We start from the raw sequence: 56,333 nt of genomic DNA, 5'->3' as shown, positions 1-56,333 counted from the left end.
GTCAGCACCTGCTGGTAAGCCCGAAAACACTGACTCACTTCCTCTAGCTGCGAATATTCACGAGACAACGCCCGGAATTTATCCTGATTGGCAATGATAGTGGCATCGCCCAGCAAATGCTGCACTTCCTCGTGGCGTTCAACCAGGGATTCTAATTTCGCTAAAATGGACGGTTTCATCATGTGTACAACATCAGATCCTAACAAGGATCCGCCTCAATCCGGTTCGGCAAGGCGCGATCATAAAAATTAATGCATGTAAAAAACACTGAGTCAGTCAGCCGACTGGTCTTTCAATGCACCTAACCCAAGCGTTTCACGAATAAGGGCCAGTTTCTCAGGCTCGCCATCATGGGCGGCTTGCTGCATGGCCTTGGTTGGCGCATGAATGAGCTTATTCGTCAAACGGTTGCTGAGCTCTGCCAGCACTTTCTCTGGTGCACTGCCGTTCGCCAGCGCTTGCAGACTGCGGCTCAGTAAATCATTTTTAATGTCATCGGCGTAGCATCGGTACTGGCGGATACTATCTACTGCTTCGAGCGAACGTAACCAGCGCATAAAAGCAGCGCTTTCCTCGCTGACAATGGCTTCGGCCTGGATCGCCGCGACTTTTCGCTGCTCGCGATTTCGTTCAACAATGCTTTCCAAATCGTCCACTGAATATAAATAGGCATCATCAAGCTCGCCAACTTCGGCTTCGATATCCCTGGGTACAGCGATATCAACCAGCAGCATAGGTTGATGGCGGCGTTTTTTCAGCGCTTTCTCGACCATGCCTTTGCCCACAATCGGCAATGGACTTGCCGTTGCACTGATAATGATATCCGCATTGTGTATATGGTCCGGAATCTCAGGCAAACTAATGACTTGAGCGCCAAACTCATCTGCCAGCCCCTGAGCACGCTCCGGAGTGCGATTGGCAATCATCAGGCTGCGACAACCGTGTTCAACCATGTGCCGGGCCACCAGTTCCGTGGTCTCACCGGCGCCGATAAGCAGCACTCTTGCCTCGCTCATCGACTCAAAAATCTGTTTGGCCAGAGTACAGGCTGCGAAAGCCACCGACACTGCATTGCCACCGATATCTGTTTCGGTTCTGACGCGCTTTGCCACCGAAAAGGCTTTCTGGAACAGTTTTTCCAGCATGCCGTGCATATTGTCATGGTCACGGGAATCTGAATACGACTGCTTGACCTGTCCCAGAATCTGCGGCTCACCCAACACCAGTGAGTCCAGACCACACGCCACCCGCATCAAATGACGCACCGCGGCCTGTTCTTCGTGAAAATAGAGACTGGACATCAGCTCTTCTGCTGACAGGTTATGAAAGCGGCTGAACCAGTCAATCATCACACCGGGTCCACTGTGACTGACATCGCAGTAGATCTCCGTGCGGTTGCAGGTAGAAACGATCACACCACTGTTGACTTCCGGATGCTGAGCCAGAGTCTGCAAGGCTTCTGTCAGTTTTTCCGGCGAAAAGGCAACACGCTCGCGCAGGTCTACAGACGCTGTTTTGTGATTGATTCCTAATGCAAGCAAGGTCATGGAGATGGTGTTACCTACTACCCGATGATAAAGATCCAGCAGGCCATTTTACTTGATGACCCTGCGTAATAAAAGGATATGACTCGATTCTGTCTGCCAGCGCATCATTTTATCACTCTGGCATCAAAACAAATCCTGACTTTACAGACAAATACCAAAAATGTCATGAACCAGTTTGTTTCCCCTTTTCTGACTCTGCCGTTCGTTCATGAAAGAGATTTCATCAGACAAGTCATGCTATTATTCTTTTACTTTCACATTATTCACTTACCTGTCGAATAAGGACATGTTATGCGAATGGCGTTTGCGCCTCTTTTTCTGTTCTCGTTTCAGTTGCCGCCAATCTTGACGCGAAAAAGTCCGCCACATAAAACACAACTTCTCGCCTTGCTGGCGCTGTTGTTAGCAGGCTGTAGCACGACACCGCCTACCGGCAAAGTCACCGACTGGAACAGCCACAGGCAAGCATTGTCGGCGGTCACCGCTTATCAGGCAACAGGCAAACTGGGCTACATCAGCCCGGCGCAACGTTTCAGTGCTAATCTGAACTGGAAAACCAATCCTGGTGCCGATCATCTGCTGCTGACAAACTTTCTCGGCACAACGTTACTCAAGCTGGACACCCAGCCAGGACGTGCGGTGCTGATTGATAATGAAGGCCAGCGCCATCAGGGCAGCGATGCCGCTCAGCTCGTCTTGTCGTTGACAAATATTGCCCTGCCCGTTAACCAGATGCGTGACTGGCTGCTCGGTCTGCCAACAGGGGCGGATAGCTATCAGTTAAATGCACAAAACCGCGTTGCTTACCTAACCAAACAAGTAGGTGATCAGCGATGGCAGCTGGACTATAACGCCTATGATGAAACAACGTCACCCGCTCTGCCTTCCAGGTTAGTCCTTTCGCAAGGCAAACAGCGAGTAACTCTGATAATCAACCGTTGGCAAACACAACAATAAATTGACGCACATTCAAAAAATGATCACACACACAACAAGCTGGCCAGCACCCGCTAAACTTAATCTGTTTCTCTACATCACGGGACAACGTCCGGACGGTTATCATGAACTGCAAACTCTGTTTCAGTTCTTAGATTACGGTGATACCTTGTCGATCACAGCGCGAGCCGACGGGCAGATAACCCTGACCCCGGCTATTGAGGGTGTGCCACTAGCGCAAAATCTGATTTACCGCGCCGCGGATGCCCTGCGCAAAAAAACAGGCCTTCAGGCAGGAGCAGATATTCACATTCAGAAGATTTTGCCTATGGGTGGCGGCCTGGGTGGTGGCTCATCGAATGCGGCGACAACCTTGGTCGCATTAAACTATTTGTGGCAAACCGGATTAAGCGCAGACGAACTGGCTGATATCGGTTTGACGCTTGGGGCGGATGTGCCCGTGTTTGTCCGTGGTTTCAGTGCATTTGCCGAAGGGATCGGAGAAAAACTCCAGCCCGCGCAACCGGAAGAAAAGTGGTATCTGGTTGCCAAGCCAGATGTCGCCATTGCAACCGCAGATATATTCACAGCGCCCGATCTAACCCGAAACACGCCAATACGGCCTTTATCTGTGTTATTAGCCGGCAATTACGAAAACGATTGCGAAAAAATCGTCAGAAGAATTTACCCTGAGGTTGATAAGGCGCTTTCGTGGCTGTTAGAATACGCGCCGTCGAGATTGACCGGCACTGGCGCTTGTGTTTTTGCTGAATTTAGCTCTCAGCAAGCGGCTACTGCAACCCTGAAAAAATTACCCGACTGGCTCCAAGGTTTTGTCGCCAAAGGGGTGAATCATTCACCTTTGATGACCGCCCTGAGCGGACATGCTGCGGAAAGTCAGTAAATACAACTTGGACGCAATTGAGGTTTACCCCGTGCCTGATATGAAGCTGTTTGCTGGTAACGCTACACCAGAGCTAGCCCAACGCATCGCTGACCGTCTTTACATTTCACTTGGAGACGCGACAGTGAACCGTTTCTCCGATGGTGAAGTCTGTGTTCAGATTAATGAAAACGTTCGCGGCAGCGACGTCTTTATCATCCAATCGACTTGCGCCCCAACCAACGATAACCTGATTGAACTGGTAGTGATGATCGACGCCCTGCGCCGTGCCTCTGCTGGCCGTATCACAGCGGTTATCCCTTACTTTGGCTATGCCCGCCAAGACCGTCGCGTCCGTTCTGCTCGTGTTCCTATTACAGCGAAAGTTGTTGCTGATTTCCTGTCCAACGTGGGTGTTGACCGCGTGCTGACTGTTGATCTGCATGCCGAGCAAATTCAGGGCTTCTTTGATGTGCCGGTAGACAACATCTTCGGTTCACCTGTCCTGCTGGAAGACATGCTGGCCAAAGAGCTGCAAGATCCAGTGGTTGTTTCTCCAGACATCGGTGGTGTTGTCCGTGCCCGTGCAACCGCCAAACTGATGGATGACACAGACATTGCGATCATCGACAAGCGTCGCCCACGTGCCAACGTGTCACAGGTCATGCACCTGATTGGCGATGTTGAAGGCCGTGACTGCATCATTGTTGATGACATGATCGACACCGGCGGTACGCTGTGTAAAGCCGCCGAAGCGCTGAAAGAGCGTGGTGCGAAGCGTGTGTTCGCTTACGCTACCCACCCTGTTTTCTCAGGCAACGCTCCAGAGAACATCAAAAACTCTGTGATTGATGAAGTGATAGTGACCGATTCTATCCCACTGTCTCAGGCAATGCTGGATACAGGTAAAGTCTCTGTTCTTACTCTGTCTGGTATGCTGGCTGAAGCTATCCGCCGCATCAGTAACGAAGAGTCTATCTCTGCGATGTTTGAGCACTGATAACTCAGCAAACAGAATGACAGTCAACACGCCCCGCCCTGTGCGGGGCGTGTTTGTTTTTATTTATCTCTGCAGCAGTGTTAACATAGCGCGCGATTTGATCCCGATGACATAGAGAGACCAGCGTGAGTCAAAAAATCCGTTTACTGGTTGGCCTGGCAAACCCAGGTCCGGAATATGCCAAAACACGCCACAATGCGGGTGCCTGGGTCGTGGAAGAGTTGGCACGGATCCACAACATCAGCCTCAAGAACGATCCCAAGTATTTTGGTTTAACTGGCAGGATCCAGCTTAATGGTGACGATTTGCGTTTGCTGATCCCCACCACCTTTATGAATCTGTCCGGTAAATCCGTTTCCGCACTGGCGAATTTTTATCAGATATCGCCGGAAGAAATCCTGGTTGCCCATGACGAGCTGGATCTGCCCCCTGGTGTCGCCAAGTTCAAACAAGGCGGCGGTCACGGAGGTCATAACGGGTTAAGGGATATCATCAGCAAGCTGAGCAACAACAAAAACTTTTACCGTCTTCGGGTAGGCATTGGTCATCCCGGCGACAAAAATAAAGTGACTGGCTTCGTATTGGGTAAAGCCCCTTCCAGCGAACAATCTCAGATTGACGCCGCGGTAGACGAATCCGTTCGCTGTCTTGATATCTGGCTGAAAGACGGCCTGACCAAGGCGCAAAACCGGCTACATTCATTCAAAGCCGAATAAGTTAATACAGACTTTTTCATCATCCCGCACAATGCCGGATGCCGGAAACATCACTAAAGGGTTTCAAGCCATGGGTTTTAAATGTGGTATCGTGGGCCTGCCAAACGTAGGTAAATCCACACTTTTCAATGCGTTGACTAAAGCGGGTATCGAAGCCGCTAACTTCCCGTTCTGTACTATTGAGCCAAACACGGGTGTGGTTCCTGTACCGGATCTGCGTCTGGATAAGCTGGCTGCCATTGTCAACCCAGAGCGTATCCTGCCTACCACTATGGAGTTCGTAGACATTGCCGGTCTGGTTGCCGGTGCTTCCAAAGGTGAAGGTTTAGGGAACAAATTCCTGGCCAACATCCGTGAAACCGATGCGATCGGCCACGTTGTTCGCTGCTTCGAAAACGACAACATCGTGCACGTTGCAGGCAAGATCAATCCATTAGCAGACATCGAAATCATTAATCTGGAACTGGCTCTGGCGGATCTGGATACTTGTGAGCGAGCTATTCAGCGTCAGGCCAAGCGTGCTAAAGGCGGTGATAAAGACGCGAAATTCGAAATCACAGTACTGGAAAAAATGCTGCCAACGCTGACTGAAGGTGGCATGGCGCGAGCTGTCGAACTGACCAAAGAAGAAAAGGCCGCGATTGATTACCTGAACTTCCTGACTCTGAAACCGACCATGTATATCGCTAACGTTAGCGAAGACGGCTTCGAAAATAATCCGTTTCTGGATATGGTGATTGAGCACGCAAGCAAAGAGAACGCTGTCGTTGTCCCTGTCTGTGCGGCTATCGAATCGGAAATTGCTGAATTGGATGATGCTGACCGTGAGGAGTTCCTGGCAGATCTGGGTATTGAAGAGCCAGGCCTGAACCGTGTGATCCGCTCTGGCTACGAACTGCTCAATCTGCAGACTTACTTCACGGCAGGTGTTAAAGAAGTCCGCGCCTGGACTATCCCGATTGGTGCCACCGCACCTCAGGCTGCCGGTAAGATCCACACCGACTTTGAAAAAGGCTTTATCCGTGCCGAAGTGGTCGGTTATGAGCACTTCATCGAATTTAACGGTGAAAACGGTGCGAAAGAAGCCGGTAAGTGGCGTCTGGAAGGTAAAGATTACATCGTTAAAGATGGCGATGTCGTCCACTTCCGCTTTAATGTATAACCTGTAGCCAACACCTCAGATATTGGGCCGGCTTTTATGCCGGCCTTTTCATTTTCATTCCCCTGCTGTTTCTTTTTTACCCTGCAAATCACTCATCTAGCATGGCATTCGGCCATTTCGTCCAAATAACCATCGAACAGGCAGATTTTACGGGGATTATTAAAAAAACTATTGACGCTCAAAGCTGGTATACGCATAATGCGCCCCGTTCCCGAGACAGCAACCCTGTACTGGACAGCGCTTGCGCTGACTGTTTCGGACACGTTGGCTACGTAGCTCAGTTGGTTAGAGCACATCACTCATAATGATGGGGTCACAGGTTCAAATCCCGTCGTAGCCACCATATCACCACTTGAAATGGTGATAAAAAACAGTAAGATGCGGAAGTGGCGAAATTGGTAGACGCACCAGATTTAGGTTCTGGCGCCGCAAGGTGTGAGAGTTCAAGTCTCTCCTTCCGCACCATTTTAGGGCTATCGCCAAGCGGTAAGGCAGCGGCTTTTGATGCCGCCATTCCCTGGTTCGAATCCAGGTAGCCCTGCCATCTTACTCAGCGTGGACATAATTGTCGGCGTTATAAAAAATTGAATGGCTACGTAGCTCAGTTGGTTAGAGCACATCACTCATAATGATGGGGTCACAGGTTCAAATCCCGTCGTAGCCACCATAAATTCATCATTCGAAGATGAATAGTTCACCCAGTGTATTGCGGTGGTGGCGGAATTGGTAGACGCGCTAGCTTCAGGTGCTAGTGCCCGCAAGGGCGTGAGAGTTCAAGTCTCTCCCTCCGCACCAATCTCTGAGGTGAACACTTAAGAAGTGGACAAGTAACCATTTCTTGCTTGAATTGCACAATTCTTTGTGACATTCTGCAGGGCTATCGCCAAGCGGTAAGGCAGCGGCTTTTGATGCCGCCATTCCCTGGTTCGAATCCAGGTAGCCCTGCCACATTACTTGACGTAGGCAACGCCGGCGTTTAACACAAAGTGGCTACGTAGCTCAGTTGGTTAGAGCACATCACTCATAATGATGGGGTCACAGGTTCAAATCCCGTCGTAGCCACCATCTCACAACATGTGAGAAAAAAGATGTCATTCCACGCGGTGGTGGCGGAATTGGTAGACGCGCTAGCTTCAGGTGCTAGTGTCCGCAAGGACGTGAGAGTTCAAGTCTCTCCCTCCGCACCAATGACATCCTTGCCTTAACAGGCAGACAATTTGCGGAAGTGGCGAAATTGGTAGACGCACCAGATTTAGGTTCTGGCGCCGCAAGGTGTGAGAGTTCAAGTCTCTCCTTCCGCACCATTTTAGGGCTATCGCCAAGCGGTAAGGCAGCGGCTTTTGATGCCGCCATTCCCTGGTTCGAATCCAGGTAGCCCTGCCATGTTTCATGATGTCGACATTGTCGGGATCATCCCTGTAAAAAGGGACTAGGGTGAGTGTCACCCTTAAAGAAAAGTCACACATGCGGTGGTGGCGGAATTGGTAGACGCGCTAGCTTCAGGTGCTAGTGTCCGCAAGGACGTGAGAGTTCAAGTCTCTCCCTCCGCACCAGTGACTTTTCAGATGTTTACACATCATACAATTTGCGGAAGTGGCGAAATTGGTAGACGCACCAGATTTAGGTTCTGGCGCCGCAAGGTGTGAGAGTTCAAGTCTCTCCTTCCGCACCATTTAGGGCTATCGCCAAGCGGTAAGGCAGCGGCTTTTGATGCCGCCATTCCCTGGTTCGAATCCAGGTAGCCCTGCCATATTTTACAGTGTGGGTTTCGGCCGGTACTGTGATACAGAGTTACATTACAAACTGAATACCACGTGCGGTGGTGGCGGAATTGGTAGACGCGCTAGCTTCAGGTGCTAGTGTCCGCAAGGACGTGAGAGTTCAAGTCTCTCCCTCCGCACCAAATTTTTAGTTGTGAGTGAAAGTTAACACGACTTAGATCTGAAAAGATCACCAGCAGGGCTATCGCCAAGCGGTAAGGCAGCGGCTTTTGATGCCGCCATTCCCTGGTTCGAATCCAGGTAGCCCTGCCATTAACAACACGCTGTTAAATTAGCGTTTTGAAAATGGCTACGTAGCTCAGTTGGTTAGAGCACATCACTCATAATGATGGGGTCACAGGTTCAAATCCCGTCGTAGCCACCATTTTCATCCTCTACCATGGTTGAAAATGGAAAAGAGTCAATACACGCGGTGGTGGCGGAATTGGTAGACGCGCTAGCTTCAGGTGCTAGTGCCCGCAAGGGCGTGAGAGTTCAAGTCTCTCCCTCCGCACCAATTGACTTTTGATATTGTTCTGAGACTTTAGGGCTATCGCCAAGCGGTAAGGCAGCGGCTTTTGATGCCGCCATTCCCTGGTTCGAATCCAGGTAGCCCTGCCATATTGATGCTGACCTATAGTGTCAAAAAAGTTAGAGACTCAGTCTCTTTCACCATGTTGCGGTGGTGGCGGAATTGGTAGACGCGCTAGCTTCAGGTGCTAGTGTCCGCAAGGACGTGAGAGTTCAAGTCTCTCCCTCCGCACCAACTCTCTGTTCAGACAGGGGTTGTAAAACATTGAGATATCATCTGAGGATAATATCTATTAAGAAGCCAGCTCTTTAGCTGGTTTTTTTATATCCCAATACCCGCTCACTCCCGCAACTCTCTTATCACGCAGATAAAAAAGCCACGCAGAGGTGGCTTAGAAGTCAGTTACCATGTCGCTTATAAACCAAGCGCATACTTCAGTACTTTATGTTTCAGCGGTCCGGTATGCTCGGCCAGTTTAAGGCCAAGATTTCGCAGCAAGGCAACGGGTTTAAGATCATTGCTGAAGACACCGTAAAACACATCCATTCCGGTCTGCATCATCAGATTATCGGGTCGTCGGCGCCTCTCATAACGTTGAAGCACCTGCTCTTCAAACCAGTGCTCTCCACCGTGCGCCATTTCATCAAGCAGGACATCAACGTCTTTAAAGCCGAGATTCACTCCCTGCCCCGCCAGCGGATTAATGGTATGTGCGGCATCTCCAAGCAAGACTATCCCGTCTTTATAGTAAGACTGGGCGTGGCGGCGTGTCAGCGGAAAACTGCCTTTGTTCAGCACACGAACCGCACCGAGTTCGGCAGGAAACTCACTCAGCACTGCGTTTTCCAGTTGCTGTACAGACATGGCCGATAACTGTTTGATCCGCTGCGGGCTGTCATACCAGACGAGCGAACCACTGTGACCCGGCATCGGCAGAAAAGAACGAGGGCCGTGCGGTGTAAACTGCTGCCAGGTAATATCTTGTTGGGGCAGCGCAGTTTCAACATTGATCAGCATGCAATGCTGACGATAATCCCAGGCCGTAATCCCGATATTAGCTTGCTGACGAACGCGGGAATTCGCACCATCCGCACCGACAAGCCAGCGGGTTTTCAGCACCTGACCATTATCCAGTGTGACATCATAACCTTCATCTGCACGCTGAAAATGCGCTAAACGGGCAGGACAGATCAGTGACAGATTGGAATAACCTTCAAACGCCTGCCACAAACCCAGCTGAATCAGACGGTTCTCCACCATAAAGCCCAGCTCAGCTAACCCAAGGTCACTGGCATGAAAACGGGTGCGGCATTCCGGATGCTCCCAGGTTTCCAGACGCCGGAAAGGACACATTCTCATAGCCTGGATATGTGGCCATGCACCCAGACGGTTCAGCAGAGTGACCGACTGGGCAGAAATAGCAGACACACGCAGATCCATCTCCTGTGCGGAGTCAAAAGGCACCGGAGGCTGACCTTCAATCACCGCCACTCTGCGCCCCTGCCGGGCCATTCCCAATGCTGCCGCAGCACCCACCATGCCGCCGCCAGCAATCACAATATCAAACTGTTCCATGCAGGTATCTCATCTCATTACTCTGCCGACATTCTAACGGCTTTACGCGGGTTTACTACACTCAACACTTTCTGCGGTCTCTTTTCTGTCATCTTTGGCACTGAAGCTTGATCTGTACCAATTGCCACGGGCCAGAGACGCGCCTGCTGCTGATTTTATAATCAGCATGGATGATCTGGTCACGCCGTGTCGAAAGCAGTACAATACGCGGCTTGCAATTTAAGGCGGCCCCAGAGGCGACCTCTGACGCTGCAAACGCAACGTAAATGCACTGAATTAACACTACGAGTGAAGAGTTAGACATGGCGAAGAAACTGCTTATCAAAACCTGGGGTTGTCAGATGAATGAATACGATTCATCCAAGATGGCCGATCTTCTCAACGCCAATGGCGGTTATGAATTAACAGAAGAACCAGCAGAAGCCGATGTACTGCTACTTAACACCTGCTCTATTCGCGAAAAGGCACAGGAAAAAGTCTTCCACCAGCTGGGCCGCTGGAAAACACTGAAAGACAAAAAGCCAGGCCTGGTGATTGGCGTAGGCGGCTGTGTCGCCACTCAGGAAGGGGATTCCATCCGCGACCGTGCCCCTTATGTCGATGTGATTTTTGGCCCGCAAACGCTGCACCGTTTACCTGAAATGATCAGCAAGTCGCAGTCTTCCGATGCGCCTGTCATGGACATCTCTTTCCCGGAAATCGAGAAATTCGACCGCTTGCCAGAGCCACGGGCCGAAGGCCCTACCGCGTTCGTGTCTATCATGGAAGGCTGTTCCAAATACTGTACATTCTGCGTGGTACCATACACACGTGGTGAAGAAGTCAGCCGCCCGCTGGATGACGTGCTGTTCGAAATCGCACAATTGGCAGAGCAAGGTGTACGCGAAGTGAACCTGCTGGGCCAGAATGTCAACGCCTTCCGTGGCGAGACCCATGACGGCGAGATAGCAACATTCGCTGAATTACTGCGTCTGGTGGCTGCGATTGACGGTATCGATCGCATTCGCTATACCACCAGCCACCCGATTGAGTTCACCGACGATATCATTGCCGTTTATGAAGACACACCGGAAGTGGTGAGCTTCCTGCACCTGCCGGTACAGAGCGGTTCAGACCGTATTCTGGCAATGATGAAGCGTCCGCACACTGCCATCGAATATAAGTCCAAAATCCGCAAGCTGCGTAAGGCTCGTCCGGACATTACCATCAGCTCTGACTTTATCGTGGCTTTTCCCGGCGAATCTGATCAGGACTTTCAGGACACCATGAAACTGATCCGCGAAGTCGACTTTGACATGAGCTTCAGCTTCATTTATTCGCCGCGCCCGGGTACACCGGCTGCCGATTACCCTTGTGACCTGTCGGAAGAAGTGAAGAAAGCGCGTTTGTATGAACTGCAACAGCAGATCAATGCGCAGGCGATGCGTTACTCCCGTCAGATGCTGGATACTGAACAACGTATTCTGGTTGAAGGTCCGTCGAAAAAGAACATCATGGAGCTACGCGGCCGTACTGAAAACAACCGTGTGGTGAACTTTGAAGGTTCAGTGGATTTGATCGGCCAATTTGTTGATGTCAGAATCACAGATGTATTTAACAATTCCCTGCGTGGTGAGCTTGTCCGCACTGAAGCCGACATGAACCTGCGTATTGCCATGTCTCCCAGCGAGGTCATGGAAAAAACCCGTAAAGAAGATGAAATAGGTGTAGGCGTTTATACTCCTTAATAAGAGGACAGAAATTTCTGCCTGTGCCCAACTATTCCGGCCACCCGTCACAGTGGGTGGCCCACTGAGAGGCAAATCTTGAGCAAAATTATTACTGTTGAACTGAATCTCGAACCCGCCGATAACCACCGCCTGGCCAGCCTTTGCGGTCCTTTCGACGACAATATCAAGCAGCTTGAACGTCGTCTGGGCGTTGAAATTAATCACCGCAGCCACAATTTCAGCATAGTCGGCCAGCCACACACTGCTGAAGCCACAGCCAATATCCTTAAGAACCTGTATGTTGACACCGCACCGGTACGCAATGTAATTCCGGATATTGAGCCTGAGCACATTCACCTGGCGATTAAAGAATCAGGTGTGCTGGAGCAGGATGTGAGTTCAAGTATCCCTTACGGCAAAGAAATTCACATCAAGACCAAAAAAGGCGTCATCAAGCCGCGGACACCGAACCAGGCACAGTACATTGCCAATATGGTCGGTCATGACATCACTTTTGGTATTGGTCCTGCCGGTACGGGGAAAACCTACCTGGCCGTTGCAGCAGCGGTTGATGCACTGGAACGTCAGGAAATTCGCCGCATTTTGCTGACCCGTCCTGCCGTGGAAGCCGGTGAAAAGCTGGGCTTCCTGCCGGGGGATCTGAGCCAGAAGGTCGATCCGTATCTGCGCCCGCTTTACGATGCCTTGTTTGAAATGCTGGGTTTTGAGCGAGTAGAGAAGCTAATAGAGCGTAATGTCATTGAAGTGGCACCACTGGCTTATATGCGCGGCCGGACACTGAACGATGCCTTCATCATTCTGGATGAAAGCCAGAATACGACAGTAGAACAAATGAAAATGTTCCTGACCCGGATCGGCTTTAACTCACGGGCAGTGATCACCGGCGATGTCACCCAGATCGACTTACCACGCGGTGCGCGCTCCGGGCTGCGCCATGCTATTGAAGTGCTGGCCGATGTGGATGAAATAAGCTTTAACTTCTTCCAGGCCACTGACGTGGTTCGCCACCCTGTCGTGGCGCGTATCGTTCAGGCGTATGAAGCCTGGGAGAGCGAAGATCAGAAACAACGAAAACTGGCTGAACAACGCCGCCGCGACCAGCAGGAAGCGCGCCAGGCCAGCCCTGAAACGGAATAATCTTACAGATGGCTATTTATCTGGATTTACAGCTTGCCACCGCTGATGAGAGTGGCATGCCGACTGAAGCTGACTTTCAGCGCTGGCTGGACGCGGCGGTGACTCCGTTTCAAACCGAAGCCGAAGTAACTGTGCGGTTGGTTGATGAAGCCGAAAGCCAGGCGCTGAACAGTGAATACAGAGGGAAGGACAAGCCGACCAATGTGCTGTCTTTCCCGTTTGAAGCGCCTCCGGGTGTTGAACTGGAGCTGCTGGGCGATCTGATTATCTGTCGTCAGGTCGTTGAAAATGAGGCTCTGGAACAGAGTAAACCCTTGTTTGCCCACTGGGCACATATGGTTGTACACGGCTCACTTCATCTGCTAGGTTATGACCATATTGATGACGAAGAAGCCGAAGAAATGGAAGCCCTGGAAACCGAGATAATGCAAGGTTTAGGGTTTGCCAATCCTTACGAAGCTGACCAATACTAACATCAGCTTCAGGCTGTCTTTGGCTAAGATACTGTCGGCTGCGCCTGTGGCGACGCCGGCCTTCCGTGGCGCTGTCCACATATTTGAATAGAAAGCAATGAACGACGATAACCCCCAAAATTCTGACGGTCCGAGTCGAAAGACCTTCTTTGAACGTATTGGCCAGCTCTTTCAGGGCGAACCTCAGAATAAGGAAGAACTGGTCGATGTGATCCGTGATTCCGAAGAAAATGATCTGATTGATCATCACACTCGCGACATGCTCGAAGGTGTGATCCAGATTTCTGAGATGCGGGTTCGGGACATCATGATTCCCCGCTCCCAAATGACCACCATAGAGCGTTCACAGAAGGTTGAAGACCTCATTGATATCATTGTTGATGCCCAGCACTCGCGCTATCCGGTCATCAGTGATGATAAAGACCACGTTGAAGGTATTCTTCTGGCAAAAGATCTGCTGCGCTACCTGCGCCCGGACAGTGAGCCATTTGACCTCAGCGCCATTCTGCGTCCGGCGGTTGTTGTGCCGGAGAGCAAGCGGGTAGATCGCCTGCTGAAAGAATTTCGGGAAGAACGCTACCACATGGCCATAGTGGTCGATGAGTTTGGTGGCGTATCCGGCTTGATCACCATTGAGGATATTCTGGAGCAAATCGTTGGTGAAATCGAAGATGAATTCGACGACGAGGAAGAACAGGAAATCCGTCAGTTAAGTAAGCACACCTGGAATGTGAAGGCATTGACCACTATTGATGACTTCAACAAACTGTTCCAGACCAACTTCAGTGCTAACGATATCGACACCATAGGCGGACTGGTCATGACCAGCTTTGGTCACCTGCCTGCCCGCGGTGAAGTGGTCGAACTGGAAGGCTATGCGTTCAAAGTTACCGCCGCAGACAGCCGCCGGGTCATACAATTACAAGTGACCGTGCCACAGGAGGCACACCAACCAACGATGACGCCCTGATGAGACGAATCGACAAACTAAACCTGACAGGACGGCTGCTACTGGCCGTCCCTTCCGGCGCACTGGCAACCCTGTCTTTCGCCCCTTATAAGCTCTGGTATCTCGCCCCGCTCTCCCTGATTATTTTCTTTACTCTGCTGCAGAGTCAACGCCCTAAAGCCGCCTTCTGGACAGGTTTGTCATGGGGGTTAGGATTATTCGGCAGTGGTGTTTGGTGGGTACATGTCAGCATTGCCGACTTTGGCGGTATGCCGGTTATTGCCGGCCTGTTCCTCATGGTGCTGCTGGTCGGTTATCTGGCGCTCTACCCTGCCTTGTTCGGCGCCTTGTTTGCCCGGTTCGGTCAGGGCAGGCCTTTCCACCAGCTGATGTTACTGGGGCCGGTTTTCTGGCTGCTGCTGGACTGGGTCAGGGGCTGGTTATTTACCGGCTTTCCCTGGTTATGGATGGGCTATGGACAAATCCACGGCCCGCTGGCCAGTTTCGCGCCGATACTTGGCGTTGAAGGTCTGACGCTGGCATTGGTGCTGAGCTGTGGTGCGCTGGTCGCCGCCGGCTATTACCGCAACTGGCGCCCCTTGACCGTACCTGTGCTGGTCTTGCTGCTGGCGTACCAGGTAAAGGGCATTGAATGGGTTCAGCCTGAGCCCTATAAACCGGTCAAAGTCGCGCTGGTGCAAGGCAATGTCCCACAGGCATTAAAGTGGCAGCCAGAGCAGCGCTGGCCAACCCTGATGAAATACCTGGATCTCACCCGTGAAAACTGGGATGCCGATATCATTATCTGGCCGGAAGCCGCCATTCCCGCGCTGGAAAAGCAGGTAGAGACCTTCCTCAGCCACCTTGATGAAGCCGCCCGTTTGAATCAAAGTGCCGTGATTACAGGCGTGCTTGATAAAACCGAACAGGGTGAGTTTTTCAATAATATACTGACGCTGGGTATCAACCGTGACGGTGAATACCGCTACGATAGCGCCAGCCGGTACAGTAAGCACCACTTGCTGCCGTTTGGGGAATTTGTGCCTTTCGGTGATTTACTGCGCCCGATTGCGCCGTTTTTCAATCTGCCGATGTCATCATTCAGCCGCGGCAATTTTGTCCAGGACAATCTGGAAGCCAAGGGGTATGCTCTGGCTCCGGCCTTGTGCTATGAAATCGCGTTCAGCGAGCAGGTACGCCAGAATGTGGGCATAGACACCGACATGCTGCTGACCTTATCCAATGATGCCTGGTTCGGCCGCTCTATTGGCCCGCATCAACACATGGAAATCGCACAGATGCGGGCTCTTGAGACGGGTAAGCCCTTACTGCGTGCCACCAACACAGGCGTGACAGCCGTTGTTGATCACCAGGGGCAAATCATTGCAGAGCTGCCGCAGTTCGAAACCGGCGTACTGCGTGCCACAGTGACCCCGACCAAGGGTCTGACGCCCTACACCACGCTGGGCAGCTGGCCGCTTTACTTATATCTGCTTTGGTCCGTAGCTGTTTCCTGGCTACTGATTAAACGCCGCCGGGGCGATTTCAGGGACACCACCCCGCAAGAAGGCGTCCACTAAAGCAAGCGAAAATCCGCCAGACAGGGAGCAGCAAGCTCCCTGTCGCTTTTTCAGCAGCCGCTGTTTTACGGCGCCAGAGGCTGACGGGTGAACTGGGTGTGCCCACACTTAGTGCAGGGTTCAATCGTACGGACATGCGTATACTGCTGATGGTGTCCGCACTGCTCGCAGACCAGGTTACCCAGGCCAACTACCTCACCGGCTTTATAGATGCCCTGATGCTTGATGTCATCCATCACCTCCAGCCATTCCAGCTGCGTTTTATCGGTCACCTCAGCCAGTCCCTCCCAAATCGTCTCAGCCACCAGCTTGTAAAACGGACTTTCAGAGAAAGGTGTCGGGCTTTCCTGTACGTTTTGCCCGAACTCTTTCAGATCCCGTTTGAAATACGCACGAATCAGCGCCAGTTCATCTTTGGTCATGTCACTGGCCGCAGTGCGATACTTTTCACTGGTATCAATCCAGTGTTTGAGTTCATCTGGGCTATGTTTGAGAGCTTCGGTGATCTCTTCCAACATAGATTCATACGCATCTTTTTCTTTGGCCATGTGAGTTTCTCCTGAGCTTAATCCGCCGGACATAAGCACTCTGACACATACCTCTGAGTCAGTAACCTGCCCGGCACGGGCAATCCGTGGCTGAATGATGATAATAACCGGCCTATTCGGCCTCAGCTATTGTTGCTACCTTTACCTTTAGTTATTCTATGTCGATTATTTTGACTGTGTTTGTATTAACTCACAACGATTCCGGAAGTCATCGATGCAAGAACAATACCGTCCACAGGACATTGAACCTAAAGTTCAAGCACATTGGGACAACAACCAAACCTTTGTTGTAAGTGAAGACCCTAATAAAGAAAAATTCTACTGTCTCTCCATGTTCCCGTACCCAAGTGGACGTCTGCACATGGGCCACGTGCGTAACTACACTATCGGTGATGTGATTTCCCGCTATCAGCGCCTGCAAGGCAAGAATGTGATGCAGCCAATTGGCTGGGATGCATTCGGTCTGCCGGCAGAAAATGCGGCGGTGAAGAACAACACCGCGCCTGCGCCGTGGACTTACGAAAACATCGACTACATGAAGAACCAGCTGAAATTACTGGGCTTTGGTTACGACTGGAACCGTGAGTTTGCAACCTGTACACCGGAATACTACCGCTGGGAGCAGGAGTTCTTTACCAAGCTGTACAACAAAGGCCTGGTCTATAAGAAAACCTCTTCCGTCAACTGGTGCCCGAATGACCAGACAGTACTGGCCAATGAGCAGGTTGAAGACGGCTGCTGCTGGCGCTGTGATACGCCAGTCGAGCAAAAAGAAATTCCGCAGTGGTTCATTAAGATTACGGCCTACGCCCAGGAACTGCTGGACGATCTGGACAATCTGGAAGGCTGGCCTGAGATGGTAAAAACCATGCAGCGCAACTGGATTGGCCGCTCAGAAGGTGTTGAACTGTCTTTCGCCGTTGAAGGCCAGAACACGCCGCTGGAAGTCTATACCACACGCCCTGACACCCTGATGGGTGTAACTTACGTCGGTATCGCTGCCGGTCATCCTCTGGCTGACCTGGCCGCTCAGAACAATCCCGCGCTGGCTGCCTTCATCGAAGAATGCAAGAACACCAAAGTAGCCGAAGCCGAACTGGCTACCATGGAAAAGAAAGGCATGGCCACGGGCCTGTATGCCATTCATCCGCTCAATGGCCGCCGTGTACCGGTTTACGTCGCGAACTTTGTCCTGATGGACTATGGCACAGGCGCCGTGATGGCGGTCCCTGCCCATGATCAGCGCGACTTTGAATTCGCCACCAAGTACGGTCTGGACATCGTACCTGTCATCAAGCCTGCCGACGGCAGCGAGCTGGATATCAGCGACGCGGCTTACACCGAAAAAGGCGTCTTGTTCGACTCTGGCGAGTTCGACGGTCTGGATTTCCAGGCGGCTTTCGATGCAATCGCCGCCAAGCTGGAAGCGGAAGGCAAAGGCAAGAAAACCGTGAATTTCCGCCTGCGCGACTGGGGCGTTTCCCGTCAGCGCTACTGGGGCGCACCTATCCCTATGGTCACCACAGAAGATGGCGAAGTGCATCCGGTGCCGGCCGATCAACTGCCGGTAATCCTGCCGGAAGATGTGGTCATGGACGGCGTGACCAGCCCGATAAAAGCGGACAAGAGCTGGGCAGAAACCACCTTCAACGGTGAACCGGCACTGCGTGAAACCGATACCTTCGACACCTTTATGGAATCGTCCTGGTATTACGCGCGTTACTGTTCACCGCAAGCTGACGAAATGCTGGACTCTGATGCCGCCAACTATTGGCTCCCGGTTGACCAGTACATCGGCGGTATTGAACACGCCTGTATGCACCTGCTCTACTCTCGTTTCTTCCACAAACTGCTGCGCGACAGCGGTATGGTGACCAGTGACGAGCCGTTCAAACAGCTGTTGTGTCAGGGTATGGTGCTGGCAGATGCCTTCTATTACACCAGTGACAAAGGCGCCAAAGTCTGGGTATCGCCAACAGAGGTGACGCTGGAGCGCGACGAGAAAGGCCGTATTACCAAAGCCACTGACGAGCAAGGTAACGAGCTGGTGCACTCCGGCATGACCAAGATGTCGAAGTCGAAAAACAACGGTATCGATCCGCAGGAAATGGTTGATAAGTACGGCGCGGATACCGTGCGTCTGTTCATGATGTTCGCTTCCCCGGCCGATATGACGCTGGAATGGCAGGAGTCTGGTGTGGAAGGAGCTAACCGCTTCCTGAAACGTGTCTGGAAACTGGTCTTTGAACATACCGCCAAAGGTGCGGTCGAAGCACTGGATGCTTCAGCACTGAACGCCGATCAGAAAGCCCTGCGTCGTGATGTGCACAAAACCATTGCCAAAGTCAGCGATGATATTGGCCGTCGTCAGACGTTCAACACAGCTATCGCCGCTATCATGGAACTGATGAACAAGCTGGGTAAAGCGCCGCAAGACAGCGCCCAGGATCGCGCCCTGCTGGACGAAGCCCTCAAAGCCGTGGTTCGTATGCTGTACCCAATCACCCCGCATATCTGCTTCGAACTGTGGAATGCACTGGGTGAGTCTAAGGTTGATCATGCTGACTGGCCGGTTGCCGATGACAGCGCTATGGTGGAAGATGAGAAGCTCATCATCGTTCAGGTGAACGGCAAGCTACGCGCCAAACTGACTGTTGCGGCAGATGCCGGCAAAGATCAGGTTGAAGCGCTGGCAATGTCAGACGAGAACGTCACGAAATTCACCGACGACAAGACCATTCGTAAGGTGATTTACGTACCGGGCAAGCTGCTGAACATTGTTGCCAACTAACAGGCATACCAACAACGCCTTCCCAGTGGGAAGGCGTTTTCTCTTTCACTCTCGAATTTGTTACTAAGGAGTAGACACGGTGAGCGCAGCGTCATCCCTACTGTCCCGTTTCCGTCTGGTCTTTGTCGCCGTACTGGCACTGGCCACTGCATCATGCGGTTTCCATTTACGCGGTAACTACATGCTGCCAGACGATATTGCCCGCCTGTCCCTGACCAGCTTTGATAAATACGGACCGCTGACCCGTATGGTGAAATCCCAGTTCAAACTGCATGGCATTGAAGCCGTTCCGCCATCGTCTCAGGTGCCCAATCTGCACCTGCTCAGCGAGTCTCTGGGGGAGCGCACCTTGTCGCTGTACCAGAACAGCCGGGCCGCCGAGTACGAACTGACCTATACCGTCAGCTATCAGGTGGTGGTGCCTGAAAAAGGAGCCAAGCGCTTTACCACGAAAGTGAATCGCAGTTTTCTGGATAACCCGTTAACCGCACTGGCGAAGTCGGTGGAACGCGATATGTTACAAGATGAGATGCGCCAGCAGGCCTCACGCCAGATTATGCGCCAGCTGGCCCGGCTGACCGCCGACCTGAATCAGTCAGACGCTGACGAAGCAGGACAACCTGCCAGCGACGCCAACACCAGTGTCACCACGATTGAGACAGAAACCGATGCCGATAAACAGGCTGCAGATCAGATGTTCAACACCATGGACAGCACGGCGCAATGAGGATCTACCCTGAACAACTGGCTGAGCGGTTAAAACAAGGGATAGCCTCCGCTTACCTGCTTGCCGGCAACGAACCTTTGCTGCTCCAAGAAACGGCTGATCGCGTGCGGCAGCAGGCCAGAGACGCTGGCTTTCTCGAGCGCCACAGCTACAACATAGATAACCAGCTGGACTGGAACGAAGTACTGGATAACTGTCAGGCTCTGAGTCTGTTCTCTTCGCGCCAGATCATTGAACTGACCATGCCGGACAGCGGTATCACTGCGGCTCAGACCAAATCACTGCAAACGGTGATTGAAGCCTTGCACCCGGATATCCTGCTGCTGGTGCAGGGTCCGCGCCTCAATAAAAAACAAGAAAGCAGCGCCTGGTTTAAAGCGCTCACCGCGCAGGGTGTATATGTGCCCTGCAATACGCCTGACGCCCGCCAGCTCCCCCGCTTCATCCAGCAGCGTTGTCAGCAACTGGGGCTGAGCGCCGATGCGGAAAGCATACAGATACTGGCACAGTGGCATGAAGGTAACCTGCTGGCTCTGGCACAGAGCCTGCACAAACTTACCTTGATTTATCCTGACGGTACCCTGACCGTGCCCCGCATTCAGGAGGCGCTCAGCCGCCATAATCACTACACCCCTTTTCAGCTGCTCGATGCCTTACTGGCCGGCCAGGCAAAACGCAGTCAACGCATTGTGCGCCAGCTCGAAGCCGAAGGCGTTGAAGCCATTATTGTTCTGCGCACATTACAACGTGAATTGACGCAGCTATACCGTATGCAGGAAATGGGAAAGCAGGGAATCCCCCTCAACCGGATTCTCGAAAATTTTCGGGTCTGGCAAAACCGGCGTGAACTCTATGTGGGCGCCTTGCACCGTTTGCCATTACCTACCCTGTTAAAGGCTATCCAGCAACTGAGCCAGCTTGAACGCCAGGCAAAAACTGACTACGACACCAGTGTCTGGCCCGGTTTAAGCACATTATGCGCCATGATGTGCGGGCTAAGTAAGGGCTTACCTTTGCTGCCGCACTGACACCGCAGGCAAATTATTGTTAAAACTGGCTGATGCTCAAAAAATCTGTACATCACTGCACCACTCCAGCGTCAGCCGGAATTGAGCATGATATACTCCAGGGTTAAAATGTGAACCCGATCGGCTCACCTGACTCTAATAACAAGAGATGACTGAATTGAGGGAGACCCCTTTGCAGCTACAAGAACTACACGATTTCGTCATAGACAAAATTGATGACATGAAAGCTCTGGACATAGTTACTCTGGATGTTCGCGGCAAATCCAGCATTACTGATTTCATGGTCGTATGTACCGGTACTTCCAATCGCCACGTCGCTTCGATTGCAGACAATGTCAACACAGCCTCCAAACAGATAGACTTCCCGCCGTTTGGCATCAGCGGTGAAGAAGATGCTGAGTGGGTCGTGGTTGATTTGGGAAGCGTCATGCTGCACATCATGCAAGAAGATGCGCGTCAGCTATACCAACTGGAGAAGCTTTGGGGCTAACTGACGGATGAAGTTGCAACTGATTGCGGTCGGCACAAAAATGCCTAAATGGGTAGAAACCGGCTTTGAAGAATACCGCCGCCGTTTTCCTAAAGATATGCCGCTGGAACTGATTGAAATTACAGCGGGTAAACGGGGTAAAAACGCTGATATCACGCGCATTCTGCAAAAAGAAGGCGAAGCCATGCTGGCTGCCGTTGCCAAAGGCAACCGTATTGTCACCTTAGATATTCCAGGCAAACGCTGGGACACTGAACAACTGGCCGATCAGCTGGAAAGCTGGAAACTGGACGGCAGGGATGTGTCTATACTGATTGGCGGACCCGAAGGTCTGGCGCCGGCCTGTAAAGCCGCCGCAGAACAAAGCTGGTCCCTGTCTCCGTTAACGCTGCCACATCCGCTGGTGCGTATTGTGATGGCCGAAAGCCTTTACCGGGCCTGGAGCATTACAGCCAACCACCCATATCACAGGGAATAGATGGCATGCGCAGAAAGCGACTTCAGATCCGGGATCATCAGGCCGAATCGTCTCTGTTTTTCAGACGAGCGGTCTTTTCCTTTATCGGCATCTTTGCCTTGATTGGCGTGCTGATTGCTAATCTGTATCACATCCAGGTCCGTGAGTTTGAAGATTATCAGACCCGCTCCAATGACAACCGTATCAAAATCGTCCCTGTCTCACCTAACCGCGGCATGATTTACGATCGTAACGGGGTATTACTGGCCGAAAACAGGCCAGTGTATTCGCTGGAAGTGGTCACAGAGAAAGTTCCGGATCTGGATGATACATTTACCCGTCTGAAATCGCTGCTGGGGATCACAGAGGAAGAGATTGAGCGCTTTGACAAAGAACGTCGCCGTACCCGGCGCTTTAACTCTGTCCCCCTGCGTAACCAGCTGACTGAGAAAGAAGTCGCTCTTTTCTCCGTTAATCAGCACCGCTTTCCGGGTGTTGAGGTCAAAGCCTACCTGAAACGTTACTACCCTTACGGTGATGCACTCACCCATGTCCTTGGTTATGTGGCAAAAATCAATGACAGGGACTTAGAAATGCTGGACAGGGAAGATCGTCTTAACAACTACAAAGCAACCCGGGATATCGGTAAGCTGGGCATTGAAAAATATTATGAAGACTTGCTGCACGGCACCTCAGGCTACCAGGAAGTCGAAGTCAACAGCCGCGGCCGTATTATCCGCACGCTGAAATATGTGCCGCCTGTACCCGGCAAAGATCTGCGCCTGAATCTGGATATTGGCTTGCAGCTGTATGTCAAAGAGTTGCTAACCGAAAAGAGAACCGATCCGGAAACCGGTGAGGAATATACCAAGGTTAAACGGGGTTCTGTGGTGGTGCTGGATCCGAAAGATTCCTCCGTGCTCGCGATGGTGTCCAGCCCAAGTTATGATCCGAACCTGTTTGTACATGGTATTTCCTCGAAACAGTACAGTGAATTACTCAATGACAAAGACAGGCCACTGGTAAACCGGGTTACCTTGGGTATCTACCCGCCGGCTTCCACCGTCAAACCCGCGATTGCAGTGGCGGCATTAGCCGAGGGCGTTATCACAACACGAACGACACGCAACGATCCCGGTTACTGGAAAATCCCTAACACTAACAGCCGGCCATTCCGTGACTGGCTGCGTTGGGGACACGGTAAAGTCAGTATCCACAAAGCCATTGAAGAGTCAGTCGATACCTTTTTCTACCAGATTGCCTATGACATGGGGATAGACAGGCTGTCTTCTTGGATGAGCAAGTTTGGTTACGGTGAATATACCGGCATTGATATTGCGGAAGAGAGCAAAGCCAACATGCCAACCCGCGAATGGAAACAGGCCCGTTTCCGCCAGCCCTGGTATCAGGGTGATACTATTCCTGTCGGGATCGGACAAGGTTACTGGACATCGACGCCACTGCAGATAGCCAAGGCGACCACAGTGCTGGTCAATGATGGTGTTGTCCGGGCGCCGCATTTGCTGAAAAGCATTATGGATGCCGATGGTGAGACGCCGGCCAAATATGACGTCTTCCCCCCCATTACGGGCGTCGATCCGAAATACTGGCAGGTCGCCAAAGACGGCATGTACCGGGTACTGCATGGCACCCGCGGCACGGCAAGACGCGCTTTCTATGGCGCAGAGTACAAGGCTGGCGGCAAATCCGGTTCAGCCCAGGTTTTCGGCCTGGCCGAGGATGAAGAATATAACGCCGAAGAGCTGGAAGAACATTTGCGAGACCACGCACTGTTCACGGCCTTTGCACCCTTTGAACACCCTGAGTACGTAGTAGCAATGGTGCTTGAAAATGCCGGCGGCGGTTCCAGCAATGGTGGCCCGGTCGCAAGGCAGATTTTCGACCATATGTTGCTCAAACACGATGACAAAGATAAATCGACATTGGCTGAGGTTTCGCAATGAGTATCATGGCTGCGGCAGGCAGCAAAGCCACTTTGAGTGATCGCCTGCATATAGATGTGCCTTTATTACTGGGGATCCTAACGCTGATGGGTTTTGCTCTGGTCGTCATGTACAGTGCCAGCGGCCAGAACCTGGACATGATGGAGCGTCAGGCCGTCCGTATGCTGTTGTCTCTGGCGGTGATGTTTATCCTTGCCCAGATTGCCCCTCGCCACTACGAGGCCTGGGCTCCATATCTGTTTGGTGTTGGTTTGCTGCTGCTGGTGGGGGTACTGCTGGTGGGCGAAATCTCCAAGGGCGCCCAACGCTGGCTGGATCTGGGGGTCGTCCGTTTCCAGCCCTCTGAATTGATTAAGCTGGCTGTCCCCTTGATGGTCGCCCGTTTCATCGGGAACCACCCGCTGCCACCGAGCCTGAAGAACATCATCATTGCCACCCTGATGATTTTCGTGCCAACCATTCTTATTGCCAAGCAACCCGATTTGGGCACCTCTATCCTGATCGCGGCATCCGGGGTGTTTGTGCTTTTTCTGTCCGGCATCAGCTGGCGGATAATTTTTGTTGCCGGAGCGCTGATTGGGGCATTCATCCCGGTGCTCTGGTTCTTCCTGATGCACGATTACCAGCGCACCCGGGTGTTGACACTGTTTAACCCTGAGTCCGATCCCCTCGGCGCGGGTTATCACATCATTCAGTCCAAAATTGCCATTGGCTCAGGCGGTATTACCGGCAAGGGCTGGCTCCACGGCACTCAGTCACAACTGGAATTTTTGCCTGAGCGCCACACCGACTTTATTTTTGCCGTCATTGCCGAGGAATGGGGATTGTCCGGGGTCATCGGCCTGCTGGCCCTGTATTTATTCGTTATCGGCCGCGGGCTGCTGCTGGCCAGCCGCGCGCAAACCGCCTTTGGCCGTATGATGGCAGGCAGTATCGTACTGAGCTTTTTTGTTTATGTATTCGTCAATATTGGCATGGTCAGTGGCTTATTACCTGTGGTCGGTGTTCCACTGCCCCTGGTCAGCTACGGCGGTACCTCCATGGTTACCCTGATGGCAGGCTTCGGTATCCTGATGTCTATCCACACTCACAGAAAAATGTTGTCCAAGGCTAACTGATGCACACAGTGTCCAAATCACTCGCTTTTTCACTCAGTGTCACCCTGCTGGTAGCAGGGTGCAGTACCACCCAATCAGACCGCTATCAGATAAAAGATGACCGCGCACCAGAGAGCTCCCCGACTCTGGATCATATTGAAGATGCACAGCCAAGGTACGAGCCTAAAAGCCTGGCCGGTAACTCAGATTACACACTCAGAGGCCAGGCCTACGCCATTTTGCCGGCCGAACAGTCTTTTAGCGAAGAAGGGCTGGCATCCTGGTACGGCAAGAAGTTTCATGGCCACAAAACGTCTAACGGCGAAATTTATGACATGTATTCAATGACTGCGGCGCATAAAACCTTACCGCTGCCCAGCTATGTCAGAGTGACCAATAAAAATAATGGCAAAAGTGCCATTGTCCGGGTCAATGACCGCGGCCCGTTCCATGAAGGACGCATCATAGATCTCAGCATGGCAGCAGCGACCAAGCTGGATGTGGTTGGTCACGGTACCGCGCCGGTCAAAATTGAGCTGTTGCAGATGCCAAAACCAGAATCCACGGCCGAATGGCAAAGTGCAAATCCCAAATGGTTCTTTGTGCAATTGGCAGCTTTCAGTGATCTCAATAAAGCCCAGCTTGCGGCGCAGAAACTCAAATCAGAGCTCCATACCCGGGTTGATGTGAAAAAAGCCGGCTCTGCCGCTGTCTATCGCCTTCGCCTGGGTCCGTATCTCGACTCCGCGGAAGCGGAAGTACAGCGGAACAAAGCCAGAGCGGCCCAATTTCCGGAAGCATTCGTCGTATCCGAACAACGTGAATTGAACTAATTTGTCAGGGCAAAGTCTGACAGATGAATGTAAAAATTTCACAAGATTCCTCAATGAACCACTATTCCTCTGGTTGAGAACTGTTTAAACAAGCTCAATCTGATATAGTGGTTCCAATTTTTTGATATCCGTAACCCAAGTAACATATATCATGAATAAATCTGCTGCATTTTTTCGCTCTGTCGCTGTTTCAACCGCTTTACTGACTAGTCTTTCAGCGGCCGCGGCGCCCGCCGTCGTTCCAGAAGCCCCGCAGATAGCCGCTAAAGGTTATGTCCTGATGGATTACCACTCAGGTAAGATTCTTGCCGGGCAACAAGAGTACGATAAGATTCCACCCGCAAGCCTGACTAAAATGATGACCAGTTATGTGATTGGTCAGGAAATCAAACGCGGTAACATCTCTATGGATGATACTGTTGTGATCAGCAAAAATGCCTGGGCAAAAAATTTCCCGGGTTCGTCAAAAATGTTCATTGAAGTTGGCAGCGAAGTAAAAGTCGCAGATCTCAACCGTGGCATTATTATCCAGTCCGGCAATGATGCCTGTGTGGCCATGGCTGAACACGTCGCCGGCTCTGAAGATTCGTTCGTTGATCTGATGAATGGCTGGGCAAAATCGCTGGGCATGGATTCCACCCACTTCGCCAACGTTCACGGCCTGGACAACGATAAACTGTACACTACGCCTTATGATATGGCCTTATTGGCACAGGGGCTGATCCGTGATGTGCCGGATGAATTTGCCATCTACAAAGAAAAGTCTTTCCGTTACAACGGTATCGAGCAGTTTAACCGGAACAGCCTGCTGTGGGACAAAAGCCTGAATGTCGACGGCCTGAAAACCGGCCACACCGACAACGCAGGTTACAGCCTGGTCAGTACCGCCACTGAAGGTCAGATGCGTCTGATTGCCGTTGTCATGGGAACCAAAAGCGCCAATGCCCGTAAAGCGGAGAGCAAGAAGCTACTGAACTACGGTTTCCGTTTCTTCGAAACCGTTTCGCCACACAAAGCGAACGAAACCTTCGTCACAGAAAAAGTCTGGATGGGCGACAACGATGAAGTGTCTCTGGGGGTCAATCAGGATACTTTCGTGACCTTGCCTCGCGGATCAGCCAAAGATCTGAAAGCTAACTTTGTGCTGGAAAAAGAGTTAAAAGCCCCGATTCAAAAAGGTGATGTGGTCGGTAAACTCTACTACCGCCTGGGCGATGAAGACGTAGCGGAATACCCGCTGCTGGCGCTGAACGACGTCAACGAAGGCAGCATTTTCAGCCGTTTAATTGACTATATCGTCTTGCTCTTTAAGGGCTGGCTAAGCTAAGCCACCGCTTATACAAAAGGACAGCCTTGCTGTCCTTTTTCTTTTTAGCGCCAAGGCTGCTACCCTGCCCCTATGCTTGACTTGTGTTATGGACTGCGAGCCATTAATATGCTGGCCTAATTTGTGATATACCGCATACCTTCCTGGGAGTTCAGCATGCAACAGCAAGAACAGCCAAAACTTAAAGATTTACTCGAGTTCCCTTGTCAGTTTTCTTTCAAGGTTATGGGCTTTAATAAGCCTGAGCTGCCTGATTTAGTCGTGGGAGTAGTACAGCGGCACGCTCCTGGGGATTATACCCCAACCGTGAAACCAAGCGGAAAAGGGACCTACAGTGCCGTGTCTATCACTATCACAGCGACTCATATTGAGCAGGTTGAAACCCTATATAAAGAGCTGGGTGAGATCGACATTGTTCGCGTCGTGCTCTGATACCTGGTCTTACCGAACAATTGGCGGCTGAAATTTCAGCCGCTTCGATTTATAATGCACCATTATTGGTCTCGAACGGCTCTCAGCTGAGACCGACAGACAGCATGGGTGAAATGTGCAACGAAATCTCATTGTCCGCAATCTGGGCCTGATAGACTACTCTATCACTTATGAGGCCATGCATCAGTTTACCGCCAATCGTGATGACGATACTGTCGACGAAATCTGGCTGGTCGAGCACCTTCCCGTCTTTACACAGGGTCAGGCCGGCAAAGCTGAACACGTGCTCAATCCCGGTGACATCCCGATTTTTCAGAGTGACCGTGGCGGACAGGTGACCTATCATGGTCCCGGACAACAAATGATGTATCTGTTGATTGACCTGCGTCGCCACAAACTTGGCGTTCGCGAGCTGGTCACGCACATTGAAAACACCGTAATCAACACGCTATCCCGCTTCGGAGTAGCATCCAACGCCCGTCCTGATGCACCTGGCGTGTATGTCGACGGTAAAAAAATCTGCTCACTCGGCCTACGTATCCGTCGCGGCTGTTCTTTTCATGGCCTGGCTCTTAATGTCGACATGGATTTAACACCTTTTCTGCGTATTAATCCCTGCGGCTATGCGGGTATGGAAATGACTCAGCTAGCCAGGCTAAATGGCCCGACAGAACTGGCTGACGTGCAACCTGTACTTGTCGATGAGTTAGTGAAACTGCTCGATTACCAGAGCATAGAGTGGACAACGGAAAGCAATTAATCATGAGCAAACCGATCGTAATTGAACCTGGTGTCAAATACCGTGACGCCGATAAAATGGCCCTGATTCCTGTACGCAACATGGAAGCAGAGGAAAAGCCTCGCGAAATGCTGCGTAAGCCAGAATGGATGAAAATCAAGCTTCCGGCCGACACTCAGCGTATTCAGGATATCAAAGCGGCAATGCGCAAGAACAACCTCCACTCTGTGTGTGAGGAAGCTTCTTGCCCTAACCTGGCAGAGTGTTTCAGTCACGGTACTGCGACTTTCATGATCCTGGGGGCTATCTGTACACGCCGCTGCCCGTTCTGCGATGTTGCCCATGGCCGCCCTTTGCCGCCGAATGCCGAAGAGCCGGTACAGCTTTCTCAGACCATCGCCGACATGAAACTGCGCTATGTGGTCGTCACCTCAGTTGACCGTGATGATCTGCGTGACGGTGGCGCTCAACACTTTGCTGACTGCATCCGTGAAATCCGGGTGAAAAACCCTGACATCAAAATCGAAACTCTGGTACCCGACTTCCGTGGCCGTATGGATCATGCACTGGACATCCTGCGCGATAACCCGCCTGATGTTTTCAACCATAACCTGGAAACCGCACCGCGCCTGTACCGCAAGGCCCGCCCGGGTGCCAACTACCAGTGGTCACTGGATTTGCTGAAAAAGTTTGGTGAAATGCATCCCGACGTGCCGACCAAGTCTGGTCTGATGATGGGACTGGGTGAAACCAAAGAAGAAATTGTGGAAGTCCTGAAAGATCTTCGTGCGCACGGTGTCACCATGCTGACACTTGGCCAGTATCTGGCTCCAAGCCGTCACCACTTGCCGGTTGAACGTTATGTACCGCCTTCAGAGTTTGATGAACTGAAAGAAATCGCACTGGAGCTGGGCTTTACCCATGCCGCCTGCGGGCCTTTTGTTCGTTCGTCATACCATGCAGATCTGCAGGCAAAAGGCGAAGAAGTGAAATAAGACATGCGATAACAGAGAAGATCCTTTCTCTTATCCATACCTAAAAAAACGCTTCGGCAATCCTTTCAGATGCCGAAGCGTTTTTTATTGAGGTCGCTTTTTCAAGATTGTGTTGCAGAGCAAGCAAATAGCAGATAATTACTGCTGATTATCTTTGTCAATCACAGCGGCTAATACCGGAGCAATACTTTCTAACGCTGCTTCTGTGATAGGTTTTCCGTCTTCATCTGTCACTGTAATTGAAGTCCGGTTGCCCAAATCACCCAGCTGCAACTTATAATCGCGGTTTTCCAGCTGCAGAGGCTGAATACCTAAATCGACCCAGAAACTGTCATCCGGGTTACGGAAGCTCACATCGATCGTACCTTGCGAGCGATTTCGCCCGTCGATAGTAAAGCCCAGTGTCTGCAACAGACTTGGCAGACGCTCCCAGAACACGTTATAAGGTGCGCGGGCGATAATCACAGGTAAGCCGCTACGATCCTGCCCCATAGTGATGGGGATCTGTTTCACCAGCTCCTCAGCGCGTAACCTTGCTTTCTCTCGCTCATAAGCATCGTATTTAGCCATCACCAGGTTGGTCATCAGAATGCTGTAACGCTCCTGATTAACCATACTGACAGGTTTCTCTACACCGCCTTCACGCCAGTCGAGCAGCTTGATGGTATACAGGTTCTGGTCGTTGGCACTGGAACGGGAAATCCGATAACGACTGCTTATCTCAGTATCTTCGTCTTCATTGTTCCAGCTCACCCACCCAGTCTCAAGCGTCTGAGCCGTATTTACATCCAGAGCAATATTGCGCTCAGTAGCCATACGTTTGGTCAGTGTCCACAACTCGTCCAGTTCAGCTGAATTCACGAGCTGCAGACTAACGGTACCATCACTGTTATGTGCGGTTCTGGCACCAGGGATCAGGGCCAGAACTTGCTGCGGAGGACGAATGTCAACGGCTCTGCCAATCGCACCCGGGTATTCTTTAGACGGTATCGCATACTCGTTCGACACCGTCGCCGCAGAGCCACTAGGGCTGTTCCAGCTACTTAACGGCGCTGTTTCCAGATAGTTAAAATCCTGATTAGCCTGTCGGCGTCGCTCTGCGCTGCCTGAACAGCCAGCCAGAGCAGCTACCATGACAGCCGTAACTGCCAACCTGTAATTCACATTCATGTAGAGTTCTTACGTTCCTATGCGGTAGCCAGTGAAGGCAGCAGTTTCGCATCTTTCAACGCTTGCAGCACCACAGGTTCAGCCTCTTTGCTCAGGGGCGTCAATGGTAAACGCAGTGTGCCGTGCTGAATCAGTCCAAGCTTTTGTGCTGCCCATTTCACCGGAATGGGATTGGACTCAACAAACAGGTGCTTGTGCAGCGGCATCAGTTTAGCATCGATGGCTTTCGCCTCGTCCAGTTGCCCTTTCAAGGCCAGCTGGAACATAGTTGCCATATCTGGTGCTGCAATATTTGCCGTCACAGAAATCACGCCGTGACCACCGCGTGCCACAAATTCCAGACCTGTTGCATCATCACCGCTGAATTGGAGGAAATCTTTACCACAAAGTTCCCGTGTTTTTTCCACTCGGGATAAATCACCTGTCGCATCTTTGACGCCGATAATGTTATCCAGTTTAGACAGGCGGGCAACGGTTTCTGGCAACATGTCCACCGACGTACGACCTGGTACGTTATACAGAATCTGAGGCAGATCGGTGGCTTCGGAAATCGCTTTAAAATGCTGATACAAACCTTCCTGAGTCGGTTTGTTGTAATACGGTGTGACGGTCAGACAAGCGGCTACACCCGTACCCGAGAATAGTTTGCTAAAAGTGATGGCTTCATGGGTGGCATTGGCGCCTGTACCGGCAATAATTGGGATACGGCCCTGTGCAAAATCAACAGTCTTCAGCACAACTTTGACGTGCTCTTCAACCGTCAGAGTCGCCGACTCACCTGTGGTACCGACTGCGACAATCGCGTCTGTACCCGCTGCAATATGATATTCAACCAAGGATTTCAGACTGGCGTAATCAACTTCGCCGACTTCATCCAAGGGCGTAACTAGCGCTACCATGCTACCAGTAAACATGTCGATCTCCCTTTTTTATTGATTTCTCATGGTACTTTTCAGTGGCAGTAAACACAAGCAAGTAGAATGTAAAATAGCTGTCATACCTGGCCATATCCTGTTCGTTAATTCTGTCCTGTGATCCCCTGTCAAAAGTGGATTAAACCAGTGACTTGCACCAAGGCCAGCGAATTTAACAACAAAATATATCAATCATAACAATATCATCATTTGCACAGGTAACTTCATGGCAGGAGATAAGTGGGCTGTGCTACCATGCAAACATAAAGGTCATCATTGTGAAACTGTATGGAACACTACCTCGTTATCACCGCAATCGGCTCAGATCGCCCGGGTATAACTGATGAAATTACCCGACACATCTCACTCAGCGGCTGCAATATTGAAGACAGCAGACTGGCTATTTTTGGCAGTGAATTTACCTTCATACTTTTACTGTCAGGCACGGCAGCATCGATTGCCAAGGTTGAAGCAACCCTGCCGCTTCAGGCCCAGCAGTTTGACCTGCTGACCGTTATGAAAAGAACCACCAAGCACGAGCACCGCTTTTATCCCTATACTGCCGACTTCCACATTGAAGGCAATGATGCACCGGGTCTGATAGAAAAATTCACCCATTTCTGTGCCAGCCGCCAGATAGACATTTCAGCACTCAGTGCCCACTCTCAGGAAGATGAAGGTAACGGCGAGCAAGACCAGCTCACCTTGCAACTCAGCACTAACCTGCCCGAAGGCTGTAATCTGATGTCCTTGCAGGAAGAATTTGAAGCCCTGTGCCAGACTGTGCAAGTCACAGGCACGGTAACCTTTACCGGTCATTTACCCAAGTAACCTCAAAGAATAAGGAACGACACATGCAAACCTTGACTGCAGGTACGCCTGCGCCTGACTTCACTCTGCCAGATCAGAATGGTGCGCCTGTCAGCCTGAACGATTTCAATGGTAAAAAAGTACTCGCGTATTTTTATCCTAAGGCCATGACCCCGGGCTGCACAGTGCAAGCCTGCGGATTACGCGACAGCAAATCTGAGCTGGATGCGCTGAACGTCGTAGTACTGGGAATCAGTATCGATCCGGTCAAACGTCTGCCTAAATTCATCGAGCGCGACAACCTGAACTTCACCCTGCTCTCTGATGAAGATCATGCTGTTGCCGAACAGTTTGGCGTATGGGGCGAGAAAAAATTCATGGGCAAGGTGTACGATGGCCTGCACCGTATCAGCTTTCTGATTAACGAAGACGGTGTCATTGAACATGTCTTTAATAAGTTTAAAACCAAAGATCATCACGAGGTCGTGCTGGCCTACCTGAATGGCAACAGCTAATCCTGCAGGTGCTCAGCAAAGGCCGTCAATACGGCCCTTGTAGTTCAAGGATCAGGGTTTCGAACCCGGCACTTTCCTGGCACCAATAACGATGGCGATTCCTCCCAGAATCGCCATCGAAGCAAGCAACAGACGTAATGTCACCGACTCAGATAACACCAGCACACCCCCTATAGCCGCCAGCACAGGCACGCTGAGCTGAACGGTCGCCGCTATCATTGCGCTCAGCGAGGGCAAGACACTATACCAAATCGCATAACCGACGCCTGAGGCTATCCCGCCGGAAAGTACGGCATACCACACCCCGAGCGCATCCAGCTCAGTTGTCCCCCAAACGAGCCAGCACAGCAAGGCGAAGGGGATTGCCCGTAAAAAGTTCCCTGCCGTCGTCTGGATCGGATCTGTGGCACTTTTACCTAGTAAGGTATATGTTCCCCAGGCCACCCCCGCTATCAGCATCAGAACAGTTCCCTGCCAGGAAGGCGCTGACACACCGGGTAACAAAAGCAGCACCAGTCCTGCCAGGGAAAGTGTAAAACCGAACATTTGCAAGAAGTTCAGCCTTTCACCTCTGCTCAGCGCAACGGCCATCATGGTAATTTGCACCGCAGCAAACAGCAGCAATGCGCCAGTTGCCGCCGTCAGGCTGAGATAAGCAAAAGAAAAGCCGGCAGCATAGATGAAGAGTGCCAGGGCAGCAATCCAGTTGCCTCCTACACTCTCTTTGTGCTTCTTACCTGAATGGCTGTAAGCGTGAATGCACCATAAGAACAGAGCTCCCGCCAGTAAACGAAACAGAGTAAAACTGGCAGGATCGATTGCAGTATCAGACAAGGCCACCCGGTTGAGCAGTGAATTGGCAGCAAACGCCAGCATCGCCAGCCCGGTCAGCAGCAATATCTTCACGGATATATTCACCCAACCTCCCTGTGTGATGACCAGCTACGTGATGGTTAATCGGTTTCTTCGCCATAATCTGTGGCCGGTAATGCATTCCAGACGGCCTTCACCAGTGTGGCTAACGGTATCGCAAAGAAAACGCCCCAGAAGCCCCATAGCCCGCCAAAGACCAGCACGGAAATAATGATAGCGACCGGATGAAGATTCACGGCTTCAGAAAAGAGGACGGGAACCAGCACATTACCATCGAGTGTCTGAATAATGCCGTAAGCCACCAGCAGCCACCAAAAGTCTGGCGTCAGCCCCCATTGGAACAGCCCGACCATAGCAACAGGCAAAGTCACCGCAGCTGCACCTATATATGGGATCAAAACCGAGAAACCCACCAGTACCGCCAGTAACAGGGCATAGCGTAAATCAAGCAGCGCAAAAGTGATGTAACTGACAGTGCCAACAATAATGATTTCAGTGACCTTGCCCCTGATATAATTTGAAATCTGCTGGTTCATCTCAGCGCCGACCTTACTGGCCAGACGGCGATTACGGGGTAGGATTCGGCTGAAGGCACTGAGCATCTCATCCTTGTCTTTCAACAAGAAAAAGACCAGTAACGGTACCAGAATCAGATAGACCGCCAGTGTAGCCAGACTCAGTAACGATGCCACTGAGCCTTTCAGCGCACTCTCGCCCATACCCAGCACTTTAGCGCGAAGGTTGTTCATCACAGTTGTTATCTGCTCCGGCTGAACCATTTCAGGGTATCGCTCTGGCAGGCTGGACACATAATGCTGCAGATCGTTAAACATGCTTGGCACATCAGAGATTAAATTACTGACCTGGTGCCAAATTATCGGAATCAGCACAAAAACAGCCATCACCATCAACCCGGAAAACAGTAATAGCACCAGAGTCACAGCCAGTGTTCGTGGCACTTTCATCCGGGTCAGATACATCACCGGCCATTCAAGTAAGTAAGCCAGTACTATGGCGGCAAGCAAAGGTGCAATAAGGTTGCCGAAAAAATAAATAGTGATGAAACCTACCAAGAGGATCGCCACCAAACTGACCGCATGAGGGTCAGAAAATCTGCGCTGATACCAACGACTAATCATTTCGAGCATATGAGCATCACAACCTTCTAGTAACGGTAATTACGAGTAACTTGGGGTTATCTGATTGAACCTGAACCTGAAACCCATGATTCAACAAATAGCGTGGTATATCTTTCCTTGAGCCGGCATCGCAGATATGTATCTCTAATGGCTGCCCTGCTTTAAGCTGACAGCAAGTGCGTTTTGCCATCAGTAAGGCCAGCGGGCAGCGGGTATCGGTTAAATCCAGCTTAGGTATTTCCATTCTCAGGCACAGGCGGTTATTATCCAACAAGTTATTGTAAATAACATTATGACGACAAGAAAGAAACACCCTGGAGCTTTTGTTGTCATACCTGTAAGCGCGCAGATTGATTTACTGCAAATCCCGCAGCAACCGGAATAACAACATACAAATGAAGATGATCACCTTTTCTAAGCGTCGATTTGTCAAAAAACCAGTTTGTTTGCTGCTGTGTGCTCTGCTTAGCACAGCGCCAGCGAGCTGGGCCGAGGCATCTTTGGACGATCTGCCTGAGATCGGGACAACGGCTGCCGCGACACTGACAATCGAAAAAGAGCTGGAATACGGCGATGCCTACATGCGCTTACTACGGTCCAGTAAACCTATCATTAATGACCCTTTGCTAGCCGAATATGTCAGAGATCTGGGACACAAATTGGTAGCCAATGCGCAGGATGTGCGCACGCCGTTTGAATTTTTCCTGATTCAGAATCGTGAAGTAAACGCCTTTGCCTTTTTTGGCGGCCACGTTGCGCTGCACAGCGGGCTGTTCCTGCATGCCCAAAGTGAGAGTGAGCTGGCTTCTGTCATGGCACACGAAATTGCCCACATTACTCAGCGCCATCTGGCCAGAAGCATGGAAGATCAGGCAAAAAAATCCCCGGCCACTATGGCTGCTCTGATTGGCTCTCTTATGCTGGCAATTGCGGCGCCGGAAGCGGGTATTGCTGCTATGCAGGCAACTACCGCCGCCTCGGTGCAAGGCCAGATAAACTATACCCGCAGCAATGAGATGGAAGCTGACCGTATCGGTATCGCAACCTTAGCCAAAGCCGGGTTTGATGTTCAGGCTATGCCCGGCTTTTTTGGCCGCATGGCAGACCAGTACCGGTATGCCAGCACGCCTCCAGCTATGCTGCTGACTCACCCCTTACCGGAATCACGCATCTCAGATACCCGCAGCCGTGCAGCTCAGTACCCGGCTCGCCGTGTACCTGTTTCGGAAAGCTATCTGCTGGCTCAGGCCAGAATCATCGCGCGGTATGCCAATCTGGACAGCCGTAATGCGCTGGATTGGTTCAACCGTAAAGGAAAAGAAGCAAGTGGCGCCAACAAAATGGCAGTGAATTACGGTAAAGCCCTGGTCTATATGGACAGCGGAAAGTATGACCAGGCGCGGGAACTGCTGATGCCGCTGTTGCAGTCAGAGCCGTCTAACCGTTTCTTTATTGATTCCGCCACCGATTTAGATGTGTTCCAGCAACGCTATGACAGCGCCATTAACCGGTTACAGCAAGCGCTCAAATCCAACCCGGAAAATGCCGTACTCAGACTCAATCTGGCCCATGCCTATCTTGAAGCCGGCCGGGCGAAAGACAGCCTGTCGCTGTTAAGCCGCTTTACTTATGATAACCCTGACGATGTCAACGGCTGGAGTATGCTGGCCAAGGCCTACGCCGGCATCGGACGCAGAGACGGAGAGCTGGCAGCGCGTGCTGAAGTGATGGCATTGCGCGGCGACTGGGAAAAAGCAATCCAGAATTATATTCAGGCCAGCCAGATAGTCGATGTTGGCTCGCTGGATCAGGCCAGATATGACGCACGCATCGATCAGTTGCGTCTGGCACGATCCAGATTTGCCGATCTCTGATCAGAGCGGCTCGTGACCTTACTGTCCGTTATATAGCCTGCGTATTCTGGCAGGCTTTACCTTAACAATAAGATACCAACAATCCGGGAGAGATTATGTCTGTCACCATTTATCACAACCCACGCTGTTCAAAAAGCCGGGAAACGTTAAACCTGCTTGAAAGCAAAGGCATCCAGCCAGATGTCATTAAATATCTCGACGAGACGCCTTCCGCCGAGCAATTAGCCGAGCTGCAACGTAAACTGGGTTTTGATTCTGCCCGCCAGATGATGCGCACCAAAGAAGACATCTACAAAGAACTGAATCTGGGTGACGACTCTGTCTCTGAGCAGGCGCTGCGCGACGCTATGGTTGCGCACCCCAAGCTGATTGAACGCCCTATTGTGGTCAACGGCGACAAAGCTGCGCTTGGCCGTCCGCCTGAGCAAGTACTGGATATACTCTGATGCTGCCCATTCTGGTGCTCTACTACAGCCGCCATGGCAGCACCCGCCAGCTCGCCAGACAAATTGCACGTGGTATCGGACAAGTGGAAGGCTGTGAAGCCGTTTTACGTACCGTACCGGAAATCCGTGCGAACGGCGAGCTGGAAGATGGGCCGGACCAAGGCGATCCCTATGTTTCAGTTGCTGATCTGGAGCAGTGCCAGGGCTTGGCGCTGGGCAGCCCTGTCCGCTTTGGCAATATGGCCGCGCCACTGAAACACTTCATCGACAGTACCAGTGCGCAATGGCTCTCGGGCAGCCTGATTGGTAAACCTGCCTGCGTGTTTACTGCATCGTCTTCAATGCATGGCGGACAGGAGACGACACTGCAGTCTATGCTCTTACCACTTTTGCATCACGGTATGCTGGTATTAGGACTGCCGTACTCAGAGCCCCTGCTGCATACTACCCAGTCTGGCGGAACCCCCTACGGCGCTTCACACCTTAATCAGAACGACGGACTGACATCGGATGAAGCCTCTCTGGCGCAAGCGTTAGGCAAAAGGCTGGCTCAGACGGCCAGACAATTACATCAATAAGTATTATCCAGTCGCATCTGCGCAGTTTTAAGATACGGATACCAATATGAAACCGATGAGCCCTTCAACCCAGAAATTACGCTACTTTGCACTGACAGCCAACCTGTCTCTGCTATTGTGGGTGTTTCTGTGGCAGAGCATGATTTCGCCCCACCCGCACCTGAACAACTATGTGGTTGCCGGGATGTGGCTACTGCCTTTACTGCTCCCGCTGAAAGGCATACTGCAAGGTAAGCCTTATACCCACGCATGGGCAAACTTCATTCTGATGTTCTATTTTCTGCATGCCCTGACACTGCTTTGGGTGGATGGCGGGGAGCGCTGGCTGGCTTTGATTGAGCTCGGACTGACCACCGCGGCCTTTTTCGCCAACATTTTGTTTGCTCGGGCACGGGGCCGGGAGTTGGGTAACAAGCTGAAAAAGCTGTCTCAGGTTGAGCGGGAAGAGCGGGAAGCCCACGGCGATAAGTAATGGCAGGATAATAAAAAAGCACCCCGACAATCAGCGGGGTGCTTTTTCTTTACAATAACTATCAGGCGTTTGGGTTCCAGTAATACAAGCCGATGCGGGAAGCTGCAGCTTGAGTACCGGACACATCCAGCTGATGCAATGGCTCAGACGCCGAGCCTTCCCGGGATGTCGGCACAATCACACCTTCCTGATTCGCAGGGCTTGACTCCCCTGCTGATTGATTCTCAAAGGTAACATCACGCACCAGCGACGAAAGCGGCTGCGCCTGAATCTTAGGTTCCATACTCAACTCGCGGGCAAATACCTGCTCGTTGCTCAAAAGCCGAATAGTAAAACGGACCTTATCCCCCTGCAAATGACTGGCATTGACAGAAGCGACAGAGCTGAGATCTTTCAGTAGCTTCTCTAACTGAAAAAAGTCTTCAACCCGGCGCACATTCGCCACATCAATGGCAAAGCCACCTTCCGTGACTCCGCCCAGCTGAACGGCGTAGCGTGCTGCCAGATTATCCGCAACCTGATCCATCATAGCGGTAATACCCGTCACACTGTCTCCGCTGCTGCGGCCCTCTACCGGCGCTGAGTTACCGTCCAGCATAGCTGCCGGTGAAACCGGAAAAAGCTGCCAGGCCACTTGCAGGCTTTCGTTACGACGCTGAACACGCGCAATCAGCACCGCATCGGGCTGATAGCGAGTGCTGGCATTTGCAATTGGCTGCGAAAATCCGCCCCACAAATCAGGCACACTGATCGCAGTCACGTCCTGAAAATCACCGATAGGCAACAGCACAGGTACACCACGATGAGCCGCCGCCTGATTCAGATTAGCTTGCAGACTATTACCGGACTGATCCCACACTATCGCGCGATCACGATTCGCCTCTTCGACCAGCCAGACAAGCACAGTGGGGCGCTGCTCAGACCAAAACGTGGCATTGGCCTGAGTCAGCAGCGTACGGATTTTCTCGCTGTCAAAACTGATTTCCAGCACTGACTGTCCCTGCTCATTGCCATAGCCCAGCTGGCTGACATACAAACTGCTGTTTTCCAGCGCTTTCTGGATGACATCGTTGCTGGTGATGTCTCGCTGCCCGGACACTTTCACCAACACTTGCTGTAAGGCGGCAACCCGCGCGCTCTGCTCCGTCTGCCGGTCGGAATCAGGCAGAGGTACCTGAGCCTGATATAAAGTATTCACCGTAGCCGCCTGCAGCGGCAAGGCCATAAGCGCTACAAGGAAAAAAGCAACACGCCACATAAATCACTCGTCGAATATCATTGTAAATAAAGGGTGAGAATCACCCTGTTGTGAAAGTTATTGGCTGCACAGAGCCATAACCTGACGTCAGCAAATTGACAGAACTCACTATACCTTAGCTAACTGTAAATGACGTTATTTACCATAAAAAAATACCAAAAACGGGGACAAGTTAGCTTTCTTACTCCAGACAGATTTCTCTTACATCAGCTTACCGACACCAAAACCAGTTTCCTTCAAAACACATCACTCGCAGCAAAATGAAATTATTGACCTCTGATGGCGGTTTAGCTTTTCACGCCACATTAGTGACAAGATCATAAAATTAATATTCATGATCATTGGGGAAACGTTTGCGCTTGTGCTAGCATTGCGCGATTTTTTTATATCAAGGGAGATTCGTGACAATGATGCAGATATTACAAGGTGTGCAGATGCTTTTTGTAGCATTTGGTGCACTGGTTCTGGTACCGCTTTTAACCGGGCTGGATCCCAATGTTGCTCTGTTCGGCGCCGGTATCGGCACCCTACTTTTCCAGGTCATTACCAAACGCAGTGTCCCCATCTTCCTTGCTTCCTCTTTTGCTTTCATTGCTCCCATTCTATACGGCGTCCAAACCTGGGGTATTCCAGCAACACTCGGCGGCCTGATGATGGCCGGGGTGATCTACCTGATCATGGCCAGTGTGATTAAAGTTCGCGGGGTCGGCATTATCCATAAACTGCTTCCGCCTGTTGTAGTCGGTCCCGTTATCATGGTGATCGGTCTCGGGCTGGCACCTGCTGCAGTTAATATGGCGCTGGGAAAAAGTGGTGATGGTGCTATCCAGATTGTTGATGGCGATGCCGCGTTATGGATTGCCAGCATCTCGCTGCTGGTGACTATTCTGGTCAGCGTTTTTGCCAAAGGCATCTTTAAGCTCGTGCCTATCATTTCAGGTATTCTGGCCGGTTATGCCACCAGCCTGGCATTCGGAGTGGTCGATTTCACACCGGTACAGCAAGCAAGCTGGCTGGCCATGCCAAATTTCACCATGCCAGAATTCAATATCAATGCAATTCTGTTCATGATTCCCGTTGCCATTGCTCCGGCTGTTGAACACGTCGGTGATATGCTGGCCATTTCGAATGTCACGGGCAAAGACTACCTCAAAAAACCGGGTCTGCACCGCACCATGGCCGGTGACGGCGTGGCAACCATTGCCGCGTCTATGTTCGGCGCACCACCCAATACCACGTATTCAGAAGTCACAGGTGCCGTTATGCTGACCAAAGCATTCAATCCGGCCATCATGACCTGGAGTGCGGTCACGGCCATCATTCTGGCTTTTGTCGGTAAGCTGGGCGCTGTACTGCAAACCATTCCTGTGCCTGTGATGGGCGGCATCATGATTTTGCTGTTCGGCTCGATTGCGACAGTCGGCCTGAATACTCTGATCAAACACCAGGTCGATTTGCACAAGTCACGCAATTTGGTGATTGTTGCAGTTACTCTGGTGTTCGGTATTGGTGGTATGGCATTTGGCATCGGTGAATTCAGCCTGCAGGGTATCAGCCTGTGCGGTATCGTTGCCATTGTCCTGAACCTGGTACTGCCGAAGGACTTGGGGGAAAGTAAAGTGGTGGACAATGCTCAGATGGGGTCTAACGACGCCTGAGCCACATTAGACAGGATCAAAAAAACCGGCGGATTGCCGGTTTTTTTATACACACTATTTGTTGTTACTTGGTGCCAAAGATTTTGTCACCCGCATCGCCCAGGCCCGGAACGATATAGCCTTTATCGTTCAGTTTCTGATCGATAGCCGCTGTGTACAGCTCAACATCCGGATGTGCTTTTTCAAGAGCGGCAATCCCCTCAGGCGCAGCCACCAGTACCAAGACTTTAATGGCACTACAGCCGTGCTCTTTGAGCAAATCAATGGTCGCAATCATAGAGCCGCCAGTCGCCAGCATAGGATCAACCACCAGTGCCATACGCTCATCAATGTTTGATGCCAGCTTATGGAAATAAGGCACAGGCTCCAGCGTTTCCTCATCGCGATAAATACCGACCGTACTTATACGGGCACTTGGCATGTGTTCCAGCACACCATCCATCATACCCAGACCGGCACGCAGGATCGGTACCACTGTCACTTTCTTACCTTTGATCTGATCGACCTCAACCGGGCCGTTCCAGCCTTCAATGGTAATTTTCTCTGTTTCGAAGTCAGACGTCGCTTCGTAAGTCAGCAGGCTACCCACCTCAGTCGCCAGCTCGCGGAACCGCTTGGTGCTGATGTCGGCTTCACGCATCAGGCCAATTTTATGCTTCACCAGCGGATGTTTTACCTCAACGACTTTCATCTTGGACTCCTACACAACAAAATTTCAAAAAAATCGATCTATTATACACTAGTCCATAGTCTTACAGGTAGGGAATAGCAGCTTATCTGCTTGGCTTTCACCCAGCAGGAATATTTGACGCAAACGTTTTCCTTTCCGCCCTTACTGCTGTTATCATACTGCGGATTTTGCGATTTAACCGGTGAGGATCTGTTGTGAGCGGTAATCATTCTTCTCTTAGTTACAAAGATGCAGGTGTCGATATTGATGCAGGGAATGCCTTGGTTGATCGAATCAAAGGTGTAGTCAAACGCACGACTCGTCCTGAAGTCATGGGTGGTCTGGGTGGATTTGGCGCCCTGTGTTCTCTGCCAACCAAGTACAAAGAACCTGTACTGGTTTCCGGCACAGACGGTGTAGGAACCAAGCTGCGTCTGGCGATGGATCTGAAAAAGCACGACACCATTGGTATCGACCTTGTCGCCATGTGTGTCAACGATTTGATCGTACAGGGTGCAGAACCCCTGTTTTTCCTCGACTACTATGCAACAGGCAAGCTGGACGTTGACACGGCAGCAAGCGTCGTGGGCGGTATCGGTGAAGGTTGTGTGCAGTCTGGCTGTGCATTGATCGGTGGTGAAACGGCAGAAATGCCGGGCATGTACCATGGTGAAGATTACGACGTAGCCGGATTCTGTGTCGGTGTGGTTGAAAAGTCTGAAATCATCGATGGCACCAAAGTGAAAGCAGGCGATGCACTGATTGCCGTCGCATCCAGTGGTCCTCACTCAAACGGCTATTCTCTGATCCGTAAAATCCTTGAAGTTTCACAGGCCGATCTGACTCAGGATCTGGAAGGTAAGCCATTGGCTGACCACCTGCTGGAGCCAACCCGTATTTATGTGAAATCCGTACTCAAGCTGATGGAAAGCTGCGACCTGCACGCTATCTCTCACATTACCGGTGGCGGTTTCTGGGAAAATATCCCACGCGTACTGCCTCAGGGCACAAAAGCGGTCATTGATGGCAAGAGCTGGGAATGGCCGGCTGTGTTCAACTGGCTGCAAACCGCGGGCAATGTTGAAACGCACGAAATGTACCGCACCTTTAACTGTGGCGTTGGCCTGGTCATTGCCTTGCCTCAGGCGCAGGCGGAGCAAGCTGTTGCACTGCTGAACGCTGAAGGCGAGAGCGCCTGGCTGCTGGGAACCATTGCGGATGCTGCCGAGGGTGAAGCCCAGGTGGAGATTCGCTAAGCAATGAAAAACATTGTTGTCCTCATATCTGGCAGCGGCTCTAATTTACAGGCCATCATAGATGCCTGTGAAAACGGCGTGATAGATAACGGCCGCATTGCAGCCGTTATCTCTAATAAATCCGACGCTTATGGGTTGGAGCGTGCACGGCTGGCCGGTATTGCGACGGCGCACCTCGCGGCGAAAGATTATGCCGACCGCGACAGCTTTGACCGCGCACTGGCAGATCTCATCGATGGGTATCAACCGGACTTAGTGGTGCTGGCAGGTTACATGCGTATCCTGAGCGGTGATTTTGTCCGTCACTATCATGGTCGTATGCTGAACATCCACCCCTCCCTGCTGCCTAAGTATACCGGTTTGCACACCCACCAGCGTGCGCTGGATGCCGGCGATCGGGAACACGGCACCAGTGTGCACTTTGTCACGGAAGAATTAGACGGTGGCCCGGTCATTCTGCAAGCCAAAGTACCGATTTTTTCTGATGACACAGCTGACGATGTGATGGCTCGGGTTCAGCAGCAAGAGCACCGTATTTACCCGTTAGTCTGCCAGTGGTTCCTGCAAGGACGTGTGATCATGCAAGATGATGCCGCCTTTTTGGACGGCGAACGGCTGCCACAACAGGGTTACGCCTCAGAAGAGTGATCATTTAGGCACTGAATACAAAAATGCGGCTATCCAGCCGCATTTTTTATATCCAGAGAACAAGCTTAAGTGAGTGACGGCGGGGGATCTTCCGGTACGTCCAGCACGCGCTTGTTAATCAGTTCACCATAATGGAATACGGCAAATTCGCCCGTTGCCATTTTGTGCCAGCGCTCATCATTGGTCAGTGGCTGAGTGGCAATAACAGTCACCACATCATTGGGTGTGGTCTCCTGCTGAAAATCAATAGTGACATCTTCATCAATCAGCGAGGCTTTGCCAAAAGGGGCTCGACGGGTGATCCAGTGCAGGTTATTGGTACAGTAAGTCAGTACAAACTCACCATCACTCAGCAGCATGTTATATACGCCAAGCTTCCTCAGCTCATCGCAACACTCAGCCACCACCTCAAAGATCAGGCTCCAGTCATCCGGTGGTTGCGGAAATGTGCTGTCAATCTGATTCATCAACCAGCAGAAAGCAATTTCGCTGTCTGTATCTCCGACCGACTGAAACCGCCCCGCTTCCAGGTTTTCGTACCCGGTCAGCTGGCCATTGTGGGCAAAAGTCCAATAACGTCCCCAGAGCTCACGGGTAAAGGGGTGAGTATTCTCCAGACACACCCCACCCCGGTTCGCCTGCCTGATATGGCTGATCACCGCGCAGCTTTTAATCGGGTACTGTTGCACCAGCTCAGCAATTCTAGAATGACAACTGGGTTTAGGATCTTTGAATGTACGAAACCCTTTACCCTCATAGAAGGTAATGCCCCAGCCGTCTGCGTGCGGGCCAGTTCGCCCACCACGTTGCATCAGACCGGTGAAACTGAAACAAATATCAGTAGGTACGTTGGCACTCATGCCAAGCAGTTCACACATGTTTCCTCTGCCCTCTGTCAGGTTACCGAATTACTCGGCCCCTTCCATTTCCTTTTCAACCAGCATGATAAGAATATGGATGATCTTAATGTGAATTTCCTGAATGCGATCAGCATAACCAAAATGCGGCACGCGGATTTCCACATCGGCAATACCAGCCATTTTGCCGCCGTCTTTGCCTGTCAGCGCAATCACTTTCATGCCTTTCGCTTTCGCCGCTTCAATGGCCTTCAAAATATTCGCTGAATTGCCGGAGGTTGACAGACCAAACAGCACATCGCCTTTCGCACCAACCGCTTCAAGATAACGCGAAAACACATATTCATAACCAAAGTCATTACTGACACAAGACAGATGGCTGGGATCAGAGATCGCAATGCCCGGATAACCTGGACGGTTATCCCGGTAACGGCCCGTCAGCTCTTCAGCAAAGTGCATGGCATCACAGTGCGAACCGCCGTTACCACAGGACAGCACCTTACCGCCTTGTTTGAAAGAATCTGCCAGCAGCTTTGCGGCAGCCTGAATATCCGCCAGATTTTTTTCATCGCTGATAAATCGGTTCAGAACGTCGGCCGCTTCAGTCAGTTCGGCACGAATGAGATCTTGGTACATAGGCTTTTCTCTGTGATTTGTTGTGTTAAAGCAAGGAATTCCCTGCCGGATATGCCCTGACAGGCAGTTTACCCAGAAACACTAGGAAGTGTCGACTGACCGGGCAGCAATTGCAGTGATTTTCCCCTCATATCAGCGTCCCGGCGAACAAGGAAACCGATTCCCTGCCACTTTTACCGCTTTTTTGTCGCCCCTATCCTCCAATGACGATGAGAAGCTACTCAGCAAAATCAAAAAAAGATTTTTACATTTCGCTAAAGATTAACTTACAATCAATTCAAGTGGTATGACCTCTTACCCGAATACAATATTTATTAAAAATACCCTAAGGGAATATCTCTAATAAGGAGAAGAAAGAATGGCTACACTTGTGTACCTGCTGGGGTTGTTGGTGATAACCGGAGTGCTCGCTTATCACAGAGCCAGCCTCAGAACCTTCACTCTTGTTTTCGCTGTAGCGCTTGCTGCTGGTACTTTGCTGGATATCACCGGCGAATACAGCTGGCTGGCTTTCCTGATCATCGCATTGCCGCTGAACCTTCAGGCAATCCGTCAGAAATTACTCAGCAAACCCGCCCTGAAAGCCTTCAAAGGTGTGATGCCGGAAATGTCGCGGACAGAAAAAGAAGCGATCGACGCCGGTACAGTCTGGTGGGAAGCGGATCTGTTCCGTGGTGCGCCAGACTGGAACAAGCTGCATGATATTCCTGCGCCACGCCTGAGTGCAGAAGAGAAAGCCTTCCTGGAAGGTCCGGTCAATGAAGTCTGTCGCATGGTCAATGACTTTGAAGTCACTCATGACATGGCCGATCTCCCTCCGGAAGTCTGGCAGTACCTGAAGGACAAGAAATTCTTTGCCATGATCATCAAGAAAGAGTTCGGTGGTCTGGAGTTTTCGGCTTATGCGCAATCACTGGTGCTGCAAAAACTGTCCAGTGTGTCTATGGTGATGTCATCAACTGTCGGTGTGCCTAACTCATTAGGTCCGGGTGAGTTGCTGCAGCACTACGGAACAGAAGAGCAGAAAAACCACTACCTTCCTCGCCTCGCGGCAGGTAAAGAAATTCCCTGTTTTGCACTGACCAGCCCGGAGGCAGGCTCTGATGCCGGCTCGATTCCAGATTTCGGTATTGTCAAAAAAGGCCTGTGGCAGGGTGAAGAAATCCTGGGTATGGAGCTGACCTGGAACAAGCGTTATATCACGCTGGCGCCCGTGGCCACGGTTCTGGGCCTGGCTTTCAAGCTATACGATCCAGAACATTTAATTGGCGATGAAGAAGAACTGGGTATCACCTGTGCCCTGATCCCGACGCATTTAGACGGCGTGAAGATCGGTCGCCGCCACTTCCCGCTCAACGTGCCGTTCCAGAATGGTCCGACTCAGGGCGATAAAATCTTCGTTCCGCTGAGCTACATCATTGGTGGTCAGGAAATGGCTGGGCAAGGCTGGCGCATGCTGGTGGAGTGCCTGTCGGTTGGTCGCGGTATCACTCTGCCATCAAACACCACAGGCGGCCTCAAAACGACAGCCCTGGCAACCGGTGCTTACTCACGTATCCGTCGTCAGTTCAAACTGCCTATCGGTAAAATGGAAGGTATTGAAGAGCCGCTGGCACGTATTGCCGGTAATGCTTATGTGCTGGACGCCGCCAGCAGCCTGACGGTCACCGGTATTGACCTCGGTGAAAAGCCGTCGGTTATTTCGGCTATCGTGAAATACCACTGTACTCACCGCAGCCAGCGCGGAATCATCGACGCGATGGACATCATAGGCGGTAAGGGTATCTGTTTGGGTCCAAGTAACTTCCTGGCTCGTGGCTATCAGGGTGCACCTATCGCGATCACCGTTGAAGGCGCCAATATCCTGACCCGCTCCATGATTATCTACGGTCAGGGGGCTATTCGCTGTCATCCCTATGTGCTGACAGAAATGAATGCCGCCTACAACGAAGACCAGCGTCAGGCTCTGATCGACTTTGATGATGCACTGTTCGGTCATATTGGTTTTGTGATCAGTAATTTGATGCGCTCATTCTGGCTCGGTCTGACCGACGGGCGCGGGTCTTCTTCACCGCGTAAAGATGCGACCAAGCGTTACTACCAGCAACTGAACCGCTACAGTGCCAACATGGCTTTACTGTCTGATATGTCAATGGCTGTTCTGGGTGGTTCACTGAAGCGTAAAGAACGCCTGTCGGCACGCCTGGGGGATATCCTGAGCCAGCTGTATCTGGCCTCTGCGACCCTGAAGCGTTATGCCGATGACGGCAGTAAGCAAGAAGATCTGCCGCTGGTTCACTGGGGCCTGCAGGATGCGCTGTATCAGACCGAGCAAGCCATCGACCAGTTCCTGCGCAACTTCCCTAACCGTGCTGTTGCCGGGCTGCTGCGCGTTCTGATTTTGCCGCGCGGTCTGTCTCGGGTGCAACCTAGCGACAAACTGGATCACAAGCTGGCCGTTATGCTGCAAACACCGTGTGAAACCCGTGATCGGTTAGGCCGCGGTCAGTTCCTTGAAGCCATTGAGACTAATCCGGCAGGTATGATGGAAGAAGCGCTGAAAGACATTCTGGCTGCAGAACCTTTATACGACCGTGTGTGTCAGGCGGCGGGCAAAAAACTGCCATTCATGCAGCTGGATCAAGTAGCCGACACTGGCCTTGAGTTGAAAGCTATCAACGAAGATGAAGCTGAGCTGCTACGACGCGCTGAAGCTGGTCGTCTGCGTACCATCAATGTGGATGACTTCGACCCCCAGCGCTTAGTCGCAGGCGTGGCTGATACGCAGAAAGACATTGAGAATGCTGCGTAACCATTTGCTTGCGTAAAACACAAACCAAAAGGGAAGCATTGCGCTTCCCTTTTTTTTGTTAACTGATTTGTTCAGCCTGATTAGCATGATACCCGGGTCAGGATTCACCGTACCTTACGCGGCTAGACTTTTACATCCGGTGGTATTTCCAGCTTAGGCGCTTCCGGTTCGGCTTCAACCAATTTTGTTCGCCTTTTTCTCAAAATCACAAAGATCAGTGCCATCAATACCATCACACCGTTACCCGCCAGGATCATCTTCCATGCCTGGCTGCGGGCGGCCAGTTGTGCTTCGAGCCGCTGTTTTTCTGCTTCAAGCCGGGCCTTTTCCTCTTGTCGGGCACGGTACTCTGCCAGGTTTTTATCTAATTGCAGAACTGACGTAATGGCAAAGTGGCTTTTCTCTAACGGGAAAACCAAGGGGCGCTTTTTATAAGTGTCCGTTGCATACACCCAGCCGGACCAGGCATAGCTGCCAGGCTGGAGCAGGTTAGGAACGGCAACGTCCAGGTTAGTTGTCTCCGGCTGAGACTGCTCCTGGCTGATCGTTATGCTACCATCCGGGGCTTCCTGCTCGACATGTACCGACACCGAGCCCGGCTCAATCATGCCTTCATCAGAGGTCACCACCAACTGATGGGAGTCTTGCTGTGATCTTGCCTGAATGAAGGTGGATAAGACAGGCGGCGGGTAAACCATGACCTGTTGCTCATGAGTACGGAGAAAGATGCCGTTACCAGAGGTGATCTTCACCCGATATCGCCCCGGCTGGATATGTACAGGAAGGGCGACGGTGAACACACCGTCTCCGGGGGCTTCATCAAGCTTCAGCCCATCATCAGCAAACTCACCTAATGACAAAGGCGTGGGCAGTGTATCTTCAGATTGTGTTTCAGGCTCGTCCACATATTCAAAGAAGTTCACCGACATTTTGACACTGTCGAGAAAATCCCTGTCGGTGAGCAACTCGCCATCTTGTGTCAGACGAGCAGTAAATTTGTAAGATTCGCTCTGATACAATCTTTCCGGCAAGGGTGCCACATCCAGCTTCAGGTTGGAAAGTACCTTGATCTGATTCTTGTCACTGACCCGGCCAACCGCCTGCCAGGGGCCCGGCATAGGGTTTTCAATCGTGATGATGTCCCTACCCGGCTCCTCGTGCCAGGCGACATTGTCCGGATGTCGCCACGGATAGTATTTCACCCCGTCCGGCCTGACCAAGACCACATTCTGGTTCTTGGTTTCTCTTTCTACCACGAAGGCCACTTGCTTGACGGTAGGATCAACCCGGAATCGGTTGTCCAGCCAGGACGCAGCCTGCACACTTTGCGTGCCAAGCAACACCGGGATCAATGTAGACAGTAATGCTAGCCTTCGCATGCTTCTCCTATCGACGCCAGAGTGTGACGTCACCTTTTTTCTCAATGATATCTAAACGCGCTTCATGCGCTTCTAGTTCATCGGCAGAAGCACGAATAATCTTTAATGTTTTCCTTCCCGAGGCAAGACGGCGTATTCCGCTTTCTGCACCACTGTCACTTTGTTCACCTGCGGCATTCAATGCCAGCGAAGTCTGCCCACCCGTCATCATCAGATAAACGTCGGCCAGGATCTCAGCATCGAGCAAAGCGCCGTGCAGCGTACGATGAGAGTTATCAATACCGTAGCGCGAGCAAAGTATGTCCAGGTTATTCCGTTTACCCGGGAAGATTTTCTTCGCCATATCCAGGGTATCGGTCACCGAACAAAAGTCAGTGGTTTTTCCGATCGAAGCGTCTAACTTTCTGAATTCATAATCCATAAAGCCGATATCGAAGGGCGCATTATGAGCAACCAGTTCAGCACCACGGATAAAGTCCATAAACTCGTGATGAATGTCAGCATAGGAAGGTTTATCGCGCAGAAATTCATCCGTAATACCATGAACGGCGACGGCTTCTGGATCAATCGGCCGATCCGGTTTGATGTAGACGTGGAAAGTCCGTCCGGTGAATTTCCGGTTAACGATCTCCACAGCACCGATTTCAACGATGCGATGCCCTTCATAGTGAGGGCCGGTCATATTCATACCTGTGGTTTCGGTATCAAATACAATTATGCGTTCATTGGTGGCTTTCATAGTATCGGTTATGTCAGACTAGAGTTTTAATAAAGATGAATACTACCAAAGATGACCAAGCAGGTAGAGATTTTCACCGACGGTTCTTGCCTCGGCAACCCAGGCCCTGGCGGCTATGGCACAATCTTACGTTATAAAGGCCATGTCAAAGAGCTTAATGATGGCTTCTTCATGACCACCAATAATCGCATGGAATTGTTAGCGGCCATAGTCGGACTGGCCAGCCTCAAAGAATCTTGCGACGTTGATTTGACCACTGATAGCCAATATGTCCGTCAGGGTATCACACAGTGGATTCACAACTGGAAAAAGCGCGGCTGGAAAACGGCAGATAAAAAACCGGTAAAAAACGCTGATCTGTGGCAGCAATTAGACCAGGAAACGCAACGCCATCAAGTGCGCTGGCATTGGGTAAAAGGCCATGCCGGCCATCCCGAAAACGAACGCTGCGATGAACTGGCCCGCCAGGCGGCCGAATCCCCCTCAAAAGACGATACCGGTTACCAGGAAAGCTGACAACTCTCAGCCGGTATTATCCCGACTGCTTCTTGTTAGCCTGAGTGCGGCAATTCACGCTGATTGGCGTGAGTTGTCGCCGCAGCTTCCAGCTTGGCTTAATCGGCTTGAGTGGAAACGTTCGCTTTCTGGCCACAATCAGATAAATCCCGCCGATGCCGGAGAAGGATCCCGACAGCATACTTTCTGCCCAGGCAGAAAACGCCGGGTAACGGGTGGGCGGTAAAATCGCCAGATTTTCGTGAAATACCACTTCGTAATTCAACACCCCCAGCCAGTCTTTGACCCGGATAGGCATGAACATACGTCCCGACCAGGGCGCACGTTTCCGGTTCCAGGGCAGCAGCCCCCGCATACCGTGCAAGCTCAGCGGATTATAACCCGTGATCAGCAGATAGCCGTCATCGACCAGCACCCGGTCAACTTCCCGAAGCAGTGAATGGGGATCACCACAGAAATCCAGCTGATGCGCTAACACGCAGGCATCAAAGGATTTTTCCAGAAAAGGCAATGCCATCGGATCGGCTTCAAGATTCCGAAGCGGATTATCGCGATCAATACAAACCTGATGGCGGATGTTACAATGACCACTGACGAATTCGCAGCTCAGGCCGCCCAATTTCAGCATGTGGTAGCCAAAGAGTCTCGGCCACCATTCATCCAGCTGAGCCTGAAGCATTTGTGCCGCCCATTCTCCCTGAACCAGCTGAGACCAGGATGAGGGTGTGTCGATTTCTTTTATCGTGCGGGCTGGCTTCATAAATGATGACTCACACATCAAGGACTGGAGACAATTTCATGCTAACTATTAAGAGCATACCTGCATTTAACGACAATTACATCTGGCTAGTTCAAGGACCGGATAATCGCTGTGTTGTTGTCGACCCCGGCGACGCCACGCCTGTTCTGGATTGCTTAAACACCAACAATCTGACACTTGAAGCGATACTAATCACCCATCACCATCATGATCATGTTGGCGGCATCAGTGAACTTAAGCGAGCTTTCCCTTCTTGCAAGATAGTCGGCCCTGGCGCTGAAGCCATTCCCGGATTGACACAGTCTGTCGAAGATGGCGATCAGGTCGATATTTTCGGCGAGCGTTTCATGGTATTGGGCTTACCCGGCCATACCTCAGGGCACATTGCTTATGTTGGCGATGGCAAGCTTTTCTGCGGCGACACTTTGTTCTCGGCTGGCTGTGGCCGCCTTTTTGAAGGCACAGCAACCCAGATGTACAATTCGTTACAAAAATTAACCGCATTGCCAGACGAAACAGAAGTTTTCTGTGCACATGAATATACCAGTAGTAACTTGGCCTTTGCGTTAGTTGCAGAACAGGATAACCCTCACCTGCAGCGTTACCGTGAAGAGGTCAGTCAGCGACGTGCCCGAGGCATAAGCACGATTCCAACGACTTTAGGGTTAGAAAAACGCGTTAATCCGTTTTTGCGTTGTGATCAACCCAGTATCAAAAAAGCTGTTTCAGATAAAGCGGTTAACGACAGTGACCTGGAAACCTTCGCCGCCCTCAGACGTTGGAAGGACAATTTTTGAAGGACGGTCACTTGTAACCAGCACCTTTCGCCAAGTATTATCACCTGCGATTTTGGCTAAAGGCAGGTTACATGAAATCCCGATTTTTTTTAGCGAGTGCGCTGCTTCTGGCTGGTTGCCAAATAACAGGAAATTCTCAAAAAGAGCCTGTGGCGACTAATCAGGAAAGTTCAGCTGCAGCGCAAAATAGTAACAATACAGATCCAACGGCAAAGCACACAGGCGCAGCAAACAAGTCTGTGACCGCATTGGGTATACCCATGGCTGCTGTTGAGCCGCCTGCCCCTGTGATGGCACCACAGGAACAGGATGATGCATGGCAACGCATCGCTATGCAGCTCAAATTCGATGTCCCGGATAACAAACGTGTTAATTACTACCGCAACTGGTATCTTCGCCATCCCGGGCATCTCACTATCGTCGCTTCTCGTGCAGAGCCCTTTCTCTACTATATAACTGACGCCGTCGAAAAACGTGGTATGCCGCTAGAGTTGGTACTGCTGCCTATCGTAGAAAGCTCCTTTGATCAGTTTGCCTATTCACATGGCCGTGCGGCCGGTTTATGGCAAATCATCCCAGGGACTGGCCGCCAGTTTGGCCTGAAACAAAATTGGTGGTACGACGGTCGTCGTGATGTAGTCCAGTCTACCGAAGCAGCCCTTGACCTGCTTGAGTACCTCAACCGCCGTTTCGATGGTAACTGGCTTCATGCTCTTGCCGCTTACAACTCGGGAGAAGGCAGAGTATTCAGGGCGATACGCGAGAACAAGAAAGCCGGAAAACCAACAGACTTCTGGTCACTGAATCTGCCGGAAGAGACCAGCGGATACGTTCCCAAACTACTGGCTGTTGCTGATATCGTCCGTAACCAAAACAAGTACGGCGTTGATATTCCTTTCATTGCCAATGAACCTGCGGTAGAAACCGTCGATCCAAAAACCCAGATGGATCTGGCTATGGCCGCTAAATATGCAGGACTTTCGCTTTCAGAGCTGAAATCGCTCAATCCTGCTTATAATCAGTGGGCAACCGCCCCCGAAGGTCAGACCCACCTTCTGCTACCGGTAGCTAATGTCGCGACCTTCAATCAATCTTTTGAAGAGAATGGCCGGCAGGGCATGAAAGTCGTGCGCTATCAAGTCAAGGCCGGTGACAGCCTGAGCGTACTGGCTAAAAAGCACCACACCTCAGTTGATCTCATTCAACGGGCGAACAAAATGGCAGGTTCAGGCATCAGAGCGGGCAAGTATATTCTTATCCCTGTTGCGATGAACGGTGAAAATGCTTTCCCAAGCCTGACCGAAGTGCGCTCGCAAGTCAGCCACGGCAGCGGATACCGCACAATTTATAAGGTGGAATCCGGCGACAGTTTGTGGACGATTGCGAAGAAGCAAAAAGTCAGTATCAAAGAGCTGATGAAATGGAATGGCTTAAGCAAGCAGTCGACCCTGCGCGTCGGACAGAAGCTGAACATATGGAAAACCAGCCAAAACGGCGGCGTGATCAGAACGGTTTTCTATGAAGTTCGTTCCGGCGATAATCTCAGTGCTATTGCTGATCGTTTCAATGTGAAACTGGCAGATGTCATTAAATGGAATCAGCTAGGTAGTCAGAAGTACCTCAAGCCCGGCCAGAAACTGAAGCTGTTTGTTGATGTCACTAAGGTGAGCGTATGACGCCGTCAAGCAATCCATTTATCGCTTTGCTGGACTTGTTTCGCTCCCCAGTCGATTGCTTCACCGCTGTACACCAGCGCCCCAAATGGGCGCTGGTCCCTTATCTGCTATTGATACTCACTCCCTTTGGATTATGGGGAAGTTACTTTAATCAGGTCGATCTGGTATGGCTACAGGACACACTTCGCAACCAGTTACCCCAGCTGACGGACGAAAATCAGCTTAACTGGCTGTCACGTGAAGTACTGCTGGCCGGAGAAGTGTTCAGTGATATTTTGGGTCGCACTGCCAGTCTCTTGCTGCTGGCGCTTTGGCTGAATCTGGCGACGAAGAACAGTAAAGCACCGCAACCTTTCGGTAAGTGGCTGGCTGCAAGCTGCTTTATAATGCTGCCAACTCTGATCGGCGATCTGGCCAGTTATCTGAATGTGTTATTCAACCCATCGCAAGTACTGCCAAACGCCGCAGATTTGAACAGCTTGAACGCTTTCATCAAGCTGCCGATGAATCATCCCTGGGCCGCTTTTGCCTCCAGCATTCCTTTGCTTGCGCCTTGGTATATTGCGCTTAGTTATATAGCAGTCAGCCTGTGGTGCGGTATTGATCGAGCCAAAGCAATTGTTATTGCCACATTGCCTTGGTTACTGGTCGTTACTGTTTGGCCCCTTTTGATTCTAACAGCCTAAAACGGGCAATGATTGGATGATGGTCTGAGGCATCGGTTCCCGGTGCCTCTGCCTGCTCCAGCTTGAGGCCACGATAGAATAGGTGATCAAGCGGCCAGCCGAGAATTCTGATTCGCAGATCTTTTTCCATTGTCACCTCGTGAAGTGCCAACTGTTCTGCGAACTCCTCCACCACTTCCATTCGCTCCTTGCGCCAGGTGTTAAAATCTCCGGCCATTATCACAGGGCCTTCTTCCTTATTAATCTGAGCTGCTAATGCTGCAAACTGTGCCCGATACTCCTCAACCCCCCAGGCAAAGTTAATTCCATGCACATTGACTACCGTAAGTGTAGTCCCATCCGACAAAGGATATCTCGACAACAGTGCAGATTTAGGTAAACGAAGCCAGGGCTCTACCGCCAGATAAGCACAGGTCTTTTTTGCTTTTTCCCGCGATAAGTTCATCACACCTGCAGGCGTATCTAAAAAGGTAAAGGCATTGGCCATTGTCACTTGCCAGCGACTTTCTTGCAGGTACTGGCCTAGCTCCTGAGTAAATTTCGCCTCCTGCAACAGAACTAAGTCACTGCCGGCACTAAACCCGACAAGAGCCTTATGCCAGCTTTCTCGCTGCTGCTTGTAAATATTCCAGACAGTAATACTTAATGCACCATTTTGATCTATCGGCGCTGCTGGCGTATTTTCCACACAGCTAATACTGTACTGGCGAACTTGTGCTCCAGACGCAACTTCAGGCTGCTCAGGCACATTAAAAGCCAGATATGTACCACTCACGAGCACAGCCATCAAAAACAAAGCCAAGTAACTCAATTTTTTCAGCATCAGTATCCCTTTCAGCTCGATTTATCTCATTGGTAAACAAGTCGCTATATTATCAGTCGGCTAGCTTCAGACATACCCTAAGTGAAACCATTGCAAAACCTTCTCAGCTAATAGCACACATGGATAAGTAAGCCGAAAACACAAGATCAATAGAGAAATGAGACACGCTAAATAGCTCATTGACAAAAAGCAGACATAACAATCCCCGGTCCGGAGGCCAGGCTTTTGAAAAGTGGCAGGGAATGGCGGATTGACCGGGCTGGCGTACCAGCCGCCGACATCAGCACAACGCACTGACTGTCTGAAACGAAAAAGTAGCAGGGGATGACGGATTGACCGGGCTGGCGTACCAGCCGCCGACATCAGCGCAACGCGCTGACTGTCTGAAACGAAAAAGCCCCGTCTGATGACGAGGCTTTTAAAAAGTGGCAGGGGATGACGGATTCGAACCGCCGACATTCGGTTTTGGAGACCGACGTTCTACCGGGCTGAACTAATCCCCTGCAAGCTATTTCTAGCTAATAAGGTGGCGGAGCGGACGGGACTCGAACCCGCGACCCCCGGCGTGACAGGCCGGTATTCTAACCAACTGAACTACCGCTCCACACGGTCGAAACCAGACTGGGTCTGCTTTCTGAATAGGGAGCCTGGCGATGTCCTACTCTCACATGGGGAGACCCCACACTACCATCGGCGCTGCTGCGTTTCACGTCTGAGTTCGGCATGGGATCAGGTGGGTCCACAGCGCTATGGTCGCCAGGCAAATTCTTATCTACCGCCCTTGGGCGATACATCACAATCTGGGAAAGTTAACTAGTGTTCTCAGCACATCATTCAAGTGCTCATGGAGTCCGTAAAACCCCTTGGGTGTTGTATGGTTAAGCCTCACGGGCAATTAGTACAGGTTAGCTGAGCGCCTCACAACGCTTACACACCCTGCCTATCAACGTTCTAGTCTCGAAC

At 51.4% G+C, this 56,333-nt stretch carries 53 protein-coding genes, 21 tRNA genes and 2 rRNA genes (1 of these 76 running past the window's edge); 55 read left to right on the top strand and 21 right to left on the bottom strand.

Translation table 11 applies throughout. The features are described 5' to 3' along the window. Together prfA and hemA are read right to left on the bottom strand one after the other, a co-directional pair. Positions 1-179: the 5' portion of a peptide chain release factor 1 gene (gene prfA, locus D6M16_RS00945; protein WP_120511817.1), read on the bottom strand. Its footprint begins 910 nt before the window's first position; 179 of the gene's 1,089 nt are visible here — the first part of the coding sequence; the start codon lies at positions 177-179; its stop codon lies beyond the left edge, outside the window. 93 nt (positions 180-272) lie between these two features. Continuing rightward, a complete protein-coding gene (hemA, locus tag D6M16_RS00940) occupies positions 273-1,547 on the bottom strand; it encodes a glutamyl-tRNA reductase (protein ID WP_120510169.1) in 1,275 nt (424 codons plus the stop codon). Positions 1,548-1,838: 291 nt separating this feature from the next. Here hemA and lolB point away from each other — a divergent pair, with 291 nt between their 5' ends. The 24 genes from lolB to D6M16_RS00815 all read left to right on the top strand — a co-directional run bounded on the left by lolB (position 1,839) and on the right by D6M16_RS00815 (position 8,770). Further along, complete coding sequence (gene lolB / locus D6M16_RS00930; protein ID WP_240435502.1) at positions 1,839-2,504, top strand: lipoprotein insertase outer membrane protein LolB; 666 nt, start codon at positions 1,839-1,841, stop codon at positions 2,502-2,504. Between the two features lie 19 nt (positions 2,505-2,523). Then, positions 2,524-3,387 (top strand): 4-(cytidine 5'-diphospho)-2-C-methyl-D-erythritol kinase, encoded by an 864-nt coding sequence (gene ispE / locus D6M16_RS00925; RefSeq protein WP_120511815.1) that lies wholly within the window; start codon positions 2,524-2,526, stop codon positions 3,385-3,387. A gap of 31 nt (positions 3,388-3,418) precedes the next feature. Then, on the top strand, positions 3,419-4,366 hold the full coding sequence (locus D6M16_RS00920) for a ribose-phosphate pyrophosphokinase (RefSeq protein ID WP_027253816.1): 948 nt from the start codon (positions 3,419-3,421) through the stop codon (positions 4,364-4,366). 125 nt (positions 4,367-4,491) lie between these two features. Continuing rightward, positions 4,492-5,082, top strand: a complete 591-nt coding sequence (gene pth, locus D6M16_RS00915) for an aminoacyl-tRNA hydrolase (RefSeq protein WP_120510167.1) — start codon at positions 4,492-4,494, stop codon at positions 5,080-5,082. A 70-nt stretch (positions 5,083-5,152) separates the two neighbouring features. Continuing rightward, on the top strand, positions 5,153-6,244 hold the full coding sequence (ychF, locus tag D6M16_RS00910; protein ID WP_120511814.1) for a redox-regulated ATPase YchF: 1,092 nt from the start codon (positions 5,153-5,155) through the stop codon (positions 6,242-6,244). A gap of 266 nt (positions 6,245-6,510) precedes the next feature. Beyond that, positions 6,511-6,587, top strand: a tRNA-Met gene (locus D6M16_RS00905). A gap of 37 nt (positions 6,588-6,624) precedes the next feature. Beyond that, positions 6,625-6,709: transfer RNA gene (locus D6M16_RS00900), tRNA-Leu, on the top strand. A 4-nt stretch (positions 6,710-6,713) separates the two neighbouring features. Further along, positions 6,714-6,788 (top strand) — tRNA-Gln (locus D6M16_RS00895). A 46-nt stretch (positions 6,789-6,834) separates the two neighbouring features. Next, positions 6,835-6,911, top strand: a tRNA-Met gene (locus D6M16_RS00890). 41 nt (positions 6,912-6,952) lie between these two features. Next, positions 6,953-7,039, top strand: a tRNA-Leu gene (locus D6M16_RS00885). 78 nt (positions 7,040-7,117) lie between these two features. Then, positions 7,118-7,192 (top strand) — tRNA-Gln (locus tag D6M16_RS00880). A 40-nt stretch (positions 7,193-7,232) separates the two neighbouring features. After that, positions 7,233-7,309, top strand: a tRNA-Met gene (locus D6M16_RS00875). A 35-nt stretch (positions 7,310-7,344) separates the two neighbouring features. Next, positions 7,345-7,431, top strand: a tRNA-Leu gene (locus tag D6M16_RS00870). Between the two features lie 32 nt (positions 7,432-7,463). Then, positions 7,464-7,548, top strand: a tRNA-Leu gene (locus D6M16_RS00865). A 4-nt stretch (positions 7,549-7,552) separates the two neighbouring features. After that, positions 7,553-7,627, top strand: a tRNA-Gln gene (locus D6M16_RS00860). A gap of 83 nt (positions 7,628-7,710) precedes the next feature. Beyond that, positions 7,711-7,797 (top strand) — tRNA-Leu (locus tag D6M16_RS00855). A gap of 34 nt (positions 7,798-7,831) precedes the next feature. Continuing rightward, a tRNA-Leu gene (locus D6M16_RS00850) sits at positions 7,832-7,916 on the top strand. 3 nt (positions 7,917-7,919) lie between these two features. Further along, positions 7,920-7,994 (top strand) — tRNA-Gln (locus D6M16_RS00845). Positions 7,995-8,060: 66 nt separating this feature from the next. Beyond that, positions 8,061-8,147 (top strand) — tRNA-Leu (locus D6M16_RS00840). A gap of 55 nt (positions 8,148-8,202) precedes the next feature. Next, positions 8,203-8,277: transfer RNA gene (locus D6M16_RS00835), tRNA-Gln, on the top strand. 35 nt (positions 8,278-8,312) lie between these two features. After that, positions 8,313-8,389 (top strand) — tRNA-Met (locus D6M16_RS00830). Between the two features lie 45 nt (positions 8,390-8,434). Further along, a tRNA-Leu gene (locus tag D6M16_RS00825) sits at positions 8,435-8,521 on the top strand. 29 nt (positions 8,522-8,550) lie between these two features. Then, a tRNA-Gln gene (locus tag D6M16_RS00820) sits at positions 8,551-8,625 on the top strand. Between the two features lie 58 nt (positions 8,626-8,683). After that, a tRNA-Leu gene (locus tag D6M16_RS00815) sits at positions 8,684-8,770 on the top strand. A gap of 180 nt (positions 8,771-8,950) precedes the next feature. Here D6M16_RS00815 and D6M16_RS00810 read toward each other — a convergent pair. Next, the gene (locus D6M16_RS00810) at positions 8,951-10,111 is read right to left on the bottom strand and encodes a 2-octaprenyl-3-methyl-6-methoxy-1,4-benzoquinol hydroxylase (protein ID WP_120510166.1); all 1,161 of its coding nucleotides are present in this window, start codon (positions 10,109-10,111) and stop codon (positions 8,951-8,953) included. A 302-nt stretch (positions 10,112-10,413) separates the two neighbouring features. On the opposite strand from D6M16_RS00810, the gene miaB reads away from it, so the two are divergent. The 5 genes from miaB to lnt all read left to right on the top strand — a co-directional run bounded on the left by miaB (position 10,414) and on the right by lnt (position 15,980). Beyond that, entirely contained in the window at positions 10,414-11,838 is a 1,425-nt protein-coding gene (gene miaB, locus D6M16_RS00805; RefSeq protein ID WP_120510165.1) for a tRNA (N6-isopentenyl adenosine(37)-C2)-methylthiotransferase MiaB, read from the top strand. Positions 11,839-11,913: 75 nt separating this feature from the next. After that, the gene (locus D6M16_RS00800) at positions 11,914-12,978 is read left to right on the top strand and encodes a PhoH family protein (protein ID WP_027253810.1); all 1,065 of its coding nucleotides are present in this window, start codon (positions 11,914-11,916) and stop codon (positions 12,976-12,978) included. Between the two features lie 8 nt (positions 12,979-12,986). After that, the gene (gene ybeY / locus D6M16_RS00795) at positions 12,987-13,451 is read left to right on the top strand and encodes an rRNA maturation RNase YbeY (protein WP_120510164.1); all 465 of its coding nucleotides are present in this window, start codon (positions 12,987-12,989) and stop codon (positions 13,449-13,451) included. 97 nt (positions 13,452-13,548) lie between these two features. Then, positions 13,549-14,421 carry a CNNM family magnesium/cobalt transport protein CorC gene (corC, locus tag D6M16_RS00790; protein ID WP_120510163.1) on the top strand — a complete coding sequence of 291 codons (873 nt, stop codon included), beginning with the start codon at positions 13,549-13,551 and terminating at the stop codon, positions 14,419-14,421. After that, the gene (lnt, locus tag D6M16_RS00785; protein WP_120510162.1) at positions 14,421-15,980 is read left to right on the top strand and encodes an apolipoprotein N-acyltransferase; all 1,560 of its coding nucleotides are present in this window, start codon (positions 14,421-14,423) and stop codon (positions 15,978-15,980) included. The genes corC and lnt overlap by 1 nt, the downstream gene beginning before the upstream one ends. A gap of 65 nt (positions 15,981-16,045) precedes the next feature. Here lnt and D6M16_RS00780 read toward each other — a convergent pair whose 3' ends face one another. Beyond that, positions 16,046-16,528 (bottom strand): zinc ribbon-containing protein, encoded by a 483-nt coding sequence (locus D6M16_RS00780; RefSeq protein ID WP_120510161.1) that lies wholly within the window; start codon positions 16,526-16,528, stop codon positions 16,046-16,048. A gap of 214 nt (positions 16,529-16,742) precedes the next feature. On the opposite strand from D6M16_RS00780, the gene leuS reads away from it, so the two are divergent. The 12 genes from leuS (at position 16,743) to lipA (ending at position 29,408) form a co-directional block, all read left to right on the top strand. Beyond that, on the top strand, positions 16,743-19,319 hold the full coding sequence (gene leuS / locus D6M16_RS00775; protein ID WP_120510160.1) for a leucine--tRNA ligase: 2,577 nt from the start codon (positions 16,743-16,745) through the stop codon (positions 19,317-19,319). A gap of 79 nt (positions 19,320-19,398) precedes the next feature. Next, a complete protein-coding gene (locus tag D6M16_RS00770) occupies positions 19,399-20,046 on the top strand; it encodes an LPS-assembly lipoprotein LptE (protein WP_120510159.1) in 648 nt (215 codons plus the stop codon). Next, positions 20,043-21,074, top strand: a complete 1,032-nt coding sequence (gene holA, locus D6M16_RS00765; protein ID WP_120510158.1) for a DNA polymerase III subunit delta — start codon at positions 20,043-20,045, stop codon at positions 21,072-21,074. Before D6M16_RS00770 ends, holA begins: the two co-directional genes overlap by 4 nt. Positions 21,075-21,246: 172 nt before the next feature. Further along, on the top strand, positions 21,247-21,564 hold the full coding sequence (gene rsfS / locus D6M16_RS00760; RefSeq protein ID WP_120510157.1) for a ribosome silencing factor: 318 nt from the start codon (positions 21,247-21,249) through the stop codon (positions 21,562-21,564). Between the two features lie 7 nt (positions 21,565-21,571). Continuing rightward, positions 21,572-22,042, top strand: a complete 471-nt coding sequence (rlmH, locus tag D6M16_RS00755) for a 23S rRNA (pseudouridine(1915)-N(3))-methyltransferase RlmH (RefSeq protein ID WP_120510156.1) — start codon at positions 21,572-21,574, stop codon at positions 22,040-22,042. A 5-nt stretch (positions 22,043-22,047) separates the two neighbouring features. Next, positions 22,048-23,985 carry a penicillin-binding protein 2 gene (mrdA, locus tag D6M16_RS00750; RefSeq protein WP_120510155.1) on the top strand — a complete coding sequence of 646 codons (1,938 nt, stop codon included), beginning with the start codon at positions 22,048-22,050 and terminating at the stop codon, positions 23,983-23,985. Continuing rightward, complete coding sequence (gene mrdB / locus D6M16_RS00745) at positions 23,982-25,103, top strand: peptidoglycan glycosyltransferase MrdB (RefSeq protein WP_120510154.1); 1,122 nt, start codon at positions 23,982-23,984, stop codon at positions 25,101-25,103. The genes mrdA and mrdB overlap by 4 nt, the downstream gene beginning before the upstream one ends. Beyond that, a complete protein-coding gene (locus D6M16_RS00740; RefSeq protein ID WP_120510153.1) occupies positions 25,103-25,915 on the top strand; it encodes a septal ring lytic transglycosylase RlpA family protein in 813 nt (270 codons plus the stop codon). The genes mrdB and D6M16_RS00740 overlap by 1 nt, the downstream gene beginning before the upstream one ends. Before the next feature lie 151 nt (positions 25,916-26,066). Then, entirely contained in the window at positions 26,067-27,242 is a 1,176-nt protein-coding gene (locus D6M16_RS00735; RefSeq protein ID WP_120510152.1) for a serine hydrolase, read from the top strand. 156 nt (positions 27,243-27,398) lie between these two features. Beyond that, the gene (gene ybeD, locus D6M16_RS00730; RefSeq protein ID WP_027253797.1) at positions 27,399-27,674 is read left to right on the top strand and encodes a DUF493 family protein YbeD; all 276 of its coding nucleotides are present in this window, start codon (positions 27,399-27,401) and stop codon (positions 27,672-27,674) included. Positions 27,675-27,789: 115 nt separating this feature from the next. Beyond that, entirely contained in the window at positions 27,790-28,434 is a 645-nt protein-coding gene (gene lipB, locus D6M16_RS00725; RefSeq protein WP_120510151.1) for a lipoyl(octanoyl) transferase LipB, read from the top strand. A gap of 2 nt (positions 28,435-28,436) precedes the next feature. Next, positions 28,437-29,408: a lipoyl synthase gene (gene lipA, locus D6M16_RS00720; protein ID WP_120510150.1), complete on the top strand. Its 972-nt coding sequence runs from the start codon at positions 28,437-28,439 to the stop codon at positions 29,406-29,408. A 138-nt stretch (positions 29,409-29,546) separates the two neighbouring features. On the opposite strand, the gene bamC is transcribed toward lipA, so the two are convergent. Continuing rightward, positions 29,547-30,578 carry an outer membrane protein assembly factor BamC gene (gene bamC / locus D6M16_RS00715; protein WP_120510149.1) on the bottom strand — a complete coding sequence of 344 codons (1,032 nt, stop codon included), beginning with the start codon at positions 30,576-30,578 and terminating at the stop codon, positions 29,547-29,549. Between the two features lie 17 nt (positions 30,579-30,595). Continuing rightward, complete coding sequence (dapA, locus tag D6M16_RS00710) at positions 30,596-31,492, bottom strand: 4-hydroxy-tetrahydrodipicolinate synthase (protein WP_120510148.1); 897 nt, start codon at positions 31,490-31,492, stop codon at positions 30,596-30,598. A gap of 288 nt (positions 31,493-31,780) precedes the next feature. On the opposite strand from dapA, the gene D6M16_RS00705 reads away from it, so the two are divergent. Together D6M16_RS00705 and bcp are read left to right on the top strand one after the other, a co-directional pair. Further along, positions 31,781-32,323, top strand: coding sequence for a glycine cleavage system transcriptional repressor (locus D6M16_RS00705; RefSeq protein WP_120510147.1), 543 nt, complete (start codon positions 31,781-31,783; stop codon positions 32,321-32,323). 23 nt (positions 32,324-32,346) lie between these two features. After that, positions 32,347-32,817: a thioredoxin-dependent thiol peroxidase gene (bcp, locus tag D6M16_RS00700; RefSeq protein WP_120510146.1), complete on the top strand. Its 471-nt coding sequence runs from the start codon at positions 32,347-32,349 to the stop codon at positions 32,815-32,817. A gap of 51 nt (positions 32,818-32,868) precedes the next feature. Here bcp and D6M16_RS00695 read toward each other — a convergent pair whose 3' ends face one another. The 3 genes from D6M16_RS00695 to D6M16_RS00685 are packed head-to-tail and all read right to left on the bottom strand — an operon-like array spanning position 32,869 to position 35,073. Continuing rightward, positions 32,869-33,735, bottom strand: coding sequence for a DMT family transporter (locus D6M16_RS00695; RefSeq protein WP_240435501.1), 867 nt, complete (start codon positions 33,733-33,735; stop codon positions 32,869-32,871). A gap of 35 nt (positions 33,736-33,770) precedes the next feature. Continuing rightward, positions 33,771-34,838, bottom strand: coding sequence for an AI-2E family transporter (locus D6M16_RS00690; protein ID WP_120510145.1), 1,068 nt, complete (start codon positions 34,836-34,838; stop codon positions 33,771-33,773). A gap of 7 nt (positions 34,839-34,845) precedes the next feature. Continuing rightward, entirely contained in the window at positions 34,846-35,073 is a 228-nt protein-coding gene (locus tag D6M16_RS00685; RefSeq protein WP_120510144.1) for a sulfurtransferase TusA family protein, read from the bottom strand. 157 nt (positions 35,074-35,230) lie between these two features. Between D6M16_RS00685 and bepA the strand changes: the two genes are divergently transcribed. From bepA to D6M16_RS00665, 4 genes are all read left to right on the top strand, one after another. Next, a complete protein-coding gene (gene bepA / locus D6M16_RS00680; protein WP_120510143.1) occupies positions 35,231-36,703 on the top strand; it encodes a beta-barrel assembly-enhancing protease in 1,473 nt (490 codons plus the stop codon). Positions 36,704-36,798: 95 nt separating this feature from the next. Then, positions 36,799-37,149: an arsenate reductase (glutaredoxin) gene (gene arsC / locus D6M16_RS00675; RefSeq protein ID WP_120510142.1), complete on the top strand. Its 351-nt coding sequence runs from the start codon at positions 36,799-36,801 to the stop codon at positions 37,147-37,149. Beyond that, entirely contained in the window at positions 37,149-37,727 is a 579-nt protein-coding gene (gene wrbA, locus D6M16_RS00670) for an NAD(P)H:quinone oxidoreductase (protein ID WP_120510141.1), read from the top strand. The genes arsC and wrbA overlap by 1 nt, the downstream gene beginning before the upstream one ends. 46 nt (positions 37,728-37,773) lie before the next feature. Next, the gene (locus tag D6M16_RS00665; protein ID WP_120510140.1) at positions 37,774-38,199 is read left to right on the top strand and encodes a DUF2069 domain-containing protein; all 426 of its coding nucleotides are present in this window, start codon (positions 37,774-37,776) and stop codon (positions 38,197-38,199) included. 61 nt (positions 38,200-38,260) lie between these two features. Here D6M16_RS00665 and D6M16_RS00660 read toward each other — a convergent pair whose 3' ends face one another. After that, positions 38,261-39,397 carry a DUF2066 domain-containing protein gene (locus tag D6M16_RS00660; RefSeq protein ID WP_240435500.1) on the bottom strand — a complete coding sequence of 379 codons (1,137 nt, stop codon included), beginning with the start codon at positions 39,395-39,397 and terminating at the stop codon, positions 38,261-38,263. Positions 39,398-39,864: 467 nt separating this feature from the next. On the opposite strand from D6M16_RS00660, the gene D6M16_RS00655 reads away from it, so the two are divergent. Further along, positions 39,865-41,115 (top strand): uracil-xanthine permease family protein, encoded by a 1,251-nt coding sequence (locus D6M16_RS00655; RefSeq protein WP_120510138.1) that lies wholly within the window; start codon positions 39,865-39,867, stop codon positions 41,113-41,115. Between the two features lie 64 nt (positions 41,116-41,179). Here D6M16_RS00655 and upp read toward each other — a convergent pair whose 3' ends face one another. Beyond that, positions 41,180-41,806, bottom strand: coding sequence for a uracil phosphoribosyltransferase (gene upp / locus D6M16_RS00650; RefSeq protein ID WP_046221574.1), 627 nt, complete (start codon positions 41,804-41,806; stop codon positions 41,180-41,182). Positions 41,807-42,000: 194 nt separating this feature from the next. Here upp and purM point away from each other — a divergent pair, with 194 nt between their 5' ends. Together purM and purN are read left to right on the top strand one after the other, a co-directional pair. Then, entirely contained in the window at positions 42,001-43,041 is a 1,041-nt protein-coding gene (gene purM / locus D6M16_RS00645) for a phosphoribosylformylglycinamidine cyclo-ligase (protein ID WP_120510137.1), read from the top strand. Between the two features lie 3 nt (positions 43,042-43,044). Then, a complete protein-coding gene (gene purN, locus D6M16_RS00640; RefSeq protein ID WP_120510136.1) occupies positions 43,045-43,689 on the top strand; it encodes a phosphoribosylglycinamide formyltransferase in 645 nt (214 codons plus the stop codon). A 65-nt stretch (positions 43,690-43,754) separates the two neighbouring features. Here the strand turns inward: purN and D6M16_RS00635 are convergent, their stop codons facing one another. Beyond that, on the bottom strand, positions 43,755-44,567 hold the full coding sequence (locus tag D6M16_RS00635; RefSeq protein WP_120510135.1) for a class II glutamine amidotransferase: 813 nt from the start codon (positions 44,565-44,567) through the stop codon (positions 43,755-43,757). Positions 44,568-44,597: 30 nt separating this feature from the next. Beyond that, positions 44,598-45,182, bottom strand: a complete 585-nt coding sequence (gene lpcA / locus D6M16_RS00630; RefSeq protein ID WP_120510134.1) for a D-sedoheptulose 7-phosphate isomerase — start codon at positions 45,180-45,182, stop codon at positions 44,598-44,600. 358 nt (positions 45,183-45,540) lie between these two features. Between lpcA and fadE the strand changes: the two genes are divergently transcribed. Next, on the top strand, positions 45,541-47,994 hold the full coding sequence (fadE, locus tag D6M16_RS00625; RefSeq protein WP_120510133.1) for an acyl-CoA dehydrogenase FadE: 2,454 nt from the start codon (positions 45,541-45,543) through the stop codon (positions 47,992-47,994). Between the two features lie 122 nt (positions 47,995-48,116). Here the strand turns inward: fadE and D6M16_RS00620 are convergent, their stop codons facing one another. Together D6M16_RS00620 and dnaQ are read right to left on the bottom strand one after the other, a co-directional pair. After that, positions 48,117-49,373: a TIGR03503 family protein gene (locus tag D6M16_RS00620; protein ID WP_120510132.1), complete on the bottom strand. Its 1,257-nt coding sequence runs from the start codon at positions 49,371-49,373 to the stop codon at positions 48,117-48,119. 7 nt (positions 49,374-49,380) lie between these two features. Next, the gene (gene dnaQ, locus D6M16_RS00615) at positions 49,381-50,112 is read right to left on the bottom strand and encodes a DNA polymerase III subunit epsilon (RefSeq protein ID WP_120510131.1); all 732 of its coding nucleotides are present in this window, start codon (positions 50,110-50,112) and stop codon (positions 49,381-49,383) included. A 51-nt stretch (positions 50,113-50,163) separates the two neighbouring features. Here dnaQ and rnhA point away from each other — a divergent pair, with 51 nt between their 5' ends. Beyond that, a complete protein-coding gene (gene rnhA / locus D6M16_RS00610) occupies positions 50,164-50,628 on the top strand; it encodes a ribonuclease HI (RefSeq protein WP_120510130.1) in 465 nt (154 codons plus the stop codon). 16 nt (positions 50,629-50,644) lie between these two features. Here rnhA and D6M16_RS00605 read toward each other — a convergent pair whose 3' ends face one another. Beyond that, a complete protein-coding gene (locus D6M16_RS00605; RefSeq protein ID WP_120510129.1) occupies positions 50,645-51,388 on the bottom strand; it encodes a methyltransferase domain-containing protein in 744 nt (247 codons plus the stop codon). A gap of 38 nt (positions 51,389-51,426) precedes the next feature. Here D6M16_RS00605 and gloB point away from each other — a divergent pair, with 38 nt between their 5' ends. From gloB to D6M16_RS00590, 3 genes are all read left to right on the top strand, one after another. Further along, positions 51,427-52,185 (top strand): hydroxyacylglutathione hydrolase, encoded by a 759-nt coding sequence (gene gloB, locus D6M16_RS00600; RefSeq protein ID WP_120510128.1) that lies wholly within the window; start codon positions 51,427-51,429, stop codon positions 52,183-52,185. A gap of 71 nt (positions 52,186-52,256) precedes the next feature. After that, positions 52,257-53,861, top strand: a complete 1,605-nt coding sequence (locus tag D6M16_RS00595) for a LysM peptidoglycan-binding domain-containing protein (protein ID WP_120510127.1) — start codon at positions 52,257-52,259, stop codon at positions 53,859-53,861. After that, complete coding sequence (locus D6M16_RS00590; RefSeq protein ID WP_120510126.1) at positions 53,858-54,547, top strand: YIP1 family protein; 690 nt, start codon at positions 53,858-53,860, stop codon at positions 54,545-54,547. The genes D6M16_RS00595 and D6M16_RS00590 overlap by 4 nt, the downstream gene beginning before the upstream one ends. Here the strand turns inward: D6M16_RS00590 and D6M16_RS00585 are convergent. From D6M16_RS00585 to D6M16_RS00565, 5 genes are all read right to left on the bottom strand, one after another. Beyond that, positions 54,513-55,370 carry an endonuclease/exonuclease/phosphatase family protein gene (locus tag D6M16_RS00585; protein ID WP_120510125.1) on the bottom strand — a complete coding sequence of 286 codons (858 nt, stop codon included), beginning with the start codon at positions 55,368-55,370 and terminating at the stop codon, positions 54,513-54,515. The genes D6M16_RS00590 and D6M16_RS00585 overlap by 35 nt on opposite strands. Before the next feature lie 426 nt (positions 55,371-55,796). Next, positions 55,797-55,873, bottom strand: a tRNA-Trp gene (locus D6M16_RS00580). Between the two features lie 24 nt (positions 55,874-55,897). After that, positions 55,898-55,974, bottom strand: a tRNA-Asp gene (locus tag D6M16_RS00575). Positions 55,975-56,015: 41 nt separating this feature from the next. Continuing rightward, a 5S ribosomal RNA gene (gene rrf / locus D6M16_RS00570) occupies positions 56,016-56,131 on the bottom strand. 113 nt (positions 56,132-56,244) lie between these two features. Next, a 23S ribosomal RNA gene (locus D6M16_RS00565) occupies positions 56,245-56,333 on the bottom strand; the annotation flags it as partial.

The sequence above is a fragment of the Photobacterium salinisoli genome (assembly GCF_003614885.1).
Classification (GTDB): Bacteria; Pseudomonadota; Gammaproteobacteria; order Enterobacterales; family Vibrionaceae; genus Photobacterium; species Photobacterium salinisoli.
This window is presented reverse-complemented; position numbering and strand designations above follow the sequence as displayed.

Excerpts from the sequence above, each read along its gene's own strand:
- rlmH (WP_120510156.1), top strand. The coding sequence starts at position 21,572 with ATGAAGTTGCAACTGATTGCGGTCGGCACAAAAATGCCTAAATGGGTA.
- purN (WP_120510136.1), top strand. The coding sequence starts at position 43,045 with ATGAAAAACATTGTTGTCCTCATATCTGGCAGCGGCTCTAATTTACAG.
- hemA (WP_120510169.1), bottom strand. The coding sequence starts at position 1,547 with ATGACCTTGCTTGCATTAGGAATCAATCACAAAACAGCGTCTGTAGAC.
- upp (WP_046221574.1), bottom strand. The coding sequence starts at position 41,806 with ATGAAAGTCGTTGAGGTAAAACATCCGCTGGTGAAGCATAAAATTGGC.
- bamC (WP_120510149.1), bottom strand. The coding sequence starts at position 30,578 with ATGAATGTGAATTACAGGTTGGCAGTTACGGCTGTCATGGTAGCTGCT.
- lolB (WP_240435502.1), top strand. The coding sequence starts at position 1,839 with ATGCGAATGGCGTTTGCGCCTCTTTTTCTGTTCTCGTTTCAGTTGCCG.
- holA (WP_120510158.1), top strand. The coding sequence starts at position 20,043 with ATGAGGATCTACCCTGAACAACTGGCTGAGCGGTTAAAACAAGGGATA.
- D6M16_RS00735 (WP_120510152.1), top strand. The coding sequence starts at position 26,067 with ATGAATAAATCTGCTGCATTTTTTCGCTCTGTCGCTGTTTCAACCGCT.
- lipA (WP_120510150.1), top strand. The coding sequence starts at position 28,437 with ATGAGCAAACCGATCGTAATTGAACCTGGTGTCAAATACCGTGACGCC.
- ychF (WP_120511814.1), top strand. The coding sequence starts at position 5,153 with ATGGGTTTTAAATGTGGTATCGTGGGCCTGCCAAACGTAGGTAAATCC.
- D6M16_RS00605 (WP_120510129.1), bottom strand. The coding sequence starts at position 51,388 with ATGAAGCCAGCCCGCACGATAAAAGAAATCGACACACCCTCATCCTGG.
- rnhA (WP_120510130.1), top strand. The coding sequence starts at position 50,164 with ATGACCAAGCAGGTAGAGATTTTCACCGACGGTTCTTGCCTCGGCAAC.
- ybeD (WP_027253797.1), top strand. The coding sequence starts at position 27,399 with ATGCAACAGCAAGAACAGCCAAAACTTAAAGATTTACTCGAGTTCCCT.
- D6M16_RS00655 (WP_120510138.1), top strand. The coding sequence starts at position 39,865 with ATGATGCAGATATTACAAGGTGTGCAGATGCTTTTTGTAGCATTTGGT.
- wrbA (WP_120510141.1), top strand. The coding sequence starts at position 37,149 with ATGCTGCCCATTCTGGTGCTCTACTACAGCCGCCATGGCAGCACCCGC.
- bepA (WP_120510143.1), top strand. The coding sequence starts at position 35,231 with ATGATCACCTTTTCTAAGCGTCGATTTGTCAAAAAACCAGTTTGTTTG.
- D6M16_RS00590 (WP_120510126.1), top strand. The coding sequence starts at position 53,858 with ATGACGCCGTCAAGCAATCCATTTATCGCTTTGCTGGACTTGTTTCGC.
- miaB (WP_120510165.1), top strand. The coding sequence starts at position 10,414 with ATGGCGAAGAAACTGCTTATCAAAACCTGGGGTTGTCAGATGAATGAA.
- corC (WP_120510163.1), top strand. The coding sequence starts at position 13,549 with ATGAACGACGATAACCCCCAAAATTCTGACGGTCCGAGTCGAAAGACC.
- arsC (WP_120510142.1), top strand. The coding sequence starts at position 36,799 with ATGTCTGTCACCATTTATCACAACCCACGCTGTTCAAAAAGCCGGGAA.
- D6M16_RS00705 (WP_120510147.1), top strand. The coding sequence starts at position 31,781 with ATGGAACACTACCTCGTTATCACCGCAATCGGCTCAGATCGCCCGGGT.
- lnt (WP_120510162.1), top strand. The coding sequence starts at position 14,421 with ATGAGACGAATCGACAAACTAAACCTGACAGGACGGCTGCTACTGGCC.
- D6M16_RS00620 (WP_120510132.1), bottom strand. The coding sequence starts at position 49,373 with ATGCGAAGGCTAGCATTACTGTCTACATTGATCCCGGTGTTGCTTGGC.
- gloB (WP_120510128.1), top strand. The coding sequence starts at position 51,427 with ATGCTAACTATTAAGAGCATACCTGCATTTAACGACAATTACATCTGG.
- D6M16_RS00635 (WP_120510135.1), bottom strand. The coding sequence starts at position 44,567 with ATGTGTGAACTGCTTGGCATGAGTGCCAACGTACCTACTGATATTTGT.
- D6M16_RS00665 (WP_120510140.1), top strand. The coding sequence starts at position 37,774 with ATGAAACCGATGAGCCCTTCAACCCAGAAATTACGCTACTTTGCACTG.
- ispE (WP_120511815.1), top strand. The coding sequence starts at position 2,524 with ATGATCACACACACAACAAGCTGGCCAGCACCCGCTAAACTTAATCTG.
- leuS (WP_120510160.1), top strand. The coding sequence starts at position 16,743 with ATGCAAGAACAATACCGTCCACAGGACATTGAACCTAAAGTTCAAGCA.
- ybeY (WP_120510164.1), top strand. The coding sequence starts at position 12,987 with ATGGCTATTTATCTGGATTTACAGCTTGCCACCGCTGATGAGAGTGGC.
- dapA (WP_120510148.1), bottom strand. The coding sequence starts at position 31,492 with ATGTTTACTGGTAGCATGGTAGCGCTAGTTACGCCCTTGGATGAAGTC.
- mrdB (WP_120510154.1), top strand. The coding sequence starts at position 23,982 with ATGAGTATCATGGCTGCGGCAGGCAGCAAAGCCACTTTGAGTGATCGC.
- D6M16_RS00690 (WP_120510145.1), bottom strand. The coding sequence starts at position 34,838 with ATGCTCGAAATGATTAGTCGTTGGTATCAGCGCAGATTTTCTGACCCT.
- D6M16_RS00810 (WP_120510166.1), bottom strand. The coding sequence starts at position 10,111 with ATGGAACAGTTTGATATTGTGATTGCTGGCGGCGGCATGGTGGGTGCT.
- D6M16_RS00585 (WP_120510125.1), bottom strand. The coding sequence starts at position 55,370 with ATGCTGAAAAAATTGAGTTACTTGGCTTTGTTTTTGATGGCTGTGCTC.
- D6M16_RS00740 (WP_120510153.1), top strand. The coding sequence starts at position 25,103 with ATGCACACAGTGTCCAAATCACTCGCTTTTTCACTCAGTGTCACCCTG.
- fadE (WP_120510133.1), top strand. The coding sequence starts at position 45,541 with ATGGCTACACTTGTGTACCTGCTGGGGTTGTTGGTGATAACCGGAGTG.
- D6M16_RS00685 (WP_120510144.1), bottom strand. The coding sequence starts at position 35,073 with ATGGAAATACCTAAGCTGGATTTAACCGATACCCGCTGCCCGCTGGCC.
- bcp (WP_120510146.1), top strand. The coding sequence starts at position 32,347 with ATGCAAACCTTGACTGCAGGTACGCCTGCGCCTGACTTCACTCTGCCA.
- D6M16_RS00595 (WP_120510127.1), top strand. The coding sequence starts at position 52,257 with ATGAAATCCCGATTTTTTTTAGCGAGTGCGCTGCTTCTGGCTGGTTGC.
- mrdA (WP_120510155.1), top strand. The coding sequence starts at position 22,048 with ATGCGCAGAAAGCGACTTCAGATCCGGGATCATCAGGCCGAATCGTCT.
- lpcA (WP_120510134.1), bottom strand. The coding sequence starts at position 45,182 with ATGTACCAAGATCTCATTCGTGCCGAACTGACTGAAGCGGCCGACGTT.
- dnaQ (WP_120510131.1), bottom strand. The coding sequence starts at position 50,112 with ATGAAAGCCACCAATGAACGCATAATTGTATTTGATACCGAAACCACA.
- D6M16_RS00780 (WP_120510161.1), bottom strand. The coding sequence starts at position 16,528 with ATGGCCAAAGAAAAAGATGCGTATGAATCTATGTTGGAAGAGATCACC.